Source organism: Variovorax saccharolyticus (genome assembly GCF_030316765.1).
Taxonomy (GTDB): Bacteria; Pseudomonadota; Gammaproteobacteria; order Burkholderiales; family Burkholderiaceae_C; genus Variovorax; species Variovorax saccharolyticus.
This window is the reverse complement of sequence record NZ_JASZYT010000003.1, coordinates 1-57,671: the sequence shown is the minus strand read 5'-3', so window position 1 is coordinate 57,671 and position 57,671 is coordinate 1. Positions and strand designations below refer to the sequence as shown.

Below are 57,671 nucleotides of genomic sequence, written 5' to 3'. Positions count from 1 at the left end.
GAACTGATGATGGTGCCGCGCACCGGGCTCTCTGACACCCAGGCCGGCCTGCCGCTGCCGCCGGCCGGCCCGCTGCTCGGCACCGGCAGCCCGGCCGAACGCAGCGCCGCGGCGCAGGATGCCGTGCTCGGCGGCTATGTCGCCTCGGGCCACGTCGGCGGCACCGCGCAGGGCCTGCCGCCCGGGCCCGAGCATCCGCCGCTGCTCGACACCAGCGCGGTCTTCATCGCCCGCGTGCTGCTGCCGGTGGGCGCGGCCAACCCGCCGCAGCGCACCGTCGGCCCGCCGCTGGTCGACAACTTCTCGCGCCGCTTCCTGCCCTCGATGCCGCTGTTGTGGCAGTCGGCCGGCCTTTGATCGTCCTCTTCCGGAGCCCGCCATGGCCACCCAATTCCTCGATTCGCGCAGCTCGAACTTCTCGAACGTCGCGCGCGGCGCCTCGCGTGAACAGATCGCCCTCGAAGAGGTGCGGCGGCTGCGCGCCAGCGGCGTGCTGGTGGAGGACGCGCGGCGCGAACGTCCGCGTTACTTCGACGGCCGCTTCCTGGCGGCGCGCGACCTGATCAAGGACCAGCAGTACTTCCTCACGCGCGAGGCCGACCTCGGCCGCGCGGCCGGGTCGGGCGTCGCCACCGGTCTCGAGGTCGACCTCGGCGACAGCGCCTCGCAACTGGTGATCGGAGCCGGGCAGGGCATCACGCCGACCGGCGAGCTGGTGCTGCTGCCGGCCGAATTGCGCATCAACCTGAGCGACCTGCCGCTGGCCGAACAGCTGTCGGCGCGCTTCGGCCTCGGCCGCATTCCGGCGGCGCCGATGCGCAGCCGCACCGGCCTCTTCGTGCTGGCGCTGCGGCCGGTGGAATACACGGCGAATCCGATCGGCGCCTACCCGACCACGCTGACCGGCCCGCGCACCGTGGAGGACGGCGACGTGATCGAGGCCACCGCCGTGACGCTGGTGCCGTGGCAGGACGATGGCGCTGCCGATGCGCTGCAGGCGCGGCGCGCGCATGCGGCGCGCACGATCTTCGTGCAGGGCGGCAACGCGGCCGTCGCCTCGGGCCTGCTGCCGCTCGCGATGCTGGCGCTCGAAGGCAACCGGCTGGTCTGGATCGACGAGGCGATGGTGCGGCGCGAACTCGGTGCCGACCGCGGCGACCTGCCGGGCCTGGGCTTCGCGCCGCGCGCGCTGCGGCTCGCCCACCTGATGCAGCACACCACGCACCTGGAGGACGTGACGCGCCGGCTCGGCGGCCGCAGCTTTCCGGCGGCGACGCAGTTCCAGGCGCTGCCGCCGGCCGGCCCGCTGCCGCCCGGCATCATCGCCACCAACGATTTCACGCAGCGCTACTTTCCGTCCGAGGTCGATGTCGACTTCTCGGTGATTCCCGAAGACGAGCTGCCGGCGCTGGTCGAGGAATCGCTGGCGCTGCCGCCGATCGACCTGCAGGACAGCGAGGCCGCGCTCGACCGCACCGCGGTGCTGGTGCTGGCACCGGTGCCGCGCGCCGACTGGCGCGCGGTGATTGCGCGCCTCGAATCGCGGGTGCGCACGCTCCGGCCCGCGGCGCCGAACCAGGTCGCGCTGCGCAAGCCGCTCGAGATCCTGACGCGGCTGCGGCTGCCCTTGCCGCTGCCGGCGCCGGCGCCCTCGGACGCCGAATGGACACGGCTGGCCAACCTGCCGCGGCTCTGGTATGTGCGGCGGCGCAATCTGGCCTACCGCGACGACCTGGCCGGCACACCGCTGGCGGTGACCGGCGGGCCGACGCCGGCGCCGGCCGCGCCGCGCGCGGTGCGCATCGCGACACCGGCCGAAGCGCCCAGGGCGCCGGCCGCGAAGGCCGCGGCGAAGAATGCCGCGACGAAGAAACCCGCAGCGAAGAAGACCGCCAAGGCGCCAGCTGCCGAGCCGGCGTCGCGCTCGACCGGCCCGAAGGCATCGTCGCGTGCCGCGGCGAAGAAGGCGGCCGCCAAGAAGCCCGCTTGAAACGCGACCGCATCGAACCCCGAGCCCGCCACAAGGAACCGCCATGGCCATCCGACCCATCGCCACGCCGCTTGCCGGTGAAAGAGTGCTGGCGCTGTCGCCCGAGAACGCGACCGACGCTTCCACCTTCTGGCAGCGGCGGCTCAACCTCTTCGCCGGCCGCGCGCTGTCGGCCGGCGCGCTGGCACAGCGGCAGGCCTGGCAGGCCGGCCACATCGCGCAACGCGGCCAGGACTGGGTGCCGGGCACGGTGGACGGCTTCGAGGCCGTGGTCCGCGGCGCCGTGGGCGGCCGCCGCTTCGCCGACGTCGAGGTGCAGATCGCGGCCGGCCGCGGCCTTGCGGTGACTGGCGAGGACGCGGTGCTGCGCCAGCCGCTCGCGACCACGCTGGCGGACGTGCCGGTGGTCGCGCCGCCGGGATTCTTCGTGGACGGCAGCGGCGTCGGGGCGCCGACCGCCGACGGTTCGCTGAATCCGCGCGAGATCGGCGCCGCGCTCGGCGCGCTGCCCGCGGTGTCGCGGGCGCGGCTTCCTGCCACCGGCATCCTGCTGCTGCAGCCGGCGCTGGCCGACACCTCGGAGTTCGACCCCGAGGACCCCTGCGAGCGCTCGGCCTGCGACGAAGGCAGCACCGGCGACCCGAGCGTGTTCGAGGACTGGCGCATCGGCGACGCGGTGCGGCTGCTGTGGTACGTGTGGCCGAGCGAATGGCGCGCGCTGCCGGCGCCCGGTCCGGGCGCGCGCAATGCGCTGGCCTGGACCATCTTCGAGGCCGAGGCCGACCTGCCGGCCGCCAGTGCGCTGCCCTGGGAAGGCTGGGGCGTGCCGGTGGCGCTGGTGCAGCTGGACCTCGCCACCGAGCAGCCGCTGTGGGCCGATCGCGCGAGCGTGGTGCGCCGCGGCGGCCTGGCGCGCAATGCACGGCTGCAGCTCGCCACGGGCAGCGCGGGCGCACCGCTGCTGGTGGCCAGCAGCCGGCTGCCGTCGCTGCAGCAGGCGCGCATCGAGCAGTTCGCCGAACAGGTTGCCGCGCTGTCCGCCGAGACGGTTCCCACGCCCGAGCAGCTGGCGACTTCGTTCCCGGGCTTCCTGCCGCCGATGGGCCTGCTGCCGCGCAACTGCTACGAGCCGGTGACGCGCCGCAGCGCCTTCTTTCCGGCCGGCTTCGACATCGACGCGGTGCCGGTGCCGGTCGAGCAACTCGACATCGCGGCGCGCGCCAACGCCTCGCTGGCGCCGCTCGGCATGCGGGCCGCCGAGAGCGTGCGGCTGCTGGTGCCGGTGCCGCTGGCCTCGTGGGAGCCCCGGCTGCTGATCACCGACGAGCGGCCCGATCCGGAGTTCCAGCGCACGCTCGACCGCTTCCTGCTGGTGCGCTCGCGCACGCTGGGCCTGCGGCAGGGGCTGCGGGTGCGGCAGTCGGTCTTGCAGCACGGGCTCGACGGCCGGGCACCGCAGGTGGTGGCCTGGAACGACGACGACGCTGCGGTCGAGACCGAGTTCCTGTCACCCTGGGGCCCGGCACCGGCGGGTGGCGGCCATCGCAGCCGGCTCGTGGCCGGGCTGCACCAGCACTACTTCGAGCGCGCCACGCAGACGCTTGCGCCCGGCGGCGAGCGGCTTTACTGCTGGGTTCACCTCGACCCCGACCATCCGCCGCGCACGCTGATGCTGCAGTGGCACGTGGCTGGCGCCGACTGGGAGCACCGCGCCTACTGGGGCGAGAACCTGATCGCCTTGGGTGCCGACGGCACGCCCTCGCGCCGGCGCATCGACGACCTGCCGGTGGCGGGCGGCTGGGTCCGGCTCGAAGTGCCGGCAGCCAGCGTCGGCGTCGCCAACGCCACGCTCGACGGCATGGCCTTCACCTTGTTCGATGGCCGTGCCGCCTACGGCATGACCGGCAGCGGCAGCGGCGCCACCGAGCGCAAGTGGTTCTGCAACGTGCTGCCCGACGGCGCCCAGCGCTTCGGCGACGACGGCTGGGAGATGCTGACCGCCAACGACCTGTGGACGCCCTTCGAGCCCACGCTGGGCGTGCTGCCGGCCACCCCCGCGGCGCCGCCCTTCAGCGCGGGCGGCCACGCGGATGCACCGGCCAAGGGCCTGCACCTGCACAGCTACGACATCGCGCTGGCGCCGACGCCGCGGCCACCGGCCTTCGCGGTGCAGCCGGCCGAGAGCCTCTATGCCTGGGTCTATCTCGACCCCAACGATCCGCCGCGCGAGATCCAGCTGCAATGGCGGGTGCGCGACGGCAACATCGCGCGGCGCGTCTACTGGGGCTGGAACCTGATCCCGCCGAACAGCACCGACACCCATCCGGGCTTCTACGCCGGCCCGCTGCCGCAGCCCGGCGGCTGGGCCCGGCTGTCGGTGCCGCTGGCGGTGCTGGCGCTTCCCAACGGCGCTTCCTTCACCGCGCTCGACTTCATGCAGTTCGACGGCTTCGCGGTGTTCGGCCCCACGGGCGCATTGGCCGTCACCTCCACGCTGCCCGGCGCGCCGCTCACCGAGCGGCCGTGGATCGCGATCACCGATGCCGCCGGCGGCGGGCCGACCACCAACCCGGGCTGGAACCTGCTGAGTTCGGCGCAGCTGCGCGCGCCATCGACCGCCTCGATCAACGGCAAGGTGGCGGCGCTCGACGAGCTGTTCGTGCACCCGGCGCTGCAGGTGCTGTCGGCGCATGAGCGCATGCAGCTCTACCTGCTCGGCATCGATGGCTTCTCGGCCTACCTGAAGTCGCGCACCGACCGCGCCGACGACCTGGTCGACTACGGCTTCGTCAAGGTCCAGACCGATGTCTACCGCGTGCGCCAGCTGATGCTGGGCACCACCGCGGCAACCCGGCTGGCGGTCTCGCCGGTCCTGGCGACGATCGCTCAAGCCGAGACCGCGACCGCCTCGCAGGAGCAGATCTCCAGCTTCATCGCCGACCTGAAGAAGAAGGTGGTCGCGACCCCGCCGCCTGCTGCACCGGCGGCCCCGGTGCGCGCGGTCGCGCGAGCCGCTGCCGCGGCGGCCACGGTCGGCGCGCGGGCCGGCGGCCTGCTCCTTTCGCCGCTCGCGACGCGCGTCGACACCGGCGTGATCTCGGTCGGCGGCAGCGTCGGCACGCGGATCGGCACCGGCGTGATCGGCACCACGCTGGGCGACACGGCGATCGTCAAGGCGCCGATCTCGACCGGCCTGGCAGGCAGCCTCGGCAGCAAGGCCGAGCTGTTCGACAAGCGGGCGCTCGGCGACATCCAGGTGATCGGTGTAGGCGGCGGCAAGGCCGCGCCGCCGGCGCCGCCATCGCCCGCCGACGTCTCCAACGCCGACCCGCTGACCGGCAACGCCTTCATCCGCACCACCACCATCGCCAAGCGGCTGGAAGACCCGAAGTCGAAGGAGGCGCGCGACTACGCGACCTCGTCGCGCTACGAGGCGGTGCTGTCCCTGGTGCGCTTGGCCGACACGCTGACCGAGGAAGACGGCGGCGTCACGCCGGGCCTGTTCCAGGACGTGTCGATGCGCGGCCTCGACGGCGACAGCTTCCTCGACGACCTCAAGCCGCAGGAAGGCAGCCCGCCGCCGCTGGAGCGGCCCTTCACCGATTTCCTGGTCAAGCGGCCGCTGCTCGGCGCGCTGCTCAAGGTGCCGACGCGGCTGCCGGCCGGCCAGACCACCGGCGACCCGGACGAGGGCGCGATGTTCTCCGACAGCACCGACCTGTCGGACCACGTGGTGGCGCTGATGCGCAAGATGGAAGGGCGCATCAAGCTGTACCGCGATGCGATCGCGGTCTGCAACGGCGCGGCGCTCGGCGTGCGCGGCGCGGTCGCCGCGATCGCCACGCGGCTGGTCGCCGTGGCCGACGAACTGGCCGAGGCGCGGCACGACGTCAGCGTCGCGCGCTCGCTGCTGGCCGAGGAGACCGAGCGGCTCGACGCGGTCAACGCCCGCCGCATCCGCATCCTGGCCGACGAAGTCAAGTTCCTGGCTTTCGTGCGGCCGCGCGAAGTCGAGAACCTGCTCGCCACGCCGACCCATTCGGTCGACCCCGGGCTGCTCGAAGCGCCGGTGCCGGCCTGCCTGCGCGCCCATCCCGACGTGCCCGACGAGATTGCCGACATGATGCGCGTGGTGCGCGAGGCGCCGGCCCACTGGTTCGTCGCCGCGCCGCCGATCCTGCGGCGGCTCGACCGTTCGGAGCCGCTGCTGCGCATGGTGCAGGTGGCCAAGACCCGGGCGGTCGCCGGTCTGGCGACGCCGATCGTCGCCGCCAGCGCCGGCGTCACGAAGATCAGCCAGGCGATCGCCAGCGTGGCGACGCGGCAGGTGCAGGCCTTGGCGCCGCGCATCACGGCGATGCAGACGCTCGACCTCGGCGCGCTCGCCGGCCTCACCTGGCAGGGGCAGCGCGTGCAGGCCGAGCAGGTGGTGTCCTTCGCCGACCTGGCCGACGGCGGCCATGGCCGCGCCGATGTCGCGCGCAGCGCCGCGGCCGAACTCGAGAACATCCGCAGCATCGCGGTCTGCCTGCATGCCGAGTTCTCGGCCGTGCTGCCGGCGCTCCGGCTGCAGTGGGCCGAGACGCTGTCGGAGTTCGATGCGGCGCCCAACCTGCGCAACCTCGCGAGCCTGCCGCGCTGGTCCGAGATCGCTTTCGAGGACCGCCGGCAGATGCAGGCCTACGTCGACTGGCTGTTCGGCCAGATCGAGCCCGACAAGCCCGATGCGGTGGCGCTGGTCAACGACGTGGTGCGCATGTGCCTGCTGCTCGCGAGCCATGCGCCGGTGGACCGCATCATCACCGGGCGCCTCGCGCGGCCGATGCCGGCGGTGGTCGTCGGCACGCGGATCCCGCTGCTGGCGATCGATGCCTCGAAGCTGCGGGTGGGCATGCAGGCGGTCGCTTACCGCGGCGAGCAGGTGGTGGCGCGGGCGCTGGTCGAGGACATCGGCAACGCCGAGATCTCGGCGCGCGTGGTGCAGACGATGGCGCTGCAGGTCGACCTCGGCACCGACGTGCGGATCCACTTCGACGACGGCGCGATGCTGAGCATGAAAAACGCCAGTGCCAAGCGCACCCTCTTCGGACGTTGATCGAGCTTCGCCATGAGCCTTGCGCAACGTCACGCCCGGCGCCTGCGGCTCGTGGCCGGCAGCGAGGAGGCGGCGCGCGCCGCCGTGCCGCGGCTCGAGGACGCGCTGCGCTGCGCCAGCCTGCCCGATGCCGGCAGCCGGCTGTTGCTGGTGCGGCGGCTGGCGTTGGGACGCTTGCCGCGGCAGGCCTCGTCGCAGGCGATCGCGCGCTTGATCGAGGCCCGCTTCGCCGATGGCGGCGCCCGCTGGACAGAGGGCGCGACCGACGACCGGAGCGGGGCCGAGCGCATCGTGTTCGCGAGTGCCTGGCATGCGCGCGTGGCGCTGGCGGGCCGGCTGCTGCGCGGCGAGCCCGCGAGCGCCTGGTACTGGCCGCTGGCGGTGCCCGAGTTCCGTGCCGGCATCGCCGCCGGCGACAACCTGCGCGCCATCGCGCGCACGCTGGCGCAATCGGCCGAGGCGCGCGTGGCCTTGCCGGCGTGGGCCGTGCACGTGGTGCGCGCGGGTGGCGCGCAGCGGCTGGCGGCGCTGATTCCGGAGCGCTTCGGCGAGGCGCTGCTGCGCGAGGCGGGCTTGCCGCTGCCGGTCGTGGGGCAGGGCAGGGCGAACGCGGCCGACGCCTCGGCCGCACGGTCTTCGGCGGCGAGTGGCGGCACTCATTCCGATCGGCGCCGGATAGCCTCGATGCCGCCCTGGTTGCAAGGCCTGCTGCAGGCGGGGGCTGGGTCCGATGCGGACACCGGCATGGCGCTGCCGAGGGCGCGGCGAGCGTCGCCGCGCGCGAATGCGGCCCAGGCGGATCGGCGCGATGGCGTCGAAGATCGCGCGGTGCCGGAGGCCGGGCCGCCAGTCCGTCCGGCGCGCGAAGCGCTCGCGCCTCGCACGCCGCGGCAGGAGGCTGCGCCGGAAACAGGGCCGGTGTCGACACCGCGGCCGGTGGTCGCGTCGTCGATGGCCCGCGATGCGCCTGCGGTCGGCGCCGCATCGGCCTCGCGCGAGGCTCGAATCGATTCGTCGGTCGCCGCGCTCGGCGCAGCCACCGAGGGCGGCGAGCTCGCCGACAGCGGCAGCGGCCCGCTCTCCACCGCCTTCGCCGGCCTGCCGTTCCTGCTGCCGGTGCTGGCCCACCTCGGGCTGCCGCGCTGGGTCGAAGCCGAGCCCGGCGCGGGCGATCCGGCCGACTGGGCGCGGGCGGTGCTGGCCGCCGCGCTGGTCCGCCTGCGGGCGCCGCGGGACGATCCGGCCTGGGCGATCGCGATGCCCGCGACGCCGCTGCTCGCCGATGGCCGGCGCGCCGACGAACAGGTCGGGCACTGGCTGACCACGGTGCGCCGCTGGCTGCGCCGCGAAGCCCGCATCGGCCTGGCGAGCCTGGTGCGCCGGCCCGGTCGGCTGGGCCTGACGCCGACCCATCTCGACATGCATTTCGCGCTGACCGCGGTCGACCTGCGCGTGCGCCGGCTCGGGCTCGACATCGATCCGGGCTGGCTGCCGTGGTTCGGCCGCGTGGTCTGCTTCCACTACGAGGAGCAGCCGCCATGAACGCGCCCACGCGCACGCTGCCGGCGCCCGCGCTCCATGCGCTGGCCTTGTCGGCGCTGCAGGGCCTGGAGCCGCTGGCGGGGCCGCAATCCGATGCCGAAGCCCGCTGGCTGGCGAGCCGCTGCACGGCCTTCGAGGATGGGCCGCGGGCTGCGCTGCAAGCCTGGCTCGCGGTGCCGCCGGCCGAAGACCAACTCCTGCACACGCTGGCCGCCACCTTGCCGCTGCAGCCGGTGGAGCTGATCGCGGTGGCACTGGCGGCGGCGGTCGAGACCGATGCGATGGCCGGCCGCGTGCTGGCCTGGCTGCAGGCGCCGGTCGGCGGTTCGCGGCCCACGGTCGGGCTGGTGCTGGCCGCGGCCGAGGCCCTCGGGCTCGGCGGCTCGGTGCTGACGCTGCTCGAAGGCGCGGCCCGCGAACACGGTCTGCTGCAGCTCGATTCCGACATCGAGAGCAGCCGCCGCCCGCTGCCCGAGCAGTCCCTGCAGGTGCCGCTGCCGCTGGTGCTGGCGCTGCGCGAAGGACGCTCGCTGTGGCCCGGCGTCGAACTGCGGCACGGTGATCCGGCGGCCGCGGTGCCATCGCTGGTCGGCGCCGCCGCCCACCAGGCGCAGGCGCTGAAGGCCGGCGGCGGCGCGCTGGCGATCCGCAGCGGCCATCCGCGCGAGGCCCGCAGCGCGGCCGGACTGGTGGCCGAGGCGCTGGGCCTGCGCGCCGCCTTCTTCGAGCAGGAGCCGCCCAAGGGCGCCGGCTTGTGGCTGGCGCTTTCGGGCGCGCTGCCGGTGCTGTGCCTCGAGCTCGCGCCCGGCGAGTCGCGCAAGCTGCCGCGCCTGCCCGGCTACCGCGGCCCGCTGCTCGTGGCCTGCGGGCCCGACGGCAGTTTCGAGCGCGACGGCGACACGGTCGACAGCTGGCGCGTGCCGCTGCCCGACGCGGCCGAGCGCACCGGGCTCTGGCAGCGGCACCTGGCGGACCCCGAGACCGCCCGGCGCGTCGGCATGCAGTACCGCTACGACGCCGCGCGCATCCAGCAGCTGGGCCGCGCGGCGCGCTACCAGGCCGGGCTCGAGGGCGCGGCCGCGCTGCACCGCGGCCATGTGGGCACGGCCGCGCGCAGCGGCGTGGCGGCCGAGCTCGGCACCCTGGCCGAGCTGATGCCGGAGGAGATCGCCGAGGAGGTGCTGGTGATCCCTCCGGGCCTGCGCGATGGCCTGCAATCGCTGCGCCGCCGATGCGAGCTGCGGGAGTGCCTGGCCGAGGGCCTGGGCGCTTCGGCCCGCACGCGCTACAAGCCGGGCGTGCGCGCGCTCTTCGTCGGGCCTTCGGGCACCGGCAAGACGCTGGCCGCGGGCTGGCTGGCGACGCAGCTCGGGCTGCCGCTGTACCGGGTCGACGTCGCCTCGGTCACCAGCAAGTACATCGGCGAGACCGAGAAGAACCTGGCCCAGCTGTTTGCGCGCGCGGAGCATGCCGAGGTGCTGCTGCTGTTCGACGAGGCCGATTCGCTGTTCGGCAAGCGAACCGAGGTCAAGGAGTCGAACGACCGCTTCGCCAATGCGCAGACCAACTACCTGCTGCAGCGCATCGAGTCTTTCGAGGGCATCGTGGTGCTGACCAGCAACAGCCGCACGCGCTTCGACAGCGCCTTCACGCGGCGGCTCGACGCGATCCTCGATTTTCCGCAGCCGACACCCGAGGAGCGCCGCGCGCTGTGGGTCGGCCATCTCGGCGATGCGCATGCGCTGTCGAGCGGCGACCTGAACCGCCTGGCGGTGGGCTGCGACCTGGCCGGCGGCCATATCCGCAACATCGTGCTGAGCGCGTCGGCGCGCGCGCGCCATGAAGCGCGGCCGATCGGCTATGCGGACGCGCTGCATGCGGTCGCAGCCGAATGCCGCAAGCTCGGCCGGCAGATGCCGGCGGGCCTGGGGCCGGGCCTGCCGGAGGCGTGATGGGCGCGGCGCTGGCGCTGTCTCCGCGCGTGCGGGCACCGCCGCGCCGGGAGTCGCGCACGGAGCCTGCCGCCACGCGCGAGCCGCTGGGCGAGTCCGGGCCCGGGACGGCCGTTCCGGAGCCCGAGCCGGCCGGCATGCCGAGGTACCTGGGTGCCGGGTCGGCGCTCGACACCGCGGTCGGCACGGCGCACGACCTGATGACGGCCGAGGGGCCGTTGGCCAGCGTGGTCGACGACAGCGTGCCGCTGCGCCAATCGATCGCCGCGCGGAGGGAAAGCGCCATCGCGTTGCCCGGTGATACCGAGGCCATCGCGTCCTTCGCGCCGGAGCCGGCGGTGGAGGACGCTGCGGCGGAAGAGGCGGCGGAAGAGGCCGGCGCCGCAACGCGCGACGCCGACGCCGATCCGTCACGAGCGCGAACGCGCTCGGTCGATGGCGGCGGCGCGGGCGATGAAGACGGCGCCGCCGATGAAGCCGCGCCCGCCGGCGAAGCGACGCCGGCGGAGGGCGCCGCCGACGGCGGCAGCGGCGAGGCCGGGGCAACGGGCGAAGGCGGCGAAGGCGGCGAAGCGGGCGGGGCCGGTGCAGGGTCCGGCGGCGAGGGCGCGGGCGGCGGCGGGTCCGGTGCCGCGGGCCGGGGCAGCGGGGGGCCGGCCGCCGATGGCGTGGCGGCGGGCGGCGAGTCGCCCGCCGGCGCCGACGCGATGGCGGCGCTGGCGACCGGCGACATCGCGATGATCGACACCGAGCTCGCCGAGCACCAGCGCTGGGGCAGCGCCGCCGCGCGTGTCGGTGCTGCCGGCAGCACGACCCGCGCCGATTTCATCGTCGCCGCGGCCGGCGCCGGCGCGCTGGGCGCCTTCGGCCACGGCGCGCTGATGGGCGCCGCGATGGGGGCCGGCACCCAGGCCGTGGAGCTGGGCGTCGGCCGGCTGGTGGCGCGGCTGGCGGGTCCGGCGCTGGCGCGCAGCTTTCCGCTGCCGGCGATCGGCGCGGTGATCGGCGGCGTCTTCTCGGCCTACGACCTCGCGACCCGCGACTGGGGCCGCACGGGCGAGACCATCGGCCGCTTCGGCGAGGGCGGCTCGATCTACGAGCAGCTGGCCAACAGCATCGCCGCGGTGTCCGAGATCATCGGCATCGCGACCGCGGTGCTCAACGTGATCGCCGGCGTGATCGGCGCGATCTCGATCGCGATGTGGATCATCACGGTGCTGACCGTCGGCGTCGCCACGCCGCTGGCGGCCACGCTGTCGACCATCGCGGGTGCGATCGGCATCGCCACCATGATCCTCGACGGCATCAACGCGCTGGTGCTGCAGCGGCTGGTGACCTTGTTCCGTGCGCTCCACACTTTCACCAGCCAGGCCGACCCGACCGATGTCGAGGCCCAGGGCGGGCGCATCGGCGAGGCCGCGGGCGCCAGTGCCGGCTTCGTCGGCGGCATGGCGGGCGGGCTGGCGGGTGCCGGCCTCACCGGCGCCGCCGGCCGCCGCATGGGCCTGGGCCACGAGCCGCCGCCGCGCGTGCCCGATGCCGAGCCGCCGCGCGTGGCCGCTGGCGACGGACCGACAATCACGGCCGATCCGCCGCCGGTCGAAGCCGGCCTGCCGGCCGGGGACCGGCCCGCGATCCTGCCGCCCGAGCCCGCGTCTCCGCGCCCCATCGCCGACAGCGCCGGGCCGGTGGCCGAGCTGCCGGGCTCCACCGTGGCCGCGCCCGAAGTCGTCGATCCGCATGCGGCCACGATGCCGGCCCCCGAAGTGGTGGACCCGCACGGTCCGACGATGCCGGCGCCAGAGCCGGTGGACCCGCACGCGTCGACGATGCCCGCGCCAGAGCCGGTGGACCCGCACGCGTCGACGATGCCCGCGCCAGAGCCGGTCGACCCGCATGCGCCGACGATGCCAGCCCCCGAAGTCGTCGACCCCCGCGCGCCCACGGCCTTGCCCGAAGGCGGCGGCATGCCGGAGATTCCGGGCCCGCCGCGCCTGCCCAACATCGAACCGCTGCCCGACTACGGCGTCGAGCTGCCCGGCTGGAACCCGGCCGAGCCCAGTCCCTATGCGCCGACGCAGCGCCCGCCGCCGATCGATCCCCTGGCGCCGACGATGCCGGTGCCCGAGGTGGTGGATCCGCATGCATCGACGATGCTCGCGCCCGAAGCCGTCGATCCGCATGCCGCGACGATGCTCGCGCCCGAGGCCGTCGATCCCCGTGCCTCTACGGTGCCGTCACCCGAGGTGGTCGACCCGCACGCGCCGACCTCCTTGCCCGAGGACGGCGGGACGCCGGAGATCCCGGGCCCGCCGCGGATGCCCAACATCGAGCCGCCGCCGGACTACGGCGTCGATCTGCCCGACTGGAACCCGGCCGAGCCCAGTCCCTACGCCCCCACTGAGCGCCCGCCGCCGATCGATCCCCTGGCGCCGACGGTGCCGGTGCCCGAAGTCATCGATCCGCTGGCTCCGACGGTGCGCGTGCCCGAAGTCGTCGATCCGCATGCGCCCACGATGCCTGGCCTCTTGGACGCACCTGGCCCGGTGGGGCCTGCGGCCGATCCGGCCAGCTTCGCGAGCCTCAACCAGACGGCCGCCGAGTTGGCCGCTTCGCCCTTCGGCGATCGCCTGGCCGCTGACGTGATGACGCCGATGCAGGACGTGCCCCGCGACGCGGCGAGCAGCCGCGCGGCGGTGCTGGACGAAGCCTATGCCGGCATCCGCGAGGAGCGTCCGGCCGGCTGGGACCCGGCCGCCGGTCTGCAGGACCAGCACTGGACGAAGGTGCGCGACGCCACGGTCAACGCCACCGGCACGCTGCCGGCATCGGCGGAGGCGATCAACGCCAACCGAAGTCCGCTGCAGTCGCGGCGCGCGGGCGAGGCCTCGCTGCTGCTCGGCACCGAAGGCGTTCCGGCCTCGGAGTTCGCGAATCCGGCACAGCGCGGCACCGACTACTTCATCGACGATACCGGTGCCGGCCGGGTCGGCGAGCCGCGCCGCGGTCGGGGGGCGCAGCAAGAGCTGCCCTTCGGGCCGCCGGAGGCGCCGTTCGAGCGGCGCTACGGCACGGAGCACCGCTTCGCCGACCGCTACCTGATCCCCGAGATGCGCGCGCAGATCGCCGAGTCGCGCGCCCGCGCCGGCCTGCCGCCGCTGGACGACGTGCAGCTCACGGTGGCCGCCGGCGAGCAGGCGCGCTATGTGATGGAAGGCGTGCCCGCCACCGACTTGCAGCAGCGCCCGACGCAGCCCTGGTCGGGCCGCGTGGTCGAGCCGAGCCGCGGCCCGGTGCAGATGCTGCTTGCGCCCGAAGTGCTGGCGCCCGATCTTCATGCGCAGGGCCGAACCGTGGAAGTTCCGCCACGCGCGCCGCGGGCCGAGCCATCGGGTCAGCTGTCGCTCGATTTTTCGCGTCCGGTGCCCGACCCGAACCAGATGTCCCTCGCCTTCGGGGAACCGGCGCGGCCGATCGCGCAACCGCAAACCCAGCCCCAGTCCCAGTCCCAGTCCCAGTCCCAGTCCCAGTCCCAGTCCCAGTCCCAGTCCCAGTCCCAGTCCCAGTCCCAACTCCCCCCTGCGACCGTGCGCAGCACCGTGCCGGCCGAGGCGATCCCGCGGGCCGCGCCGGTCACGTCCGCTGGACGCGTCGTGCCCGCCGAACCGGTCGCGCCCGCCGGACGGATTGCACCCGCCGAGCCGGTCGCACCCGTCGTGGCGCCCGCCAGGCCCGCCGCGCCGGTGCCGCGTGCCGGCAGCACACCCGAAGCCCGGGTGGCCCGCGCCGGCACCATCGGCAGCGTGGCCGGGGCCCTGATCGGCGGCCCCGGCGGCGCCATGCTGGGAGCCCGGGTCGGCGCCGGCGTCGCGCGCCGCGCCGAGGACTTCAACGCCGGCGTCGCCCGTGGCGCCGAGCCGATCGTCGAGCCGGTCAACCCGGCCTATCCGCCGCCGCCCGGCACGGGCTCGCGGCAGGAACTGGTCGACATGCAGAACCGGCTGCTGGCGATCCTGGCGGCGCGGGCCCAGGCCGAGGCGCTGCAGAATGCGATGGCGGCCGACGCCGGCCATCACGAGGCGAACAGCGTGCCGCTGGCCGACCTCAACACGCGCACCGGCGAGGCCATGACCGCGGCCCAGGCGCACCAGCAGGCGACCGCGCAGCGCAGCGCCGCCAACCAGCAGCAGCAGACCGAGGAGGGCAACGTGGGCAGCACCCTGACGGACTACGGCAACCGCGCCGCCGGGCTGGCCATGATCACCGGGCCGCTGGAGGGTTTCACGACCTTCACCTCGCTGGCCCACCTGCTGCCCGACGACCCGCAGGTGCTGGTCGGCGCCAAGCGCGGCATCCTGCGCATGAACGCCGACGGCCAGCGCTTCCTGGAGGCGCTGCACGGCGTCGATGGCGCCGTCGCCGAGCAGCAGGCCGCCACGCCGGCGCGCGAGAGCGGCATCGAAGCCAATGCCGGCCGCCTCGAAAGCACCGCCGCAGGCAACTCCGCGGCCCAGGGCCAGCTCGGCGTGGCGCAGTCCGGCGGCGCGGCGCTGGCCTCGCGCAACGACGCGCGCGCGGCCGACTCGCGGCGCCGCGAGGGCCAGGCGGCGGCCACCGGCGGCCAGCTCGACCACCAGGCCGAGGACACGCGCACCGGCATTGCCGACCTGTCGGGCCAGTGGCAGGCCTGGGCGCAGGCGCACCGCCAGGCCCGCGAAACCGCGATCGCGCAGACGCGCGAGGCGATGGTGGCGCGCGGCTGGCGGCCACGCGAGACCAGCCCGGGAGTGGCACCGTGAACTCGCCTCGCCTGGTGGCCGCGCAGCAGGCGCTGGCGCACGCCGACTGGCAAGCTGCCGCGAGGCAATTGCGCCGCGCCGCGGCCGAAGCGGCGGCCCGCGGCGAAGCGCAGCGGGCGGCGCATTGCGAGCAGATGGCGGCCTCGCTCCATCGCGCCGCCGGCTCGCTCGACGAATCGCTGGCGGCGGCCGCGCGCAGCGCCGCGCGCGACAGCGGCTCGCCGCGCGCTCGGTTCGCGGCCGAGGCCGAGCGCGCCGAAACGCTGTTCGCCGCCGGCGAGTTCGCGGGCGCCGCGCGGTCCTGGTCGGCGGCGCTGAAGGAGGCCGATGCGCTGGGCCTGCCCGAGGTGCCGCGGGCGACCGTGCTGCGCCGCCAGGCGCTGTGCCTGGCCCATGGCGGGGAGGTCGCAGCGGCCTGGGCCGTGTTCGACGAGGCGGCCTCGCGGATGGCCGGTGCGGACATCGCGCATGCCTCGGCCTGGGTCGACATCGAGCATGCGCAGGCCGCTTGCGAGGCGGGCGAGGGGGTGCACGCCCAGCAGGTGCTGGCGCGCGAACGCGTCGGCCGCGCGGCCGCCGACGACCTGCACCTGCGCGCCCAGCGGCTCTGCGTGAGCGCCGCCTGCGCGCTGTCCCGCGGCGAGGCCACGTCGGCCCGCACCGAGGCGCTGGCCGCGCGCGAGGCCGCGCTCGCCGCGGTCGCGCCGCTGGCCTACTTCGCGGCCGCCGTGAGCCTGGCGCGCGCTGCCGACGCGCTCGGCGAGCGCGCCGAGGCCTACCGGAGCCTGGCCACCGCCTGGGTCACGCTGGCCGACCTTCTGGGGCCGGAGGTCGGCCGTTCCTGGGTCGAGCCGGTGCTGGCCGCGTTCCAGTGGCAGTGGGGCGCGGAAAGCTTCGCGGCCGTGCGTGCCGAGCATGACCGCGCGCGCCGGGCGCAGCTCGGCCGGGCCGATTGAGGCGCACCCGCCATGCGCTACACCTCGCGCCGCCGACCCGATGCAGCCGGCGAAGCCGCGCCGGCGCCGGCCGCGAAGCCGCAGGACGGCCGCGCGTTGCCGCGCTTCCTGCGCGCCGACTTCGAACGCGGCGGCGTCGACCTGTCGCGCGTGCGCGTCCACGACGGTCCCGAGGCCGACGCGCTGGCCCGGCGTCACGGGGCGCAGGCCGTCACCGTGGCCGACGACATCTACTTCAAGGCCGGTCAGTTCGCGCCCGGCACCGAGCCCGGCCGCCGTCTGCTGGCGCACGAACTCACGCACACGCTGCAGCAGGCCGGTGCGGCCCCCGCGGCCGGCGCGATGCGGGTGTCGGAGCCCGGCGACGCCAGCGAGCGCGAGGCCGATGCGCAGGCGGCGCGCTGGCTGCAGGGCGGCACGCCGAAGCTCACGCCGATGCCCGCCGGCGTGCTGAGCCGCCAGCCGGACCCGCAGGCCGGTGCCTCGGCGGCGGCCCAGCCGGTGCCGGCGGCGCAGGCCGCGGCGATGCGGCTGCCGCTCTACACGAGCTACTTCGACCAGGTGGTGCCCGGCGTGCTGCAGGCGATCGAGGCCCATGGCGACATTCCCTTCGATCGCGCGCTGTGGCTCATCACGCAGTCCTATGGCGAGCAGTCGCCGCTCAGCGTGAACGACAAGGGGAAGGTCAGCTACTACCTGCCGTCGGAGCATCGCAACCGGCTGTTCAACGAACACGCGAGCGTCGCCGAAGACAAGACGCCGCTGCCCGGCCAGGAGAGCGAAGGCGTGAGCATCCACATGCTGGCGCAGAAGGAGTTCAAGAACGGCGCCTACGTCAATGCGCCGAGCCCGACCTTCGGCTACGACTCGACGGCGCGCTCCACCGAGCACCATCTGGCGCTGCTCAAGCAGCGCCGCCCCGGCGTCTACGACTCGCTCAAGGGCGGTGCCTCCTTCGGTGGCTTCGTCGACGACCTGAAGAGTTCGGGCTACGCCACCGAGCCGGCCTACGTGGAACGGCTCAAGGGCCTGCAGGGCCAGGTCGCGAAGCAGGTCGGCGACTGGTTGAAGTTCCGCGTGCCCGAGATGCGCGAACGGGTCGAGCGCATGGTCGACTACCAGGCCTTCCTGAAGGACAACCTGGCCGATTGGCAGCGCCGGCTGGCGAGCGAGCCCGACCCGGTCGGCGACAACGCCCGCCAGTGCGCCAGCAGCCAGGGGCTGGTCGACGGCATGGCGATCGAGCTTGCCGCGGTGCGCGCCGACCTCGCGCGGATGGAGCGCTTCGCCGGCTCGATCAAGGTGAAGTTGCCCGGCTAGCGGCGCAGGAAGATGATGCGATGCAAGGAGCCTCCCGATGAGACATGCCATGGGACGACAGCCGGGCGCGCCGCGCGCCGGCCAGGCAGCCGGTGGTTCGCGCGCTGCCGCGGCCGGCTTGCGCGGCGGCCTGCCGCGCTTCCTCCAGCTCAAGGTGGGGCGCGCCGGCGATGCGCTCGAACATGAATCCGACCGCGCGGCCGGTCCGGACGCCCGCCCATCGGCCGCCGGTCGCCCGCGCCCGCTGCCGCCGCGAAGCCCGTCACCGCTGGCCGCGGAAAGCGGATCGCGGGGCGAGGCGCTCGACGCGCGCACGCGCCGCGCCATGGAATCGCGCTTCGGCGCCGACTTCTCCTCGGTGCGAACCCACACCGGCCCGCAGGCCTCGCTGCTCGCGCAGGACCTCGGCGCCGCTGCCTTCACGCACGGCCAGGACGTGTTCTACGGCGCCGGGCAGCGGCCGGGCGACGACACGCTGACCGCCCACGAGCTCTCGCACGTGGTGCAGCAGTCGGGCGGCGGCGCCGGCCTCGGCGCCGCGCCCGATGCCATCCAACGCAGCACCAACGGCAGCTTCCCGGTGGCCAACGGCGGCTTCGAGATCGACCTGCAGACGCGCGAAGGCGGCGTCAACACGCCGCCCACGCACAGCGGTCTCGACGGCTACATCCGCTTCGTGCCGGGCGAGGATTCGCCGTTGTCGAACCAGATCGAGATGGTGCAGATCGTGAAGCTGACCGACGTCAAGGGCAGCGACGTGCAGCCCGGCTCGCTGCCGGCGGATCGGGCGGGGCGCGGCGCATCGGGCGAGCCCGGCATCCTGACCGAGGACAACCCCGACACCGGCGTCGAGGGCGGCTTCTTCACCGACGTCTACCACGGCGGCACCGGCGGCGCCGGCTCGGCGCCGGCCGGCGAGGCGCTGTCGCCCAGCTTCAATTTCCAGCCGGCGGCGCCCGGCACCGTGGGCTCGGTCGGTCAGGTCAGGCAGCCCGACTTCTACGGCGGCGGCACCGGTGGCGTGCTCGGCCGCACCTCGGGCTTCAAGCGCTCCAACGATGCGGCCGACATCCGGTCGGCGGCGCTCTACGACCAGCCCGGCATCGCCAGCGCGGCGGTCGACCTCGACTTCGTCTTCGAGTCGGTCGCGGTGGCGGCGGACAAGGGGCTCGATCTCGCGGCGGTCCACTGGGGCTTCGGCATCCGCTCGGGCAAGGTGATCGACGAGCACCTGTCGGTGGCCGACGGCGCCTCGGCCACCTTCGACGAAGCCGTGGAGCGGCACCGCGAGTTCTATGTCCACGAGCCGGCGGTCTTCTACTTCGACTTCGACAGCGCGGTGCTCAGCGCCTCCGAGGCCGGGCGCATCGACGACTTCATGCCCTATCTGCTGCGCAACACCGACGTCATCGTGTCGCTCGAAGGCTCGGCCGACCAGGTCGGCGGCAACAGCCGCTACAACACCAACCTGTCGCTGTCCCGCGTCGACGCGGTCGAGGCGGCGCTGCTGGCGCGCGGCCTGCCGCGCTCGCGCCTGGACTGGATCTCGGTCGGCGTCGGCGCCTCGACCGCCGCCACCCCCGACGCCGGCACCGGCGACCAGGGCGGCGATGCCGCGGTCGGCGCCGACCAGTCGCGCGAAGCCAACCGCTGGGCCAACCGGCGCGTGGTCGTCAGCTTCTCCCGGCCGGCGCCGGTGTCGAGGGGGCCATGAGCGCCGCCCGGCCGCCCGAAGGCGCTCGCACCGCAGTGCGCAGCACGGAGGTCTCTCCATGAGCGCCGCCCGGCCGCCCGAAGGCGCTCGCACCGTAGTGCGCAGCACGGAGGTCTCTCCATGAGCGCCGCGCCGGAAGGTCCGGGCGGCCTCGGCGGGCTCGATGCCGCCGACCCGACCGACCGCGCCCGCGCGCTCGCCACGCTGGTGGTCGCGGGCCGGGCGTCCACGCCGGTGCTGCTGCGCGCCCTGCAGAGCGGCCACGCCCCGGTGCGCGAGAAGGCCGCCCAGGGCCTGGCCGAGATCGCCGACCCGGTGGCCGCCGACGCCTTGCGCGCCGCGCTCGCCGATCCCGATCCGCTGGTGCGCGGGCGTGCCGCCCAGGGCCTGGCCGCGATCGGCACGCCCGATGCGCTCGATGCGCTCGCACTGACCTTCGACGACCATCCCGACGTGCTGCGCGCGCCGCACACGCTGGCGACCTACGTGCTGATGGCACGCGGCGCCGATGCGCTGCCGGTGATCGCGCCGCTGCTGGATGCGCCGGCGCCCCTGACCCGCCAGCGCGCCTTCGCGGTGCTGCAGGCGGTGGTGCCGATGCTGCCCGGGGTGGACGATTGGGCCACGCTCTGGCGCTCGCTCGGCGCCTACGACCCGAACGATCCGGATGCCGGCGCGCGCGCCGCCGCCGCCGCGCGATGGCGGCAGTGGATCGACGCCCGCGGCCCCTGACGCGCTGCCCCGAAGCTAGACCACGGTTACATTGCGTGATCCACAGTCGAAGCCGAAAGCAGCCGCATGCGTCGTGTCGCATCCCTGATCCTGGTCCTCGTGCTCGCCGCCTGCACGACGATCGCACTCCACCGCTTCGACCAGCTCTACGGGCCGGCCGACCCCAGGCGCTTCGACCAGCCGCTGGCGCCGCCGCCCGGCGAGTCCTATGCGCAGACCATCCAGCCGATCCTCGACCGCCGCTGCGTGGCCTGCCACGCCTGCTACGACGCCCCGTGCCAGCTCAAGGCCACGGCCTGGGAGGGCCTGGCGCGCGGCGCCAGCAAGACCCCGGTCTATGACGCCACGCGCCTGCTGGCGGCGCAGCCCACGCGGCTGTTCGTCGATGCGCAGAAGCCCTCCGAGTGGCGCGAACTCGGCTTCTTCCCGGTGCTCAACGAGCATGCGCCCACGCCCGAGGCGAACCGCGCCGCGGGCCTGATGCATCGCCTGCTGATGCAGAAGGAGAAGCATCCGCTGCCCACCAGCGGCATCGTCGGCGGCGGCCTCGACTTCTCGATCGACCGCGAAGCGATGTGCCCGGCCGGTGCCCAGATCGACGAGTACGAGCGCAAGATGCCGCTCGGCGGGATGCCCTTCGGACTGCCGGGACTGAGCCCGGCCGAGCTCGGCGTGCTGAGCCGCTGGATCGAGCGCGGCGCACCCTACGAAGGCCCGGCGCCGGTCACGCCGCTGGCGCTGCAGCGCATCGCGATGTGGGAGCGCTTCTTCAACGGCGACACGCCGAAGGAGCGGCTCTTCAGCCGCTATGCCTTCGAGCACCTGTTCCTGGCCCACCTCTACTTCGACGACGATCCCGAGCGCCAGTACTTCCGGATGGTGCGATCGACGACGCCGCCCGGACAGCCGGTGGCGCTGATCGCCAGCCGCCGGCCGGTCGACGATCCGGGCGTCGAGCGCTTCTACTACCGCCTCGTTCCGGAACGCGAGACCATCGTCGCCAAGACCCACATGCCTTATGCGCTCGGCGCCACGCGCATGGCCCGCTGGCGATCGCTGTTCCTCGATGCGCCCTACACGGTCGATCGCCTGCCGGGCTACAGCGCCGACACCGCGGCCAATCCCTTCGCCACCTTCGCGGCGCTGCCGGTCGATGCGCGCTACCGCTTCATGCTCGACGAGGCCGAGTACACGATCATGGGTTTCATCAAGGGCCCGGTGTGCCGCGGCCAGATGGCACTCGACGTCATCGACGACCGCTTCTGGGTCACCTTCCTCTCGCCCTCCGTGGGCGACCACCGCGAGCAGGCGGACCTGCTGGCGCGCGACGCCAACCTGCTGCGCCTGCCCACCGGCAGCAGCAACGAGCAGGTGATCACGCCCTGGCTGCACTACGCGAAACTCGAGAACGAGTACCTGCGCGTCAAGTCGGAGTTCCTGGCCCGGGGCCTGGGCGGCCCGCAGAACCTCGACCTTCGCCTGGTGTGGGACGGCGACGGCCGCAACCCCAACGCCGCGCTCACCGTGTTCCGGCATTTCGACAGCGCCAGCGTGGTCAAGGGGCTGGTCGGCGAGCCGCCCAAGACCGCCTGGGTCATCGGCTATCCGTTGCTGGAGCGCATCCACTACCTGCTGGTCGCCAACTACGACGTCTTCGGCAACATCGGCCACCAGCTCAACTCGCGCCTCTACATGGACTTCCTGCGGATGGAGGGCGAGTTCAACTTCCTCGTCCTGCTGCCGCAGGCGCAGCGCATCGCGACGCGCGACTACTGGTACCGCGCCGACAGCGCCTCGACGCGCGAGCAGGTCTACGGCGGGCCGTCGACCACGCTGCCGATCGACAGCGGCATTCGCTACCGGACGGCCGATGCGCGGCTGGAACTGCTCGGCATGCTGAAGACGCGACTGGCGCCGGTACTGGCCAAGGACTTCGAGCTCGACCGCGCGCCCGCGGTATGGCGGGCGCCGCTGCGCGCGCTGGGCGAGGTGCGCGGTGCGTCCCTGGAGTGGCTGCCCGAGGATGCGGCCCTGGTGGTCGAGGCGCCCGGCGCCGCGCCCGCCACCTTCAGCCTGCTGCGCAACACCGGCCATGCGAGCGTGTCGCAGCTGATCGGCGAGCGGCGCGAACTGCGGCCCGACGAGAACACGCTGACGCTCGTGCCCGGCATCATCGGTGCCTATCCGAATGCGTTCTACCGGGTCAGCCCGGCGCAGCTGCCGGCGATGACCGAGGCGCTCCGCGGCCTCAAGTCCGAGGCCGACTACGCGGCCTTCTCCGAGCGCTATGCGGTGCGCCGCACCAACCCCGACTTCTGGTCCGTGAGCGACGGGCTGGTCGAGCGCTATCGCCGCGACCAGCCGCTGCAGGCCGGCATCCTGGACCTCAACCGCTTCGAGAACCGCTGAGCGCAGCGCGCGTCATTCGGCGAGTTCGTCGAGGATGGGGCAGTCCGGCCGATGATCGCCATGGCAGCAGGCCGCCAGCCGCTCGAGCGTCCGTTTCATCGCCGTCATCTCCTCGATGCGGCGGTGCAGGTCGGCCGCGTGGTCCAGCGCGATGCGCTTGACGTCGGCGCTGGCGCGGCCCTTGTTCTGCCACAGCTTGAGCAGTTCGGCGATCTCGGCCATGCTGAAGCCGAGGTCGCGCGCACGCCTGATGAAGCGCAGCGTGTGCACGTTGCTATCGGTGTACTGCCGGTAGCCGGCGTCGGTGCGGGCGACCTCGGGCAGCAGGCCCAGCGATTCGTAGTGCCGCACCATCTTGGCCGAGACCCCCGAGCGGGACGCCGCCTCGCCGATGTTGAAAGGCGCCTGGCTCATTGCGTGTGTCCCTTCCAGCGCCGCAGCAGCAGCGCGTTGCCCACCACGCTGACGCTGCTGAAGGCCATCGCGGCACCGGCGATCACCGGGTTCAGCAGGCCGAAGGCGGCCAGCGGTATGCCGACCACGTTGTAGGCGAAGGCCCAGAACAGGTTCTGCCGGATCTTGGCGTAGGTGCGGCGCGAGATGTCGATGGCGTCGCTGACCAGCGCCGGGTCGCCGCGCATCAGCGTGATGCCGGCCGCGTGCATCGCGACATCGGTGCCGGTGGACATCGCGATGCCGACGTCGGCCGCGGCCAGGGCCGGCGCGTCGTTGATGCCGTCGCCCACCATCGCGACGCGCACGCCATCGGCCTTGAGCTGGCCGATGATGGCCGCCTTGTCCTCCGGCAGCACTTCGGCCCGCACGGTGTCGATCTTCAGCAGCCGAGCCACCGCCTCGGCGCTGCCGCGGTTGTCGCCCGACACCAGCGCCGTCCGGATGCCTTGCGCATGCAGCCTCTGGATGGCGGCGGCGGCGCTGGCCTTGGGCTGGTCGCCGAAGGCCAGCAGGCCGAGCAGGGTCGGGCGCGCGCCCAGGTCGGCCAGCCAGGACACGGTGCGGCCCTCGGACTGCAGCTGCGACGCGCGCTCGCCCAGCTTGCCCAGCGGCACCGAGAGTTCGCGCATGTAGCGCGTGCTGCCCAGGCGCAGCGCGCGGCCGTCGACATCGGCCGAGACCCCGCGCCCGGCCACCGCGCGCACCTGTGCCGCACGGCCGGGCTCGACGCCGGCCTTGCGGGCTGCCTCCAGCACGGCGCGGGCCAGCGGATGCTCGCTGCCCGCCTGCAGCGTCGCCGCGGCACGAAGCAGGGCGCCGGCATCGCCGTCCACGGCCTCCAAAGCCACCAGCTCGGGGCGGCCTTCGGTCAGCGTGCCGGTCTTGTCGAAGGCCACGATGCCGATGGCGTGCGCAACCTCGAGTGCCTCGGCATCCTTGATCAGCACGCCGTGCCGCGCAGCGACGCCGGTGCCGGCCATGATCGCGGTCGGGGTCGCCAGCCCGAGCGCGCAGGGGCAGGCGATGACCAGCACCGCGACCGCGTTGAGGATCGCGTCTTCCCACTGGCCGGTGACCAGCCCCCAGCCCAGGAAGGTCAGGAGCGCGATGCCGATCACCACCGGCACGAAGACGCTGCTGACCTGGTCGACCAGGCGCTGGATCGGGGCCTTCCTGGCCTGCGCCGATTCGACCAGCCGGACGATCCGCGCCAGCGTGGTCTCGGCACCGACCGCGGTGGTCCGCACCAGCAGCAGGCCTTCGCCGTTGACCGAGCCGCCGGTGACGGGGTCGTCCGCCTGCTTGGCGAGCGGCAGGCTTTCGCCGGTGATGAGCGACTCGTCGACTTCGCTGCGGCCCTCGATCACCCGGCCATCGACCGGCACGCGCTCGCCCGGACGGATGACGACCAGGTCGTCGATCCGCACCTGCGCCAGCGGCAGGTCCTGCTCGACGCCGGCGCGGCGCACCCGGGCGTGCTCGGGACGCAGCGCCTGCAGCGCGCGGATCGCCTCGGTGGTCTGGCGCTTGGCCCGTGTCTCGAGCCACTTGCCGAGCAGCACCAGCGTGATGACCACCGCCGAGGCTTCGAAGTACAGGTGCGGCGGCATGCCATGGCCGGCATGCGCGAGGAGCAGGTAGACGCTGAGCCCGTAGGCGGCGCTGGTGCCGAGGGCGACCAGCAGGTCCATGTTGCCGGCACCGGCCTTGAGCGCCTTCCAGCCGGCGCGGTAGAAGCGCGCGCCGAGCCAGAACTGGACCGGCGTGGCCAGCAGCAGCTGCAGCCAGCCGGGGAGCATCCAGTCGGCGCCGGCCAGCATCCCGAACATCGGCAGCACCAGGGGGGTCGACAGGAGCGCCGCCGCGGCGACCGGCCAGCCCTCGTTGCCGCGGCGTGGCGGCGCAGCGGCGCCGTCCGCGCCGCTGGTCGCTGCTTCGCCATCGGCCGGCAGCTCGCCGACGCTGTAGCCCGCCTTCTCGACCGCGGCGCGCAGGCTGTCGAGCGCGACCGAGCCGTCGGTCCGCACGCTGGCTGCCTCGGTCGCCAGGTTGACGCTGGTCCCGGTGACGCCGGCGACCGCGCCCAGCGCCTTCTCGACACGCATCACGCAGGACGCGCAGCTCATGCCTTCGATCGGCAGCGAAAATTCCTGGAAGCCGGCGGCGCCTTCGGGCGCCAGTGCCAGGCTGCTGTTCATTGATTGCTCCTTGTTCTCGAGCCCCGGGGATGAGGCTTGAAGCAAGTATCAACCTTCCCATGATGGGATGGTCAAGGCGTGCTCAGCGGCGCATCATTTCGCGGGCACTGACAGCCGGCGCGTCGTTGCCCCAGGAGGCGCGCACGAAGGTCAGCACTGCCGCGACATCGTCGTCGTCCAGCACCTGGTTGAAGGGCGGCATGCCGTAGGGGCGGGGATTGCCGGCGGTGGACGGCAGGAAGCCGCCATGGCGCACCACCTGGATCAGGTTGGCGGTGGAATCCATCAGCACGGCGCGGTTGCCAGCCAGCGCGGGGTAGGCCCCCTGCGCGCCCTGGCCCAGATCGCCGTGACAGTAGGCGCAGCGCTGGTCGTAGACCTTCGCGCCGCGTTCCATCACGCGGGCGTCGCGGCGCGCCGGGGCAGCGGCGGGCGCGGCGGCGGCGGCCGCGGCGGGTCCGGCGTCCGGCAGCGCCTTGAGGTACACGGCCATGGCGCGCAGGTCGGCGTCGTCCAGGTACTGCGTGCTGCGGAACACCACGTCGGCCATTGGCCCCATCACCGAGCCGCGCGGCGAGGTGCCGGTCTTGAGCAGCGCCACGATGTCATGCGGGTCCCAGTCGCCGACGCCCGCTTCGCGCCGCGAGGTCAGCGAGGGTGCATACCAGTTTTCGACCGGAATCAGGCCCCCCGAGAGCCCGAGCTTTTCTTCGGTGGCACCGAGCACGTTGCGGCTGCCGTGGCAGGCGATGCAGTGGCCCAGGCCCTCGACCAGGTAGGCGCCGCGGTTCCATTCGGCCGGCCGTGCCGGTTCGGGGGCGAAGCTGCCCGGCGTGAACGACAGGGCGCGCCAGACCGCCAGCGCAGCCTGGGTGTCGTAGGGAAAGCGCAGCTTGTGCGCGAGGTTGGGCGTGGCTGCGGGTGGAATGCTCTGCAGGTAGGCGAAGAGGGCGTCGGAATCCTCGCGCGTGACGCGCGTGAAGTTCGGGTACGGGAACGCCGGGTAGAGCAGGCGGCCGTCCTTCGAGCGGCCGTTGTGCATCGCGCGCCAGAAGTGCGCCGCGCTCCAGCCGCCGATGCCGGCCTTCGGGTCGGGCGTGAGGTTGCTCGAGAACACGGTGCCGAAGGGGGTCTCGATGCCCACGCCACCGCCATAGGCGGCGCCACCGCGGGTCGTGTGGCAGCCGGCGCAGTTGCCCGCCAGCGCCAGGTAGCGGCCGCGCTCGATCTGCGCCGCGGTCGGCGTGACGGGCGCTGCCGCGACATCCGGCAGCGGCTCTTCGCCGCGCAGGTTCAGTGCCACGACGGCCGCGACCGCGAGCAGCGCCAGGGAGGCCAGGACGGCCAGGAAATAGAAGAGTCGTCGCATGGCGGGCTTCAGCGGTTCATGGCGCTGCAAGGCGTCGGAAGCGGGGCCGGCAAGGCGGCCAGGGGCCGGGTGTCGGCGGGCATCGGCTGCAGCGCCAGCCAGCTGGCGACGGCTTTGATGTCGGCGCTGTCGAGCTTCCGGCCGACCTCGGCCATACAGTCGGGCGCCAGGGCGTGGCGGTCGTTCGTGAGCCAGGCGCCCAGCTGCGACGACAGGTAGAGGCGCGGCAGCCCGAGCAGGCCCGGGATGCCGGGCTGCACGCCGGTCAGCGCCGCGCCATGGCATTGCGCGCAGGCCGGGATGCCGCGCGCCGCATCGCCCTGGAGCGCCAGCGCCTTGCCGCGCGCCAGCATCGCGGGCGAGGCGTCGGTCGCGGCCGGAATCGATGGATAGGGCAGGTCGAGGCCGGCGAAGTACGCCGCGAGCTCGCGCAGATAGGCATCCGACAGGTGCCGCACCATGTGCGTCATGTCGGCGTTGAAGCGGCGGCCGTCGCGAAAGCTCAGCAGCTGGTTGTAGAGATAGCCCTCGGGCTTGCCCGACAGGCGCGGGAAATAGCCGCCGTCGGTGCTGGCGCCCTCGCGGCCGTGGCAGGCGATGCAGGCGGCCGCGCGCTGCGCGATGGTGTCCGGGACCTGCATCGGTGGCGTCGCCGCGGCGGCCGCCAGGCCCCAGGCGGACAGCAGCAGGGCTTGCAGGAGGCGGGTGATTTTCATGCGTGGTGTGTTTTTCCCAGTCCCCGACTGTCGGCGATAGGGCCCGGGACGAACAGGCTCAGTGTGAGGCCAATCGATCGGATCAGTTGGACGGCGAGCGGCTACAGTCGCCGCATGCATTGGCGATACACCCAGATGCCGGGATGGCTGCGGCTGCTCTGCAGCGCCGCGGTCGGCCTGCTGGTCGGCCTCGGGCTCGGGCTGCTTCCCGGCCCGATCGACGCCGTCACGCGCGGCCTGGTCGGCTGGTGCACCGGGGCCGCCTCGTACCTGCTGCCGGCCTGGTGGCTGGCCGAGACCTGCGACCCCGATCGCACCCGCGCACGGGCCCAGGCGCAGGACCAGCCCAATGCGCTGATCCTGGCGATCATGGTGAGCGTGGTCGGCGTCAGCATGGTGGTGATCGCGATGCTGCTGCGCAGCGTGCCGCAGCTGTGCGGGGCCCAGCGCATCGGCCACGTCGTGCTCGGCCTGGTGGCGCTGACCGGCTCGTGGCTCATGATCCACACGATCTACGCCTTTCACTACGCGCACCGCTACTACCAGTCGGAGATCGACCCCAAGCCAAAGGGGCCCGGCCTCAAGTTCCCGGGCAAGGCGGCGCCGGACTACTTCGACTTTCTCTACCACTCGTTCGTGGTCGGCATGACCTCGCAGGTCTCCGACGTCCAGGTCACCTCGCGCGAGATGCGCCGCATCACGCTGGTGCACGGCGTGCTCTCTTTCGGCTTCAACATGCTGGTGCTGGCGCTGTCGATCAATGTCGTGGCCTCGTCGATGCAGGGCGGCCCGGGCAACGATGCCTCAGCCGGCGGCGGTGCCGCGTCGGCCCAGCTTGACCAGTCCTGTCGATAGCGCGACGCCGCAGACGATCACCACCGCACAGATCAGCATCCACTGGGTGATCTGCTCGCCGAGGAACACGGCACCGTAGAACAGCGCGAACACCGGCACCAGGAAGGTCACGGTGAGCGCCCGCGCCGGGCCGGCGCGCTCGATCAGCCGGAAGAACAGGATGTAGGCCAGGCCGGTGCAGGCGGTGCCGACCGCGACCAGCGCCAGCCACGCCTTCAGGCTCGGCATCTGCGCCGGCCAGAGCCAGGCGGCGGGCAGCGCCAAGGCGAGCGTCGCGCCGATCTGGCTGCCGGTGGCGGTGGCCATCACGGGCACGCCGGTCAGGTACTTGCGGGTCAGGTTGGCCGAGAAGGCGTAGCAGATGCAGGCCGCCAGGCAGGCCGCGATGGCCCACCGGGCCGCACTCTCGTCGGCACCCGAATGGAAGCCGGCGCCACGCCCGGCCAGCATCGCCACGCCGGCGAAGCCAATCACCAGGCCCAGGATGCGCGAGCGGTCGGGGCGGTCCTTGAACCAGGCCCAGGCCACCAGCGCGCCGAACATCGGCACGGTGGCATTGATCACCGCGGCCAGCCCGCTGTTGAGCGTCAGCAGGCCGAAGGCGAAGAAGGCGAAGGGCAGGCCGGAGTTCAGGATGCCGATGCCGAGCGCGGGCTTCCAGTGCTGCTTGAACGCGGGCCACTGGCCGCGCAGGAACAGCAGCGGCAGCAGGAACAGCATCGCGATCGCGACCCGCACCGCCGCCGTCGGCAGGGCGCCGAACTCGGCCGCGCCGATGCGCATGAACAGGAAGGAAGCGCCCCACAGCGCACCCAGCAGCAGCAGGTCGAGCAGCCAGGCGCGGCTGGCGGTCTTCGGATTGGTGGCGGCCTGGGCGGCGCTGTCGGGTTGCGGGCTGGCGGTGCACTCTCCTTCGCTCACAGTGCGCCTTCCAGTTCCAGCAGCGCCGTCTTGCGCTCGAGTCCGCCGGCGTAGCCGGTGAGCGAGCCGTCGGCGCCGAGCACGCGGTGGCAGGGCACGATCACGCTGATCGGATTGCGCCCGACCGCTGCGCCGACCGCGCGCACCGCGGCCGGATTGCCGACGCCGGCGCTCAGGGCACCGTAGCTGGTGGTCTTGCCGGCCGGGATGGCGAGCAGCGCCCGCCACACCGACTGCTGGAAGGCGGTGCCGTGCGAGAGGTCCAGCGGCAGGTCGAAGCGGTCGCGCCGGCCGGCGAAGTAGTCGGCGAGCTGGGTCGCGGCCTGGCGCAGCACCGGGTGCGCGTCGTCGGTCTGCCAGCCGCGGGTGTCGGGCCAGTGGCGCTGCTGGTCGAACCAGGTGCCGGCCAGCCCCTGGTCGGTGGCCGCCAGCGTGATGCCGCCGAGCGGGCTCTCGATGTGGGTGCTGTAGAGGGTCGAGGTCTTGAACTTCATGGCGATCACGCGGTGGCGCCGGTGCGGGCGCGGGTGGGAGTATGGCGCGCGGTCGTGGCGGATGCCTCGGCCGCCGGCGGCGCTGCGGGGCGGTGCCAGGCGCGCAGCACGGCGTAGCCGCGCCATGGCCGCCAGGCTTGGGAAGCTTCGGCGGCGGCGCGCGCCGTGCCGACCCCGAGCGCTTTCTGCAGCGCCACGTCGCCGGCCGGGAAGGCGTCGGGCCAGCGCAGGGCACGCATCGCGATGTACTGCGCGGTCCAGTCGCCGATGCCCGGCAACGCCTGCAGGGCCGCCAGGGTGGCGGGCACGTCGGCGCCGGCATGCAGCGCGAGCCGGCCTTCGAGCATCTCGCGCGCCACCGCGAACAGGGCCGACTGCCGCTGGCGCACGATGCCGAGCTGGCCCAGCGCATCGCCGCTGGCGCCGGCGATCGCCGCCGGGGTCGGAAACAGGCGGTCGAGCCCGTCGATGGGCGTCGCGATCGGCTCGCCGAAGGCCTCGACCAGGCGCGAGCCCAGCGTGCGTGCGGCGGCCACCGTGATCTGCTGGCCGAGCACCGCGCGCACCGCGAGTTCGAAGCCGTCGACCGTGCCGGGCACGCGCAGCCCGTCGCCCTCGGGGAAGCTGGCATGCAGCACGCCGTTGATCACCATCGGCTCGGCGTCCAGGTCGAGCAGGGCGCGCACGCGGCTGATCACGGTCGGCAGGACCACGGCGAGCGAATCGCCGACCCGCAGCAGCACCTGCTCGCGCGCGGGGTCGAAGCGCAGCTGCAGCCAGCCCGCGAGGCTGCGGCCACCCTGCGAGACCCGCAGCGTTCGCCCGAAGCGGGGCTGGCCACCGCTGTCGCTGGTCTGCTCGACGCCGCGCAGCGCCCGGCGGGCGAAGAAATCGAGCATCGCCGCGCCGTCGTAGGGCGGGCGGAAGCCCAGCCGCACCTCGACCGATTCGCCGGCCTGCCCGACGCGCACGGCACCGGCGCGCCGCAACGCGCTCGGGTTCAAGCCGTAGTGGGTGACGAAGGCGGCGTTGAAGCGGCGCACGCTGGCGAAACCGCTGGCCAGCGCGACCTGGGTCATCGGCAGCCGGGTGTCGGCGATCAGCTGCTTGGCGGCCAGCAGCCGACGGGTCTGCAGGTACTGCAGCGGCGAGACGCCGAACTGGGACTCGAAGATGCGGCGCAGGTGGCGGTCGCTGACGCCGAGCCGGGCCGCGATGCGGGCCGCGCCCGGCCCCTCTTCGGTCCAGGCGTCGGGCTCGTCGATCAGGCGCGCGGCCTGCAGCGCGAGGATGCGCGAGGCGTCTTCGGTCGACCAGCTCGCGGCCCGCGGCGCCAGCTCCGGCCGGCAGCGCAGGCAGGGCCTGAAGCCGGCCGCCTCGGCTTGCGCGGCATGGCGGAAGAAGCAGCAGTTCTCGCGCCGCGGCAGCTTGACGCGGCAGACCGGCCGGCAATAGACGCCGGTGGAGGTCACGCCGGTGAAGAAGGAGCCGTCGAAGCGCGCATCGTGGGCCTTCATGGCCAGGTAGCAGGCATCGCTTTCGAGTCCGGCGGTGGGGGCGGGAGTGGCTGGCATGCGGGGATGATACGGCCGCACTTTGAGAGAAAGTAGCCGTTTTCGGACATCTGGCCCGCTGGGGCCATGCCTACAATGTTCTACGTTTTTGGAACTTTCAGGGGATAGCTTTCATGCAACTCAGCGCATCGATCTTCAAGGCCTACGACATTCGCGGCGTGGTGCCCGCCACGCTCGACGCCGAAGTCGCGGAGGCGCTCGGCCGGGCCTTCGGCAGCGCCGCGCGCGCGGCCGGCGAGAAGAGCGTGGCGGTGGGCCGCGACGGCCGGCTGTCGGGGCCGGCGCTGGCCGAGGCGCTGATCAAGGGCCTGGTCGCCACCGGCATCGAGGTGATCGACGTCGGCGCGGTCACCACGCCGATGCTCTACTTTGCCGCCCACACGCTGTGCACCAGCGGCATCCAGGTCACCGGCAGCCACAACCCGAAGGACTACAACGGCTTCAAGATGGTGCTGGCCGGCCGCGCGATCTACGGCGACGAGATCCAGGGCCTGCGCCAGGTCATGGAGACGGGCAGCGCCACGCTGGCCGGCGGCGGCAGCGTGCGCAAGGTCGATGTCACCGAGGCCTACACCCGGCGCATCGTGGGCGACATCAAGCTCGCGCGGCCGCTGAAGATCGTGGTCGATTCGGGCAACGGCATCGCCGGCGCCTCGGCCCCGGCGATCCTGCGGGCCATCGGCTGCGAGGTCACCGAGCTGTTCAGCGAAGTCGACGGCAACTTCCCCAACCACCATCCCGACCCGAGCAAGCCCGAGAACCTCAAGGACCTGATCGCCGCGCTGCAGGCGGGCGATGCCGAGCTCGGCCTGGCCTTCGACGGCGACGGCGACCGACTGGGCATCGTCACCAAGGACGGCAGCAACATCTATCCCGACCGCCAGATGATGCTGTTCGCGCAGGACGTGCTGTCGCGGGTGCCGGGCGGCACCATCGTCTACGACGTCAAGTGCTCGCAGCGCCTCGGCCCGGCGATCGCGGCCGCGGGCGGCCAGCCGCTGATCTACAAGACCGGCCACTCGCTGATCAAGGCCAAGATGAAGGAGATCGATTCGCCGCTGGGCGGCGAGATGAGCGGCCACATCTTCTTCAAGGAGCGCTGGTTCGGCTTCGACGACGGCACCTATGCCGGCTGCCGGCTGCTCGAGATCCTCAGCAAGAGCCCGGACGCGAGCGACGTGCTCAACGCGCTGCCGACCAGCTTCTCGACGCCCGAGCTCAACGTCGCCTGCGCCGAGGGCGAGCCGCACAGCGTGGTCGCCCAGCTGGTCAAGAGCGCGAAGTTCGCGCCGCCGGCGCAGGTCTCGACCATCGACGGCGTGCGGGTCGACTGGCCCGACGGCTTCGGGCTGGTGCGGGCATCGAACACCACGCCGGTGCTGGTGCTGCGCTTCGAAGGCCAGACCGAGGCCGCGCTGCATCGCATCGAAGGCGAGATGCTGGCGCTGCTGCGCAGCGCGAAGCCGGACGCGCAGCTCGCGGCAGCCGCGCACTGACCGTCACGAGCGTGCGTTCCCTGCTGCTGCGCCTCTATGGCGCCTTCACCACCCTGGCCCAGCCGCTGGTGCGCCGCAAGCTGCGGCGCCGCGCCGTGGCCGAGCCCGGCTACGCGCATGCGGTCGAGGAGCGCTTCGGCCACTATGGCCCCGAGGCGGTCGGCACCGGCTGGTGCTGGATCCACGCGGTCTCGCTCGGCGAGGCGCGGGCCGCCGGCATCCTGATCGAGGAACTGCGCCGCCAGTACCCGGGCATTCCGATCCTGCTCACCAACGGCACCGCGACCGGCCGCGAGGAGGGCGCCAAGCTGCTTCAGCCCGGCGACCTGCAGGTCTGGCAGCCCTGGGATTCTCCGGGCGCCGTGGCCCGCTTTCTCGATCGCTTCCGTCCGCGCATCGGCGTGCTGATGGAGACCGAGGTCTGGCCCGAGATGACCGCCGCCTGCACCGAGCGCGGCATCCCGCTGGTGCTGGCCAATGCGCGCCTCAACGAGAAGTCGCTGGCCGGTGCCGAGCGGCTCGCCTGGCTGGCGCGGCCTGCCTACTCGGCGCTGGCCGCCGTGTGGGCCCAGACCGAGGCCGACTCGCACCGGCTGGTGTCGCTGGGCGCCAAGGTCGCGGGTGTCTACGGCAACCTCAAGTTCGACGCCACGCCCGACATGCGGCAGCTCAACGCGGCGGCCAAGCTGCGCACGCAGCTGCCGCGGCCGATCGTGGTCTTCGCGAGTTCGCGCGACGGCGAGGAGCGGCAGCTGCTCGAGGTGCTCAAGCGCTTCGGCGCGCTGGCGCCGGTGCCGCCCGAGCAGGAGGCGGTCCGCTCGATCGCCAAGCGGGTGCACGACGTGCAGTGGATGATCGTGCCGCGGCATCCGCAGCGCTTCGACGAGGTCGCGGCGCTGGTCGAGTCGCACGGCTTCGCGGTCGCGCGCCGCAGTGCCGCGGGCGCGCCGGCCGAGGCCGAGATCTGGCTCGGCGACTCGCTCGGCGAGATGGCGCTGTACTACGGCCTGGCCGACGTCGCGCTGCTCGGCGGCAGTTTCGAGCCGCTGGGCGGGCAGAACCTGATCGAGGCCGCGGCCTGCGGCTGTCCGGTGATCATGGGTCCGTCGACCTTCAACTTCGCGGAAGCCGCCGAACTGTCGCTGGCGGCCGGGGCTTCGCAGCGGGTGCCCGACATGGAGCATGCGGTCACGGCGGCGCTCAAGCTGACCGAGAACCCCGAGCGCCGCGAGGCGATGTCACAGGCCGCCCTGGCCTTCGCCAACGCCAACCGCGGCGCGGCCGAGCGCACCGCCAGCGCGCTGCTGGCGATCGCGGAGGCGGCCTCGCCGGTGGGCGAGGAGCGGGCGGAGCCGCGGTTGGAGTAGTGGCAGGGCGAGAAAGGATCGCAGGATGCTCACCCGTCTGAAATCGGCGTTCCGCTACTTCAACAGCGTGGTCCCGTTCCGGCTGGGGCCGGCGCTGATCACGACAGTCATCCTGGTCACCCTGCTGCTCTGGCCCGTTCCAGAGGGGCTCCAGCCCAAGGCCTGGGGCCTGGTGGCCATCTTCCTGACAACCATCGTCGCGATCATCCTGAAGGTCATGCCGATCGGCGTGATGGCGTTGATGGCCATCGTGGTCCTCTCGCTTTCGCAGGTCACGGCGACCTCGTCCAAGGGGGCGATCGAAGATGCGCTGACTGCGTTCGACAGTCCGCTCATCTGGTTGATCGTGGTGGCCATCCTGATCTCCCGTGGCCTGAAGAAGACCGGCCTGGGCACCCGCATCGGCTTGATGTTCATCTCCCTGATGGGGAAACGCACGATAGGAATCGGCTACGGGTTGGCCATCTGCGAACTGGTGTTGGCGCCGTTCACGCCGAGCAATACCGCGCGTGGCGGCGGCATCGTGCATCCGATCATGAAGTCGATCGCCAACACCTTCGATTCGGACCCGGCCAAGGGCACCGAGGGCAAGGTCGGCACCTACCTGGCACTGGTCAACTACCACGCCAACCCGATCACCTCGGCGATGTTCGTGACCGCCACCGCCCCGAACCCGCTGGTGGTGGACTACATCGCCAAGGCGACGAACCAGAGCCTGCACCTGACCTGGACGAGCTGGGCGCTGTGCATGCTGCTGCCTGGCCTGCTGTGCATGCTGGTGATGCCGCTGGTCATCTATCTGCTGGCGCCTCCGCAGCTGAAGGCCACGCCCAATGCGGTGCAGTACGCTCACGACGAAGTGGCGAAGATGGGGCCCGTATCGCCGAAGGAAAAGGTCATGCTGGGGACCTTCCTGCTGCTGCTGCTGCTGTGGGCCGACGTGCCGGCCCTGCTGTTCGGCCCGGCGCTCAAGCTGGATCCCACGGTGGTCGCCTTCGTCGGCCTGTTCGTGCTGATCATCACCGGCACCATCGACTGGGACGACGTGCTGTCCGAGAAGAGTGCCTGGGACACCTTGATCTGGTTCGGTGCGCTGATCATGCTGGCCGAGCAACTGAACAAGCAAGGCGTGATCACGTGGTTCTCGGCGGGCATGAGCGAAGCCATCGAGGCCAGCGGCGTCGGCTGGGGCGGCACCGCCGCGATCCTGGTGCTGGTCTTCGTCTTTTCGCACTACCTGTTCGCCAGCACGACGGCGCACATCAGCGCGATGATGCTGGCCTTCCTGACGGTCGGGGTGCGGCTGATTCCGCCGGAGTTCGTCGTGCCCTTCATGCTGATGATGGCCGCCGGCTCGTCGATCATGATGACGCTGACGCACTATGCGACCGGCACCTCGCCGATCATCTTCGGCAGCGGTTTTGTCACCATGGGAACCTGGTGGCGGGTCGGTTTCGTGATGTGCGTGGTGAACCTGCTGATCTTCGCGGTGGTGGGCAGCGTCTGGTGGAAGGTTCTCGGCTTCTGGTGAACGCCCCGAGCGCGAAGGCCTGCGATGGAGTCAGTCCCTCGAAGGTGACGCCTTGTATCGAACCAGGACGAATCCGCCTGCCAGCGCCAGCACGATGGCGGCTATGCCGAAGAGCGAACTGCCGGCCATGTGCTCGACATCCAGATTGATGACATGGCGGCCGACGGCGATGATGGCCACGGCCAGGATGGTTTCCAGTCTGATGCGGTGGGATTTGAAATACACCCGCAGTGTTTCCATGAGCTCGAGCCCAAGAATGATGAGCAGTACGCCGGAGAAGGCCGTTTGCACCGACTTCATGAGTTCCGGGACCGAATCGATGCTGCTCAATTGACTGGCGATCGCAGACCCGAACATGAGCCACAGCTGGACGACCATCGCCAGGATCACCGCCATCAAAAGGATCTGAGCCGCCACCAGGACGCATTTCTCGAACCCTTTGGTGACTTGGGCAGTGAGCTTCTGCTCCTGTGGGGTCGACGAGCTCCTTGCTGAGGCGTCTGTTGAGTGAGAGGGTTGTAAAGTCATTCGTATGGTCAAAAAAAGGGTCGCAAGGCGTTCGATGCAAGCGGGATGCCGCAGGTTTTGCATCAGCCCCCGACCATAGAGATCGGAGCCATTTCAGACCCCCTCCTTGCGGGAGGGGCGACCATGAGGTGATCGGCGCTCCAGGCGCAATCGGCCGCCACGGCAGGCTCCGATGCAAAATGCCGTGGACCTCAATCGGAGCGACCCATGCGCATCGAACACATTGCCCTCTGGACCCAGGACCTCGAGCGCTTCAAGCGCTTCTATGTAGCCTACTTCGGCGCTGCGGCGGGCAGCGGCTATGTCAATCCGGCCAAGGGCTTCGCGTCCTGCTTCCTGAGTTTCGGGGACGGCGCGCGGATCGAGGCCATGACGACCAGCACGCTGAGTCCGGTCGCCATCGAAGCCGGCGCCCAGCGCATGGGCCTGACGCATTTCGCAGTGTCGCTGGGCTCCGAGGAAGCGGTCGACGAACTGACGCAGCGCCTGAAGGCCGACGGCTATCCGGTGCTCGACGGGCCGCGCAGGACCGGTGACGGCTACTACGAGAGCGTGGTGCTCGATCCGGATGGCAACCGGGTGGAGATCACCGCCTGATCGGCTCAGCCCGATACGCCGGCGGCAGCAGGTAGCCGTCGCGGTAGACGCCCTGGATCAAGCCGCTGACCCGGTCGTTCGAGCGGGCCGTGACGAACTCCCGCTCCGCGGTCTGGTAAACCACGATGGTGCAGGGCGTGCGTTTGCTGAGGGTGCGGGCGACGCCTGTCGCCTGGCTGGAGGTGGGATAGGTGTTCATGAGAACCTTATCGGCAGCCTCGGAGAATGCTGAAGGGCGCCGCCGCTCGATAGCCCTCAGGCGCCTGCGCCGCCCTTGAACAAGCCATTGAGCTCATTGCCCGCCGCCGCATCCGCGAAGCCGTCGAAGCGGCCCTCGTCGGCGATGCCGCGCGCAGCGCGCATGAACCCTCCCCACGCCGCACGCGCGAGGGCGCCGCCGACGCTGACACGCCGCACGCCGAGCGCCTCGATGTCCTTCATCGTGAGCTCGCTGGTCGAGCCGACCAGCAGATTGACCGGCTTCGGCGCCACCGCGGCGACCACCGCCGCGATCTGCTCGCGGCTGCGGATGCCCGGCGCGTAGAGGCAATCGGCGCCGGCCTCGGCGTAGGCCCTGAGCCGGGCGATCGCGTCGTCGAGGTCGGGCCGGCCGGCGAAGAAGTTCTCGGCCCGCCCGATCAGCAGCACGTCGCCGCCGGCTTCGTCGATGGCGGCGCGGGCCGCGCGCAGGCGCGCGACCGCGATATCGATGTCGTGCAGCGGCTCGGCGGGATCGCCGGTCGAATCCTCGATCGACAGACCGGCCACGCCGGTGTCGATCGCCATCCGGACACTCTGCGCAACGCCTGTCCGATCGGCGGCGAAGCCGCTCTCGAAGTCGGCATTCACGGGCAGGTCGGTGGCCGCCACGATGGCGCGCAGATGGGCCAGGACGGTCTCGCGCGACAGCGCTCCGTCGGGCCGGCCCAGCGACCAGGCGCAGCCCGAACTGGTGGTCGCCAGGGCCTTGAAGCCGAGGCCTTCGAGGTAGCGTGCGCTGCCGATGTCCCAGGGGTTCGGGAGCACGAAGCAGCCCGCGGCATGGAGCGAGCGGAAGTCGGCGCGTTTCTGGGCGATGGTGCGTGTCATGGAAACCTCCAGGCGCCGCATTCTGCACCCTACCGGCCGGTAGGAGTGCGAGTCTCCAAGGCGACGCCGCCTCCGGAGAAACCTTAGGCGTCGCCGTCGCCCCCGCTTCCACAATGGCCCGGCGCGTCCGATGCCGCCGGGGCTGCATCGCCGGGGTCAACCAAGGATTCATGTGGAAATGTTCTTTCAGCAACTCCTGAACGGCCTGACCGTCGGAGGCGTCTACAGCCTGGTGGCGCTGGGCCTGACGCTGGTCTACGGCATCCTGCACGTGCCGAACTTCGCCCATGGCGCGTTCTACATGTCGGGTGCCTTCGCGGGCTACTACCTGATGGCCAAGCTGGGGCTCAACTACTGGCTCGCGATGGCCGGGGCCGCGGCCATCGTGGCGGCGATCTCGATGCTGACGCAGCGGCTGGTGTTCCATCCGCTGCGCAACGCGCCCGAGCTGCACGACATGATCGCGGCCATCGGCGTGCTGCTGTTCCTGGAGGCCGGCGCCCAGGCGCTGTTCGGCGCCGACTTCCATCGCATGCCGACGCCCTACGGCCAGATCGTCGAGGTCTTCGGCCTGACCGCGCCGCTGCAGCGCCTCCTGATCATTGCCGGCGCCTTCGGGCTCATGGTGCTGCTGCACCTGTTCCTGAACCACACGGTGGTCGGTTCGACCATCATCGCGATGGCGCAGAACCGCGACGGCGCCGCGCTGGTGGGCATCGACGCCACGCGCGTCACCCTGCTGGTGTTCGCGATCTCGGGCGCGCTGGCCGCGATCGCCGCGGTGCTCTATGCGCCGATCAACCTGGTGTATCCGGCGATGGGAAACCTGGTCATCACCAAGGCCTTCGTGATCATCATCCTCGGCGGCATGGGCAGCTTCCCGGGCGCGATCGTCGGCGGCCTGATCATCGGCATGGCCGAGAGCTTCGGCGGCTTCTACTTCTCGACCGACTACAAGGACATCATCGCCTTCGTGCTGCTGGTGGTGATCCTGTCGTTCCGCCCGCAGGGCCTGTTCACCGCGAAGGGAGCACGCTGATGAACTGGCTGCAAGGAAAGACCGGCTGGACGCTGCTGGCCGTGGCGGCGCTCGCGTTCCCGCTGTTCGCGCAGAACAACTACCTGATCTCGGTGGCGACGCAGGCCTTCATCATGGCGATCGCGGCGCTCGGGCTCAACCTGATCACGGGCTACACGGGGCAGTTCAACCTCGCGCACGGCGCCTTCATGGCCGTCGGCGCCTACACGGTGGGCATCCTCACGGTCGACCACCACGTGCCTTTCTGGATCGCCTTCCTGGCCGCCGGCCTCATGACCGCGGTGCTGGGCTTCTTCATCGGCCTGCTGTCGCTGCGGCTGCGCGGCCACTACTTCTCGATCTTCACGCTGTGCGTGAGCTACATCATGTTCCTGCTGATCGAGAAGTGGGAGAGCCTGACCCACGGGCCGGTGGGCATCATGGGCATCCCGGCGCCGACCGGCATCGGCCCGCTGCAGTTCGGCACGCCGCTGGCGCAGTACTACCTGGTGCTGGCCTTCCTGGTGCTCGGCCTTTGGATCATGTCGCGCATCGTGCGCTCGCTGCTGGGCCGCAGCTTCATGGCGGTGCGCAACAGCGACGACCTGGCCGAGGCGCTGGGCATCGACCTGATGCGCACCAAGACCCTGTCCTTCGTGCTGTCGGTGGTCTACGCGGGCTTCGCTGGTGCGCTGTATGCGGGGCAGGTGCGCTTCCTCGGGCCCGACCTGGCGAGCGAGGCCGTGACCTTCGATCTCGTGATGTTCGTGCTGGTCGGCGGCATCGGCACCTTGCTCGGGCCGCTGCTGGGCACCTTCCTGGTCACCTGGCTGACGCAGAGCCTGCAGTTCCTGCAGGACTACCGCATGGTGGTGTTCGGCCCGGTGCTGATCGCGCTGATCATCTTCCTGCCGGACGGCATCGTCGGCACCTGGCTCAAGCGGCGCGCCCAGCGCGCGGATGCGGCGAATGCCGCGAAGGCGGCCGACGCGGCCCCCACGGGCGCGGTCGCGCAGGAGGCACGCAACAATGCTTGAGATCGAATCGCTCACCAAGCAGTTCTTCGGCCTCACCGCGGTCGACGACGTGTCGACCCGCTTCGAGCTCGGCCAGGTCAGCGCCATCATCGGGCCCAACGGCGCCGGCAAGACCACCTTCTTCAACCTCGTCGCGGGCACGCACAAGCCGAGCTCCGGGCGCATCCGGTTCAACGGGCAGGATGTCACCGGCCTCCGGCCCGACCATGTGGCCAAGCTCGGCATCGCGCGCACCTTCCAGACCACGCACCTGTTCGACAACGCCACCGTGCTCGACAACCTGATAGTCGGCCATCGGCTGCGCACCAGGTCGGGCCTGTGGGACGTGCTCGCCAACACGCGGCGCTTGCAGGATGAAGAACGGCTGTGCCGCGAGAAGGCGCGCGAGGCGCTCGACTTCGTCGGTCTCTCGCATGTGGCGATGCGCATCGCGGCCGACATCACGCAGGAGGAGCGCAAGCGCGTCGCCTTCGCGCTGGCGCTGGCCACCGACCCCGAACTGCTGCTGCTCGACGAGCCGGCCGGCGGCGTGAATCCCGAGGAGACCGTGGGCCTCGCGGCCCTGATCCGCAAGCTGGTGGACCACGGCAAGACGGTCTGCCTGATCGAGCACAAGATGGACATGATCATGCGACTGGCCGACAAGATCGTCGTGCTGAACAACGGCGCCAAGATCGCCGAGGGCACGCCGGAGCAGATCCGGCGCGACCCGCAGGTGATCGATGCCTACCTGGGAGTCGACCATGCTGCGGTTTGAAGGCGTCGACCTGCACTACGGCAGCTTCCGGGCGCTGAGCGGCGTGACGCTGCACGCGGCACCCGGCGAACTGGTGGTGCTGCTGGGTGCCAACGGCGCCGGCAAGACCTCGATCTTCATGGCTGCCAGCGGCATCCACAAGCCGAGCGCCGGCAGCATCCGCTTCGGCGAGCAGGAACTGGTGGGGCAGCGCCCGGCGCAGATCGTCGCCTCGGGCCTGGTGCATTGCCCCGAAGGCCGCAAGCTGTTCGCGATGATGTCGGTCAAGAAGAACCTCACGCTCGGCGCCTACGTGCACCGGCGCGACAGCGCGGGCATCCAGCGCTCGCTCGACGAGGTGTTCGAGCTGTTCCCGATGCTGGCGCAGAAGCAGGACCATCCGGCCGGCTCGCTCTCGGGCGGCCAGCAGCAGATGGTGGCCATCGGCCGCGCCCTGCTGGGCCGGCCGAAGCTGCTCTTGCTCGACGAGCCGTCGCTGGGTCTCGCGCCACTGATCGTCAAGCAGGTGTTCGAGGTCATCCAGCGCATCAACAAGGCCGGCACCACGGTGCTGCTGGCCGAACAGAACGCCTATTCCGCGCTGGCCATCGCCGACCGCGCCTATGTCATCGAGCGCGGCCGCATCGCGCTCGAAGGCGACCGCGACTCGTTGCTCCACAACGAGGCGGTGCGTGCGGCGTACATCGGAGCCTGAGACCTTGCGGGACAGACCAAGAAACTGCGCAGCAGTTTTTGCTCTGTCCTCAACTGACTAGAAAACCGTTCAACCACCTGGAGACACCCGTATGAGTATCACAAACAAAGCCTTGCCCCTCGTCGCCGCCCTCGCAGCGGCCTTCGCCGCCGGCAGCGCTTTCGCACAGGAAACGGTCAAGATCGGCTTCACCGGCCCCTTGAGCGGCGGCGCCGCGCTCTACGGCAAGAACGTGGTCAACGGCATGGAGATGGCCATCAAGGAGATCAATGCCGCGGGTCTCGAGGTCGCCGGCAAGAAGGTCAAGCTCGAACTGGTGGCGCTGGACGACAAGTACGCGCCGGCCGAGGCCGCGATCAACGCCCGCCGGCTGGTGCAGCAGTACCAGAGCCCGGCGGTGTTCGTGCCGCACTCGGGCGGCATCTACGCGATGCAGGCCTTCAACGAGCAGGAGAAGTTCATCGTGATGGCGTACTCGAGCACGCCCAAGATCACCGAGACCGGCAACAAGCTCACGATCCGCATTCCGCCGACCTTCAATTCCTACATCGAGCCCTTCACCAGCTACGAGATGAAGAAGTTCGGCAAGAAGGTCGGCATGCTGCCGGGCGACCATGAGTACGCGAAGAACTGGACCCAGCTCTTCGGCCCGGCCTGGGAGAAGGCCGGCGGCACGATCGTCTCGAACAACCCGATGTCCTACAACCGTTCGGCCGACTTCTACAGCGGCGTGAGCCGGGTGCTGGCCGAGAAGCCCGAGGTGCTGTTCGTCGGCGGCCCGTCGGAGCCGACCGCGCTGGTGGTCAAGCAGGCGCGCGAACTCGGCTTCAAGGGCGGCTTCCTGATCATGGACCAGGCCAAGCTCGACGAGATGGCGAAGGTCACGGGCGGCCTCGCGCCGCTCGAGGGATCGATCGGCGTGCTGCCGGTGTCGTACGACGAAAGAGTCGGACCCAAGACCTTCGCTGCCGCCTACCGCAAGGCCTACGGCGCCGACAAGGACCCGACCACCGAGTCTTCCTACAACTACACGCTGACGCACGCGCTGGCCAGCGCCATGAAGCTGGCAGGCACCACCACCGATGCGGCCGCGATCCGGGCCAAGATCGGCGAGGCGCTGACCAAGATGCCCACCGACATCAATGCCGGCGGCTTCAAGGGCGTCGACGCGGTGGGGGGCACCATCGTCGATCCGCTGGTCGCCACGGTCGAAGGCGGCAAGATCAAGCCGGTGAACCTGAGCGACCTGGCGAAGTAGGCGGCCGGCGGCCTGGCGGCTCAGGGCTCGACGACGTTGAACATCGGTTCGAACTCCTCGAGCATGCCGAGCAGCGCGTAGACCTTTGCGGCGTCGCCGTCGACCGCGATCTGCCCGGCCTCGATGCCGCTGGCGATCGCGGCGGCGATGCCGGCCTCGTTGGCCAGCAACTGCGCCAGGCCGTCGCGGCTGACCGCGATCGACACATCGGCGGCGCCCGCGGCATGGGCGTCGCAGGGCCGGTAGCTGAGGGCTGCGTTGGCCAGCGTCAGTGCCCAGTGCTCCCGCGCGTCGACGATGTGCCAGGCCAGGCTCATCCGGTGGCCGCTGGCACGCTCCGCGACCAGGCGGATCGCCAGGCAATCCAGGAACATCTCCATCGGCACCGCCTTCAGCAGGTCGTAGCTCATGCTGCGGCGCCGGGCCGCCGGCACGCCCACCCGAAGCTCGCGTGCGGCCAGCAGGTAGGCGTTGCGCCAGGTGGCCGATTCGCTGGCGAAGCCGAGCGCCTCGAGCGCTGCGGCGCACAGCGTGCGCGCGGCCTGGTTACCGGGGTCGGCGAACACCAGGTGGCTCGCGACCTCGGCGACCCAGCGGTGCTCGCCGCGCTGGAAGTCGGCCTGGGCGCGTTCGAGCAGCGCGTCGGCGCCGCCCATGTAGGCCACGTAGCGCGCGCCGGCCTCGACCGGCGGCAGCGCATGCAGCCGCGACGGATTGCCGTCGTACCAGCCCAGGTAGTGCTGCACCACGGCCTTCACGTTGTGGACCAGCGTGCCGTAGTAGCCCTGCGCATGGTCGACGTCGATCAGTTCGGGCGGCAGCCGCAGCAGCTCGGCGATCTCGACCGCGGTATGGCCCTGGTTCATGAGCCGCACGGTCTGGTCGTGCACGTATTTGTACAGGTCGCGCTGCTGGGCGATGAAGCGGCTCAGCGTCTCCCGGCCCCAGGTCGGCCAGTTGTGCTGCGCGAAGACCACGTCGGCATGGGGCGCGAACTCGTGCAGCGCCTCGTCGAGGTAGCGCGACCACAGCCGCGCATCGCGCACCTGGGCGCCGCGCAGCGGACACAGGTTGTGCATGGTGTGCTGGCCCAACTCGGCGAGGTTCAGTGCCCGCAGCTGCGGAAAGAAGAAGAACATCTCCGAGGGCGCCTCGCTCTCGGGTGCCAAGGCAAAGACGATCTCGATGCCGTCGACCACGTGGCGCTCGCGCTCCTTCTCGATCGTGCGGGTCGGCGGGATCAGTGTCACGGTGCCGTTCGGCAGGCTCTTGCCGAGGCCGCAGTCGACCTGGCCGCAGACGCCGCGCTGCAGCGTGCTGCCGAACTGGAACTGAGAGCGCCGCGACATCGCGTTGCCGGCGATCATGTTCTCGGCCACCGTGTGCCAGAGAAAGCCGGCCGGCGCGATGATCGGCACGCCGCGGCGGATCGCGTCCTGTTCATCGATGACGCCGCGCACGCCGCCGAAGTGGTCGACGTGGCTGTGGCTGTAGATCACCGCCGTGACCGGCCTGTCGCCGCGCTGCTCTCGGTAGAGCCTGAGTGCGGCCGCCGCGGTCTCCGCGCAGGTCAGCGGGTCGATCACGATGACGCCGCGCTCGCCTTCGATGATCGTCATGTTGGCGAGGTCGAAGCCGCGCACCTGGTAGATGCGCTCGCACACCTCGAACAGGCCGTGCGTCATGTTGCGGCGGGCCTGCTGCCAGAGCCCGGGGTGGACCGTGGGCGCGGGCGCTTCGGCCTCGAGGAACTCGTAGCCGGCCAGGGTCCAGACGATGCGGCCGGTGGCGTCGCGGATCTCGGCGTCGGGCCAGCTGGCGATGAAGCCGCGGGTGGTGGGGTCGGGGTTCTGCATCATTGTTTCAATCGAGTTTCGCGCCGGAGACTTTCACGAGCTTCTCCCAGACCGGCCAGGCGGCGTCGTAGCTCTGGTGGAACTGCTCGGGCGTGCTGCCCATCGGCACCATGCCCAGCATCTCGAAGCGCTTGACCAGTTCGGGCGAGCCCATCGCCTGCTGCGCGGCCTGCTGCAGCCGTGCGACCACCGGCTTCGGCGTGCCGTGCGGCACCGCCAGGGCGAGCCAGCCCGACATGCGGTACTCGGCGTCGGCGAAGCCCGACTCGGCGAAGGTCGGCAGGGCAGGGAACTGCGGCATGCGCTGCTCGCCGGTGATCGCGATCGCCCGCAACTTGCCGCCGTCGAGGTAGGGCTTGGCCGAGACGATGCTCGCGAAGGTGAAGCCGAGCTGCCCACCGACCAGGTCCTGCAGCATCGGCGCCTCGCCCTTGTAGGCCACGTGCGTGATGGCCGTCTTCCAGGACTGCGCCATGTAGGCGCACGCCAGGTGCGGGTAGGAGCCCGCGCCCCAGGAGCCGCAGTTGCCGCCGCCCGCCGTGGCGCGCAGCTCGCGCTGCAGGTCGGCGACGTTCTGGATCTTCGAGGCCGCCGGCACCACCAGCATCAGCGGCGCGGTGGCGATCTGCGTCACCAGGCCGAGCTCCTTGCGCGGGTCGTAGGGCAGCTTCTCGTAGAGGAACTGGTTGGTCAGCAGCGACTGCGTGAGCCCGACCAGCACCGTGTAGCCGTCGGGCGCGGCCTTGGCCACCGCCGTGGTGCCGAGGATGCCGCCGGCGCCGGGCTTGTTGTCGATGATCACCGGCTGGCCGAGCAGCCGGGTCATCTGTTCAGCCAGCGAGCGCGCCACCACGTCGGTGCCGCCGCCGGCCGCATAGGGCACGACCATCGTCACCGCCTTGCGCGGGTAGTCGGCGGCCTGCGCCTGCGCGCCGGCGTGCCAGCCGACGCCGGCCAGCAGCCATCCGGCCAGCTGCCACTTGAATGCCCTCTTCATCGCGTCTCCTTGTTTTGCTCGATGACGTCATTCTGGGCAAGGACGAATCTGATAGCCAATGCAAAATAAGGCTTTCAATTTGTACTTCGACGCAAAATGCAGCTGCGCCAGCTCCAGCATCTGGTCGCCCTGGCCGAACAGGGCAGTTTCGGCCGCGCCGCCGAGGCCGTGCATCTCACGCAGCCGGCGCTCTCGCGCAGCATCGACAAGCTCGAGGAAGACCTGCAGGCGCGGCTGGTCGACCGCGCCTACGGCCAGGTGCGCTTCACCGCCGCGGGCGATCTGGTGCTGGCCCGCGCCCGCGAGCTGCTGGCCGATGCCGGCCAGGTCCGGCACGACGTGCTCATGCTGCAGGGCCTTTCGACCGGCAGCCTGCAGGTCGGGCTCGGCCCCTTCGTCGCCGGCATGCTGGGCCGCCCGGCCTTGTCGCTGATGGCGCAGCGCCACCCGCAGCTGGCGGTGCGGATCGACGTGGCCGACCCGAATTCACTGAGCGAGCGCCTGCACCGGCGCCAGCTGGACCTGTTCATCGCCGACACCCGCGATCTCAAGAAGCAGCCCGGCCTGCAGTTCAAGCGGCTGCCCAACGTGGCCGTGTCCTTCTTCGTGCGCGAAGGCCATCCGCTGCTCGAACACGAGGCCGTGACGCTCGACCAGGCGATGGACTATCCGGTCGCCAGCCCGAACCTGCCGGCGGCCGTGGCGTCGCATTTCGACCGGCAGGTGAAGCGTGTCGACAGGCCGGTGTTCAACATGGTGTGCGACGACCTCGGCACGCTGCGGCATCTGGCGCTGACCGCCGACGCCGTGATCCTCGCGCCCGATGCGGTCGGCCTGAACCACGGCACCGAGTCATTGCTGCGCCTGAGCGTGAAGCGGCTCACCCGCATGCAGACGCACTACAGCATCGTGATGCTGGCCAACCGCACGCTGTCGCCCGCGGCCCTGGCCTTCACGGGCCTGGTGCACGACATGATGGACCCGGCGGGCCGGCCTATCGCGAGGGCTGCGGCACGATGACGATCTCGGGCGGCGGGGGCGGCACGGGCATCGTCGGCGGCTGCGGATTGAAGGGCGGGGTGATCACCGGCGGCACCGTCGGAATCGCCGACGGCACCGGTGTGGGCAGCGAGGCGGGCGGCACCGGCACCGGGCTGCGCGTCGCCGCCGAAGGCTGGGTCGGCGATGCCTCGCTCTGGACGCTGGCGCGGCCGCCGATCGCCAGCGTGTTGTTGATCGGCAGCAGGTCGTCGGCACTCAGCGTGCCGTTGGCCTGCCTCAGCTTCAGGTTGCCCACCAGCACGTTGTAGCGCGCCACCGCCAGGTCGCGCTTGGTCTGGAACAGCTGGGCCTGCGAGTTGAGCACGTCGATGTTGATGCGCACGCCGACCTGGTAGCCCAGGCGGTTGGCGTCGAGCGCACTCTGGCTCGAGGCTTCGGCGGCTTCCAGCGCCTTGACCTGGCCGGCGCCCGAGATCAGTCCCAGGTAGGCCGAGCGGGTGGCTTGCGAGACGCTGCGGCGGGTCGATTCCAGCTGCTGGCGGGAGCCTTCCTCGAGCGCCAGCGTTTCCTTGACGCGGTTCTCGGTCGCGAAGCCCGCGAACAGCGGCATGTTGAAGACCAGGGCGATGCTGGCGGCATTGACGCGCACCTTGCCGGTGGTCGTGCTGGTGGTGCTGCCGTTCGGGTTGTTCGTGACGTTGTAGCCCAGCTGCGCATCGAGCGTGGGCTTGTGGCCGGCCTGGGCCTTCTCGACCTCGAGCTTCGCGACCTCGAGGCCCAGCCGTGCCTGGTCGATCGCCGGATGCACGTCTTCGGCCTGCGTCACCCAGGCATTGATGTCGGCCGGCTGCACCGTCGGCAGCGCCACCGGCGCCGCCAGCGGGATCGGCTGGGTGCCGGTACGCCCGACCAGCTGGTCGAGCACGATCTTCTTGACCTGCAGGTCGTTCTCGGCCGCGATCTCCTGTGCCAGGACGAGGTCGTAGCGGGCCTGGGCTTCGCGGGTGTCGGTGATGGTGGAGGTTCCGACCTCGAAGTTGCGCTTGGCCGAGGCCAGCTGCTCGGCGACGCCGATCTTCTGTGCCCGCACCAGCGCCAGGCTGTCCTGGCTGGACAGCACGTCGAAGTAGGCCTGGCTCACGCGCACCACGAGGTCCTGCTCGGCGATCTTGAGGATGTCCGCGGCGATGTCGAGTTGGCGCTTGCTCTGCTCGTAGGTGGCCCAGTTGGCGGGCCGGTAGAGGGGCTGCGTGGCATTGATCCCGACCGCCTGCGTCGGGATGCCGCGGTTGATCGTGAGGTTGTCGGTCGAGAGTTCCTGCTGGGTCGCCGTGGCATTGCCCGACAGGCCCACCGCCGGCAGGATGCCCGCCTTGGCCTGTGCCGCCTTCGCGAGATTGGCGTCGTACTGCGCCAGTGCGCCCTGGTACGTGGCGTCGTAGCCGCGCGCCGCGTCGTAGAGCTCGATCAGGCTCTGGCCATGGGCCGGCAGCGTCATCGCCATTGCGAACAGGGTCGCGAACGCCGCCGGAAGAGGGAGAGGCCTGGGCAGGGGCATAAAGCGTCCTTGGAATTTCAAGATTGATGATTCAATGACGAGAACTCAGTGTTGCACGCAATGAATGCAATTGGCGCAGCTCAAATTCAGGGATAACGCGGAATCGCTCACGCTGATCCGCCGGCATCGCCCCCTGGAGGGGGAGGCGCCGCAGGAAATTCGAAGGGCATCTAGTACCGCGGAACGGTGGGGTCGTGCTGCGCCGACCAGGCATCGATGCCGCCGGCGATGTTCGCGACCTCGTCGAAGCCGTTCTGCGCCAGGAAGGCGGCCACGCGCTGGCTGCGCGCGCCGTGATGGCAGAGGCACGCGATGCGCTGGCCCGGATCGAGTTCGGCGACGCGGGCCGGGATCTCGTTCATCGGGATCGTCGCCAGCGTGAAGCCCTGGGGCGCCACTTGCGCGGTCTGCAGTTCCCAGGGCTCGCGCACGTCGAGCACGACCGGGATCGCATTCGGATTCCTGGCGAACCAGTCGGCAAGCTCTGACGGGCGGATTTGGTCGATCATGGAGGGCGGGCGCTCAGAAGTTGAAGCGGGAGGGCACGGGGAAGTTCAAGAGGCGCGGCGCGACCGTGTCCCAGGGCTGCAGCACGTCCCACTTGCCTTCGCCGGTGCGGGTCACGAAGTGGGCCCGCATCATCGGTTCGTCGCCGACCACGGCTGCCAGCCGGCCGCCCGGGTTGAGCGAGCCCAGCAGGCCCTGCGGGATGCGGGCGACCGAGCCGCTCAGCACGATGACGTCGAAGGTCGGCCCGCTCGGCAGCGGCGTGGCGCCGTCGGCGTGGCGCACCTCGACGTTCATCACGCCGTTGCGGCGCAGGTTGCCGGCGGCAAAGGCGGCCAGGCCGGGGTCGATCTCGAGCGTCAGCACCTGGGCCGCGCGGTGGGCCAGCAGGGCGGCCATGAAGCCGCTGCCGGCGCCGATCTCGAGCACCGTTTCGTGCTTCTGGATGTGCAGATCCTGCAGCATGCGGGCCTCGACCTTCGGCGACAGCATGACCTGGCCGGGTTCCTTGGCCGTGCTCGCGCCCTCGAGCGGGATTTCCATGTCGAAGAAGGCCAGCGCGCGGTGGGCTTCGGGCACGTAGTCCTCGCGCCGGATCTGGGCCAGCAGATCGAGGATGTCGAGATCGAGCACGTCCCAGGGGCGGATCTGCTGTTCGATCATGTTGAAGCGCAGGCGCTCCAGCGTGGGGGTGGGGTTCATGGGGTCTCTCCTCGCGGACTCAGGACAAACTTTCGATTTTAGGCGCCGCCACGGGGGCGGTCTCGGCGGCCGGCTTCTGCTTGCCGGCCCAGCGGCGGCGGGCCCAGTTGGCCAGGTCGTCCATGTAGCAGTAGACCACCGGCACCACCACCAGAGTCAGCAGCGACGAGGTGATGACGCCGCCGATCACGGCCTGGCCCATCGGCGCGCGCTGCTCGGAGCCCTCGCTGACCGCGAAGGCCAGCGGCACCATGCCGAAGATCATCGCCAGCGTGGTCATGAGGATCGGGCGCAGCCGCACGCGGGCGGCCAGCAGCAGGGCCTCGGCGCGCGGCAGGCCGGGCACCGGCGTGCCGTCCTCGGCGACGCCGGGCTCCCGGGCGCGGATCGCGAAGTCGACCAGCAGGATCGCGTTCTTGGTCACCAGGCCCATCAGCATGACGACGCCGATGATCGAGAACATCGACAGCGTCGAGCGGAAGATCAAGAGCGCCAGCACCACCCCGATCAGGGTCAGCGGCAGCGAGGTCATCAGCGCCAGCGGCTGCAGGAAGCTCCTGAACTGGCTGGCCAGGATCATGTAGATGAAGATCACGGCCAGCGCCAGCGCCGAGACCGCATAGCCGAAGGACTCCTGCATGTTCTTGGTCGAGCCGCTGAACTGCCAGCCGTAGCCCGGCGGGAAGGCGATGCCGGCCAGCGCCGTGCGCAGGTCGGCCGACACCTCGCCGGCCGAGCGGCCGTCGACATTGGCGTTGATGCTCACCTCGCGTGCCAGCGCGCGCCGGTTGATCTGGTTCGGCCCGGTCGATTCGCGCACTTCGGCCACCTGGGCCAGCCGCACGATGCGGCTCGAGCCGTCGGCATTGGCGCCGACCGCGGTGCTCAGGAAGGGCAGGCGGGCCAGGTCGGCCGGCGAGTTGCGGACCTCGGGCGCCAGCCGCACGTTGACATCGTAGGTCTGGTCGTCGGGCGCGCGCCAGTTGCCCACCGTGGTGCCGGCCACCAGCGTGCGCAGCGCCGAGGCGATCGGCGCCACGCCGAGGCCGAGGTCGGAGGCGGCGTCGCGGCGGATCACCACGCTGACCGTCGGCTTGTCGGGCTTCAGGCTGGAGTCGAGGTCGACCAGGCCGGGGATCGGGCGGATCGCGTCCATCACGCGGCGGGTCAGGCGCTCGAGTTCCTTCAGGTCCGGGCCCTGCAGCGAGAACTCGATCGGCTTGTTGCCGCCGACCGAGTCGCGCAGGCCCACGTGCGTGACCGTGATGCCGGGGATCGCGCGCAGCCGCTCGCGCAGCACGGTCGACATCTGGTCGACGCTGCGGTTGCGCGAGCGGCGGTCGACCAGCCGCACGTACACGCTCGCGTAGATCTTGCCCTGGGCGTCGCCGCTGTTGATGGTGGTGAGCGTGTAGCGCACCTCGGGCATCTCGCGCAGCACCCCTTCCACCTGTCGGGCCTTGGCCTCGGTCACTTCGAGCGAGGAGCCGACCGGCGTGTAGAAGCTGATCGAGGTCTCGGAGAAGTCGGCCTTGGGCACGAACTCGGTGCCCAGCAGCGGCACCATGAAGACGCTCGCGACGAAGATGCCGATGGCCGCGAACACGGTGGCCAGCTTGTGCACCAGCGCCCAGCGCAGGATGCCCTGGTAGCCCTCGGCCAGCCGTTCGGTGGCGCGGTCGAACCAGCCGGTCACGCGGCCGATGGTGCGGTCGTAGAAGCTGGCGGGCGCCTCGTTCTTGCCGTGCTTGTCGATCGCCGGGTCGTGCCAGATGCTCGACATCATCGGGTCCAGCGTGAAGCTCACGAACATCGAGATCATCACGGCCGCCACGATCGTGATGCCGAACTCGTGGAAGAACTTGCCGATGATGCCTTCCATGAAGCCGATCGGCAGGAACACCGCGACGATCGACAGCGTGGTCGCCAGCACCGCCAGGCCGATCTCCTGGGTGCCGTCGAGCGAGGCCTGGTAGGGCTTCTTGCCCATCTGCACGTGGCGCACGATGTTTTCGCGCACCACGATCGCATCGTCGATCAAGAGGCCGACGCACAGCGACAGCGCCATCAGCGTGATCATGTTGATCGTGAAGCCGAACATCGCCATGAACCAGAAGGTGCCGATCAGCGCGATCGGCAGGGTCAGGCCGGTGATGACGGTGGAGCGCCACGAATTGAGGAACAGGAAGACGATCAGCACCGTCAGCAGGGCGCCTTCGATCAGGGTCTGGCGCACGTTCTGCACCGCAACGCGGATCGGGCGCGAAGCGTCGGCGATCGGCTCCAGCCGCACGCCCGGCGGCAGCTGCGGCTTGATCTCGGCGATCGCCTTGACCAGCCCGTCGACCACCTGGATGGTGTTCTCGTCCTGCGCCTTCTGCACCGACAGCAGCAAGGTGCGCTGGCCGTTGTAGAGCGCCAGGCTGTCGATCTCCTGCGCACCGTCGCGCACCGTCGCCACCTGGTCGACGCGGATTGGCGCGCCGCCCTTGCGGGCCACGATGATGCGGCCGAAGTCCTCCGGCCGTTCCATGCGGGCGTCGATCTGCACCACGCGGTCTTGTTCGAGCGAGCGCACCGAGCCCACCGGCAGCGCCTGGTTCTCGCTGCGCACCGCATCGACCACCTGGCTGGCGCTGACGCCGAAGGCCTCCATCGCCTGCGGATTGAGGTAGATGTTGATCTCGCGCTTGGTGCCGCCGACCAGCGTCACCGAGCCGACGCCGCGCACGTTCTCGAGCCGCTTCTTGAGCACTTGGTCGGCCCAGTTCGTCAACTCGACGGCGCTGGGCTGCGTCTCCTTAGGGCCCTCGGGCAGCACCGCCACCGACCACACGGCGCGCGAGGCGGGGTCGAAGCGCAGCACGCGCGGGTCTTTCACCTCGTCACGGAACAGCGGCCGCACGCCGGCCACCTTCTCGCGCACGTCCTCGGCCGCCTTGCGGCCGTCGACGTAGAGCTGGAACTCGATGATGACGACCGACTGGCCTTCATAGCTGCGCGAGGTCAGCGCATTGATGCCGGCGATCGAGTTGACGCCTTCCTCGATCTTCTTCGTGACCTCGCTCTCGACGATCTCGGGCGAGGCTCCCGGGTACTCGGTGATCACCACCACCACCGGGAAGTCGATGTTCGGGAACTGGTCGACCTGCAGCCGCTGATAGGAGAAGGCGCCGAGCACCACCAGCGCGAGCATCAGCATGGTCGCGAAGACCGGATTCTTGAGACTGACGCGGGTGAACCACATGCCGTTCGATCCTCAGGGCGCGCTGCGTGCCGACGGGACCGCCGGTGCGGGGGCTGCGGCGATCGGCGCCAGCCGCACCGCCGTGCCCTGGCGCAGCGGGCCGAGGCTGCCCGCCACCACCACCGCGCCGTCGTCGATGCCGCTGACCGCGACCATGGTCTGGCCGTCGACCTGGCCGCGCAGGCCGGTCTCGACCGGCCGATGCACGATGCGGCCGTCGACCACCGCCTGCACGTAGGGCGCCGGCTTGTCGGTGCGCACCGCGGTCAGCGGCAGGGCCAGCGCCTCGGTGCGGCCGACGTCGATCGTGCCCTGCGCGAACAGGCCCTGGCGGAAGCCGGTGCTGCGGTCGAGCCGCAGGTAGACCAGCACGCTGCGGCTGCCGGCCTGGGCGCTCGGGTTGACGCGCACCACGCTGGCGCCGACGCTGCGTTCGCCGCTCTTCGGGTCGCTCACGCTGCTGCCCTCGATCTGCAGGCTGGCGCGCTGGCCGACGCGCACCGCCACCGAGTCGGCCGCCGCCAGCGTGGCCTCGACCTCGATACGGCTCAGGTCGACCACCTCGATGATCTTGGCGTCGACGCCGACGCGCTCGCCCGATTGGGCGAGGCGCTGCGACACCTGGCCCGCGATCGGGCTCCTGAGCACGGTGTCGTCCAGCGACTTGCGGGTCATCTCGACCGCCGCCAGTGCGGCGCGATGCGTCGACAGCGCCGAATTGAGATTCGACTGCGAGGTTTCGAGCGCGGTCCGCGAGATGAAGCCCTGCTCGACCAGAGCCTTGTTGTTGTCGAAGGTGCGCTGCGCCACCTCGGCCTGGGCGCGCGACGAATCGGCCTGCTCCTGGGCCTGCCGCATGCGCGACTGGTATTCGACCGGATCGATGCGTGCGATGACCTGCCCGGCGGTCACGGTATCGCCTTCGCGCACCGTGAGGCCGATCAGCTCGCCGGCGACGCGGGCCTTGACCTGCGCCGAATCGACCGCGCGCAGCGTGCCCGAGACCGGCAGCGTCTCGGCCAGTTCGCGCCGCGCGACCCGCACCACGTCGGCCGGCGACAGCTCGACCACGGTCTCGGCCGCCGTGCTGCCGGCCGCCAGCTTGGCCTGCTGCGCCTTGCGCGCGCCGATGGCGCGCAGCGCGCCGCCCACGAGCAGCACCAGGATCAGGGCCGCGATGGCCCACTTCATCGTTCTTTTCATGCAGCGGCCTTCGGCGGCATGCAAAGGCCGTGCAGCACGGTCTCGGCCTGGAGCGCCAGGTATTTCTCGGGGTCGATGGCGGAGGTGTGATCGAAGCAGATCGCAGGCGAATGCTTCGTGAGCATCAGGAAGATCATCGGCGCGATGACGGTGTAGATCGCCAGGTCGACCTCGACCGGCGCGAACTCGCCGCGGTCGATGCCGCGCTGGACGATGCGCCGCAGCAGTTCATGGCCCGGCTGCACGACTTCGCGGCGGTAGAACTCGGCCAGTTCGGGAAAGTTGCGCCCTTCGCTCATCATGAGCTTGGTCAGGCCCGAGGCCTTGGTCGCGCCGACCCGTTCCCACCAGATTCGCATGCAGTAGCGCAGCATGTCGGCGGTCGTGCCTTCGTATTCGTCGAACTCCTGGTTCCACTCGGTGAAGCGGCCGGCCAGGTTCTCGATCACCACCGCCTTGAACAGCTCTTCCTTGCTCTGGAAATAGAGGAAGAGGGTGCCCTTGGAGACGCCGGCGCGGGCCGCGACTTCCTCCGAGCGGGTGGCAGCGAAGCCCTTCTCGACGAACAGGTCGAGCGCTGCCTCCAGCAATTCGCCGGGACGGGCTTCCTTGCGCCGCTCGCGCTTGGCGCTCACGGGACAGAGCTTGTCCTTCAGGAATCGGGGGGAGGGCATGTTAATTAATGACTGGCGGGTTAGTAATGTAGTGAGGCGGTTGCACTGCGTCAAGCCGGCACAATGTGAGCTTCGTCTCGAAATTCGCCGGAGCTGCCATGTCGTCGCCATCCTCGTCAACCGAAACCATCGTCCTTGGGGGTGGCTGCTTCTGGTGCACCGAAGCCGTGTTCGACCGGGTGCAGGGCGTGGTCGATGTCGAGTCCGGCTACAGCAACGGCCAGACCCCGAATCCGAGCTACGAGCAGGTCTGCACCGGCCGCACCGGGCATTCGGAAGTCGTCAAGCTGAGCTTCGACCCGGCGCAGATCTCGCTGCGCGAGATCCTCGAGATCTTCTTCGTCGTGCACGACCCGACGACGCTGAACCGCCAGGGCAACGATGTCGGCACCCAGTACCGCAGCGGCATCTACTACCTCGACCCGGCGCAGAAGCAGGTGGCCGAGGAAGTGGTCCGCGAGATCGCCGACAGCAAGACCTACAGCGCGCCGATCGTGACCGAGATCGAGCCGCTGGCCAATTACTACACGGCCGAGGCCTACCACCAGGACTACTTCCTGAACAACCCGAACCAGGGCTACTGCGCCTTCGTGGTCGGCCCCAAGGTCGAGAAGTTCCAGAAGACCTTCGCGGCGCGGGTGAAATCCTGAGACCTCGCGGGACAGACCAAGAAACTGCGCAGCAGTTTTTGCTCTGTCCTTAACTGACCAATGCCTTCCGCCCAGCGCTCCCTCCGCACCCGCACCCTGTTGTGCGCGTTGGCGTTCGCGCTCTGGGCCGCGACCACGCTGGGCCTGCTGCACCGCACGCTGCACGGCTCGCCGCCCGCGACAGCGGCGGCCGTGGCCGGCGCGCAGGCCGACCCCGCGGCCCACGCCCACGGCTTGACGGCGCTTTTCGGCGCCCACTCCGATGCCGAGTGCCGGCTCTACGACCAGTTGTCCCATGGAGCGGCCGCGCCTTGCGTGCCTCCGGTCTTCCTGCCGGTGCTGCTGCCGGCCGCCAGCTTCGTCTGGCTCGAGGGCGAAGTCTTCGCCCGCTGGATCGCGCTGTTCGACGCGCGCGGTCCGCCTTCCACTCGCTGAACTCCCTGTTTTCCGGTTGCCGATCCCGCATGGCGGGGTCGCGGCCGGCTGTTCATCGATTCAACGAGTGCTTTTCCCATGCCTTTTGCCTTTACTCGCCATCGCGTCGGCGTCGCGGTGCTGTCCTTCCTGTCCTGCGCCTCGTTCGGCGCCTGGGCTCAATCCGCGCCCGAAGCCGCGGCGCCCTCGCTGGGCGAGATCACCGTCACCGGCAATCCGCTCGGCGCCGCCGACCTGATCGCGCCGACCCATTCGCTCTCGAACGAGGCCCTGCTGTTGCGCTCGCAGTCCACGCTCGGCGAGACGCTCAATGGCTTGCCGGGCGTCGGCAGCACCTATTTCGGGCCCAATGCGAGCCGGCCGACGATCCGGGGCCAGGACGGCGACCGCATCCGCATCCTGCAGAACGGCGGCAGCGCGCCCGACGCCTCGGCGCTGAGCTACGACCATTCGGTGCCGGTCGATGCGCTGGTCACCGAGCGTCTCGAGGTGCTGCGCGGGCCGGCGGCGCTGCAGTACGGTGGCAGCGCTGTCGGCGGCGTGGTCAACGTGATCGACAACCGCATCCCGACCGAGCCGATCGAGGGCTTCGGCGGCCGCGCCGACCTCGGCTATGCCACCGGCAACCGCGAGAAGGCGGGCGGCGTGGTGCTCGAGGGCGGCAACGGCCGCTATGCGCTGCACGTCGATGCCTTCCGCCGCGAGTCCGACGATGTCTCGGTGCCGATCGAGCTGGCCTGCGAGAACCCGAAGCGGCCGGGCTTCGCGCGCAAGATCTGCAATTCGGCCAACGAGGCCGACGGCGGCGCCTTCGGCGGCACGCTGTTCTTCGACCAGGGCTGGATCGGCGCCTCGGCCAGCACCTACCGCAGCACCTACGGCACGGTGGCCGAGGATGACGTCACGATCGGCATGAAGTCTGACCGCTACGCGCTGGAGGGCGAATGGCGTCCCGGCGGCTTCTTCAGCAGCGTGCATGCGAAGTTCAGCCGCACCGAGTACGGCCACACGGAGTACGAGGGGCCGCTGCCCGGCACCACCTTCGCCAATGACAGCAACGACCTGCGCATCGAGGCCCGGCACCGCAAGATCGGCAACTTCGAGGGGCTGGTCGGGTTCACCAGCGACAGCGGCCGCTTCTCGGCCAATGGCGAGGAGGCCTTCGCGCCCGACAGCCGCACGAAGGCCAATGCGTTGTTCCTGCACGAGGAGCTCGGCACCTCCTGGGGACGCCTGAGCTTCGGCGCCCGCACCGAGGAGGTCAAGGTGCGTTCGCTTGGCGACCCGACCAACCCGGAAGTCACGCGCTTCTTCGTCGGCGAGCGCGACTTCCGGCCGAGCAGCGCCGCCTTCGGCGGGCTGGTGAACCTGTCGCCGCAATGGCAGCTGACCTCCAACCTGGCCTACACCGAGCGGGCGCCGAAGGACTACGAGCTGTTCGCCAACGGTCCGCACGTGGCGACCGCGGCCTGGGAGACCGGAGACCCGAACCTCAAGGAAGAGAAGTCCACCGGCCTGGACCTCGGCGCCCAATGGAAATCCGGTGCCAACACGGCCAAGGTGAACGCCTACCTGACCCGCTTCAGCAACTACATCGGGCTCACGGCCACCGGCAACGTGCGCAGCGCCGACGGCGAACTCAACCCGCCGCCGATCGAGACCGCCGAGGGAGAACTGCTGTTCCCCGAGGTCTTCGCCGACTACGTCTACCACGGTGTGCGGGCCCGCTTCAGGGGCCTCGAGGCCAGCGGCAACCTGCAACTGCTCGGCGCCGATGGCTTCGCGCGCGCGGCCGATGGCTCGACGCTCGATCTCGAATGGCGCGGCGACCTCGTGCGGGCCACCAACACCGACACCGGCGAGCCGCTGCCGCGGATCGCGCCATGGCGCATCGGCGCCACGCTGGCCTGGGGCAGCGGCCCGTTGACCGCGCGGCTGGGCTTCGACTACAACGCGGCGCAGAACCGGGTGCCGCCGCTGGGCGACCGCGCGACCGAGGCCTACACGCTGTGGAGCGCGTCGATCAGCTACAAGCAGCGGGTGCAGCGCGCCAACCTCACCTGGTATGCGCGGGTCGACAACATCGGCAACACGCTGGCCTACAGCGCGACCTCGATCCTGACGACCACGGTGTATCCGGATGCGCCGCTGCCGGGGCGCAGCCTGAAGGTGGGACTGCGGGCGACGTTCTAGGGGACACGTTCGGTTCGACTGCGTGCCGGGGGTTCCGGGGGGGCGGGGCGGCGGTGGCGGGCGGTATGCCCCGGGCCGGCCGACGTCACCGGCCGCTTCGCGGCTGCCCTGCGCTGCTCGCGGTACGCGGGGTCCGCGCAAACTCGCTCCGCTTCGCTCCACTCAAACACGCGCGGCCCTTTT

At 71.2% G+C, this 57,671-nt stretch carries 43 protein-coding genes (1 of these 43 running past the window's edge); 25 read left to right on the top strand and 18 right to left on the bottom strand.

Annotation, left to right across the window (positions count from 1 at the left end; all coding sequences use genetic code 11):
* The 11 genes from QTI45_RS10900 to QTI45_RS10850 form a co-directional block, all read left to right on the top strand.
* Positions 1–357, top strand: partial view of a hypothetical protein gene (locus QTI45_RS10900; protein ID WP_286654353.1) — the end only. It extends 549 nt beyond the left edge of the window; 357 of the gene's 906 nt are visible here — the last part of the coding sequence; its start codon lies beyond the left edge, outside the window; its stop codon occupies positions 355–357.
* 22 nt (positions 358–379) lie between these two features.
* A complete protein-coding gene (locus QTI45_RS10895) occupies positions 380–1,990 on the top strand; it encodes a hypothetical protein (RefSeq protein WP_286654352.1) in 1,611 nt (536 codons plus the stop codon).
* A 43-nt stretch (positions 1,991–2,033) separates the two neighbouring features.
* The gene (locus QTI45_RS10890; protein ID WP_286654351.1) at positions 2,034–7,085 is read left to right on the top strand and encodes a hypothetical protein; all 5,052 of its coding nucleotides are present in this window, start codon (positions 2,034–2,036) and stop codon (positions 7,083–7,085) included.
* Between the two features lie 12 nt (positions 7,086–7,097).
* On the top strand, positions 7,098–8,627 hold the full coding sequence (locus tag QTI45_RS10885; protein WP_286654350.1) for a hypothetical protein: 1,530 nt from the start codon (positions 7,098–7,100) through the stop codon (positions 8,625–8,627).
* Positions 8,624–10,579: an ATP-binding protein gene (locus QTI45_RS10880; protein WP_286654349.1), complete on the top strand. Its 1,956-nt coding sequence runs from the start codon at positions 8,624–8,626 to the stop codon at positions 10,577–10,579. The genes QTI45_RS10885 and QTI45_RS10880 overlap by 4 nt, the downstream gene beginning before the upstream one ends.
* Positions 10,579–15,378 (top strand): hypothetical protein, encoded by a 4,800-nt coding sequence (locus QTI45_RS10875; RefSeq protein ID WP_286654348.1) that lies wholly within the window; start codon positions 10,579–10,581, stop codon positions 15,376–15,378. The genes QTI45_RS10880 and QTI45_RS10875 overlap by 1 nt, the downstream gene beginning before the upstream one ends.
* On the top strand, positions 15,375–16,334 hold the full coding sequence (locus QTI45_RS10870) for a hypothetical protein (protein ID WP_286654347.1): 960 nt from the start codon (positions 15,375–15,377) through the stop codon (positions 16,332–16,334). The genes QTI45_RS10875 and QTI45_RS10870 overlap by 4 nt, the downstream gene beginning before the upstream one ends.
* A gap of 12 nt (positions 16,335–16,346) precedes the next feature.
* Positions 16,347–17,654, top strand: coding sequence for an eCIS core domain-containing protein (locus QTI45_RS10865; RefSeq protein WP_286654346.1), 1,308 nt, complete (start codon positions 16,347–16,349; stop codon positions 17,652–17,654).
* 49 nt (positions 17,655–17,703) lie between these two features.
* Positions 17,704–19,368 (top strand): eCIS core domain-containing protein, encoded by a 1,665-nt coding sequence (locus QTI45_RS10860; RefSeq protein ID WP_286654345.1) that lies wholly within the window; start codon positions 17,704–17,706, stop codon positions 19,366–19,368.
* A 120-nt stretch (positions 19,369–19,488) separates the two neighbouring features.
* Positions 19,489–20,100, top strand: a complete 612-nt coding sequence (locus QTI45_RS10855; protein WP_286372754.1) for a HEAT repeat domain-containing protein — start codon at positions 19,489–19,491, stop codon at positions 20,098–20,100.
* Between the two features lie 66 nt (positions 20,101–20,166).
* Positions 20,167–22,509, top strand: a complete 2,343-nt coding sequence (locus QTI45_RS10850) for a fatty acid cis/trans isomerase (protein ID WP_286654344.1) — start codon at positions 20,167–20,169, stop codon at positions 22,507–22,509.
* Between the two features lie 12 nt (positions 22,510–22,521).
* Here QTI45_RS10850 and cueR read toward each other — a convergent pair whose 3' ends face one another.
* From cueR to QTI45_RS10830, 4 genes are all read right to left on the bottom strand, one after another.
* Positions 22,522–22,923, bottom strand: a complete 402-nt coding sequence (gene cueR, locus QTI45_RS10845) for a Cu(I)-responsive transcriptional regulator (protein WP_286372752.1) — start codon at positions 22,921–22,923, stop codon at positions 22,522–22,524.
* Positions 22,920–25,163: a heavy metal translocating P-type ATPase gene (locus QTI45_RS10840; RefSeq protein WP_286654343.1), complete on the bottom strand. Its 2,244-nt coding sequence runs from the start codon at positions 25,161–25,163 to the stop codon at positions 22,920–22,922. Before QTI45_RS10840 ends, cueR begins: the two co-directional genes overlap by 4 nt.
* Before the next feature lie 82 nt (positions 25,164–25,245).
* On the bottom strand, positions 25,246–26,532 hold the full coding sequence (locus tag QTI45_RS10835; RefSeq protein ID WP_286654342.1) for a c-type cytochrome: 1,287 nt from the start codon (positions 26,530–26,532) through the stop codon (positions 25,246–25,248).
* A gap of 8 nt (positions 26,533–26,540) precedes the next feature.
* Positions 26,541–27,248, bottom strand: a complete 708-nt coding sequence (locus QTI45_RS10830; RefSeq protein ID WP_286654341.1) for a c-type cytochrome — start codon at positions 27,246–27,248, stop codon at positions 26,541–26,543.
* A gap of 114 nt (positions 27,249–27,362) precedes the next feature.
* Here QTI45_RS10830 and QTI45_RS10825 point away from each other — a divergent pair, with 114 nt between their 5' ends.
* Complete coding sequence (locus tag QTI45_RS10825) at positions 27,363–28,103, top strand: DUF1345 domain-containing protein (RefSeq protein WP_286654340.1); 741 nt, start codon at positions 27,363–27,365, stop codon at positions 28,101–28,103.
* On the opposite strand, the gene QTI45_RS10820 is transcribed toward QTI45_RS10825, so the two are convergent.
* The 3 genes from QTI45_RS10820 to QTI45_RS10810 form a co-directional block, all read right to left on the bottom strand.
* Positions 28,053–28,937, bottom strand: coding sequence for a DMT family transporter (locus QTI45_RS10820; RefSeq protein WP_286654711.1), 885 nt, complete (start codon positions 28,935–28,937; stop codon positions 28,053–28,055). The genes QTI45_RS10825 and QTI45_RS10820 overlap by 51 nt on opposite strands.
* Positions 28,938–29,020: 83 nt before the next feature.
* Positions 29,021–29,518 carry a methylated-DNA--[protein]-cysteine S-methyltransferase gene (locus QTI45_RS10815; protein WP_286654339.1) on the bottom strand — a complete coding sequence of 166 codons (498 nt, stop codon included), beginning with the start codon at positions 29,516–29,518 and terminating at the stop codon, positions 29,021–29,023.
* A 5-nt stretch (positions 29,519–29,523) separates the two neighbouring features.
* Positions 29,524–31,092, bottom strand: coding sequence for a DNA-3-methyladenine glycosylase 2 family protein (locus QTI45_RS10810; protein ID WP_286654338.1), 1,569 nt, complete (start codon positions 31,090–31,092; stop codon positions 29,524–29,526).
* A gap of 113 nt (positions 31,093–31,205) precedes the next feature.
* Between QTI45_RS10810 and QTI45_RS10805 the strand changes: the two genes are divergently transcribed.
* Genes QTI45_RS10805 through QTI45_RS10795 form a run of 3 tightly spaced genes read left to right on the top strand, consistent with a single transcriptional unit; the run spans position 31,206 to position 35,486 of the window.
* Entirely contained in the window at positions 31,206–32,588 is a 1,383-nt protein-coding gene (locus QTI45_RS10805) for a phosphomannomutase/phosphoglucomutase (RefSeq protein ID WP_286654337.1), read from the top strand.
* An 11-nt stretch (positions 32,589–32,599) separates the two neighbouring features.
* The gene (locus QTI45_RS10800; RefSeq protein ID WP_286654336.1) at positions 32,600–33,955 is read left to right on the top strand and encodes a 3-deoxy-D-manno-octulosonic acid transferase; all 1,356 of its coding nucleotides are present in this window, start codon (positions 32,600–32,602) and stop codon (positions 33,953–33,955) included.
* Between the two features lie 25 nt (positions 33,956–33,980).
* Positions 33,981–35,486, top strand: a complete 1,506-nt coding sequence (locus tag QTI45_RS10795) for a DASS family sodium-coupled anion symporter (RefSeq protein WP_286654335.1) — start codon at positions 33,981–33,983, stop codon at positions 35,484–35,486.
* A gap of 30 nt (positions 35,487–35,516) precedes the next feature.
* Here the strand turns inward: QTI45_RS10795 and QTI45_RS10790 are convergent, their stop codons facing one another.
* Positions 35,517–35,903 carry a phosphate-starvation-inducible PsiE family protein gene (locus QTI45_RS10790; RefSeq protein WP_286654334.1) on the bottom strand — a complete coding sequence of 129 codons (387 nt, stop codon included), beginning with the start codon at positions 35,901–35,903 and terminating at the stop codon, positions 35,517–35,519.
* A 318-nt stretch (positions 35,904–36,221) separates the two neighbouring features.
* On the opposite strand from QTI45_RS10790, the gene QTI45_RS10785 reads away from it, so the two are divergent.
* Complete coding sequence (locus tag QTI45_RS10785) at positions 36,222–36,611, top strand: VOC family protein (RefSeq protein ID WP_286654333.1); 390 nt, start codon at positions 36,222–36,224, stop codon at positions 36,609–36,611.
* Here the strand turns inward: QTI45_RS10785 and QTI45_RS10780 are convergent.
* Positions 36,601–36,810 (bottom strand): hypothetical protein, encoded by a 210-nt coding sequence (locus tag QTI45_RS10780; RefSeq protein ID WP_286654332.1) that lies wholly within the window; start codon positions 36,808–36,810, stop codon positions 36,601–36,603. The genes QTI45_RS10785 and QTI45_RS10780 overlap by 11 nt on opposite strands.
* Before the next feature lie 56 nt (positions 36,811–36,866).
* Positions 36,867–37,700 (bottom strand): isocitrate lyase/PEP mutase family protein, encoded by an 834-nt coding sequence (locus tag QTI45_RS10775; RefSeq protein WP_286654331.1) that lies wholly within the window; start codon positions 37,698–37,700, stop codon positions 36,867–36,869.
* A gap of 172 nt (positions 37,701–37,872) precedes the next feature.
* On the opposite strand from QTI45_RS10775, the gene QTI45_RS10770 reads away from it, so the two are divergent.
* The 5 genes from QTI45_RS10770 (at position 37,873) to QTI45_RS10750 (ending at position 42,464) form a co-directional block, all read left to right on the top strand.
* Positions 37,873–38,739, top strand: a complete 867-nt coding sequence (locus QTI45_RS10770) for a branched-chain amino acid ABC transporter permease (protein ID WP_286654330.1) — start codon at positions 37,873–37,875, stop codon at positions 38,737–38,739.
* A complete protein-coding gene (locus QTI45_RS10765) occupies positions 38,739–39,755 on the top strand; it encodes a branched-chain amino acid ABC transporter permease (protein ID WP_286372736.1) in 1,017 nt (338 codons plus the stop codon). Before QTI45_RS10770 ends, QTI45_RS10765 begins: the two co-directional genes overlap by 1 nt.
* A complete protein-coding gene (locus QTI45_RS10760) occupies positions 39,748–40,512 on the top strand; it encodes an ABC transporter ATP-binding protein (RefSeq protein ID WP_286654329.1) in 765 nt (254 codons plus the stop codon). The genes QTI45_RS10765 and QTI45_RS10760 overlap by 8 nt, the downstream gene beginning before the upstream one ends.
* Positions 40,499–41,206 carry an ABC transporter ATP-binding protein gene (locus QTI45_RS10755; RefSeq protein ID WP_286372734.1) on the top strand — a complete coding sequence of 236 codons (708 nt, stop codon included), beginning with the start codon at positions 40,499–40,501 and terminating at the stop codon, positions 41,204–41,206. Before QTI45_RS10760 ends, QTI45_RS10755 begins: the two co-directional genes overlap by 14 nt.
* Positions 41,207–41,297: 91 nt before the next feature.
* On the top strand, positions 41,298–42,464 hold the full coding sequence (locus tag QTI45_RS10750) for an ABC transporter substrate-binding protein (RefSeq protein WP_286654328.1): 1,167 nt from the start codon (positions 41,298–41,300) through the stop codon (positions 42,462–42,464).
* Positions 42,465–42,484: 20 nt separating this feature from the next.
* Here the strand turns inward: QTI45_RS10750 and QTI45_RS10745 are convergent, their stop codons facing one another.
* Together QTI45_RS10745 and QTI45_RS10740 are read right to left on the bottom strand one after the other, a co-directional pair.
* Positions 42,485–44,320 (bottom strand): alkyl/aryl-sulfatase, encoded by a 1,836-nt coding sequence (locus QTI45_RS10745; RefSeq protein WP_286654327.1) that lies wholly within the window; start codon positions 44,318–44,320, stop codon positions 42,485–42,487.
* A 7-nt stretch (positions 44,321–44,327) separates the two neighbouring features.
* Positions 44,328–45,317, bottom strand: coding sequence for a Bug family tripartite tricarboxylate transporter substrate binding protein (locus QTI45_RS10740; RefSeq protein ID WP_286654326.1), 990 nt, complete (start codon positions 45,315–45,317; stop codon positions 44,328–44,330).
* A 96-nt stretch (positions 45,318–45,413) separates the two neighbouring features.
* Here QTI45_RS10740 and QTI45_RS10735 point away from each other — a divergent pair, with 96 nt between their 5' ends.
* Complete coding sequence (locus QTI45_RS10735) at positions 45,414–46,337, top strand: LysR family transcriptional regulator (protein ID WP_286654325.1); 924 nt, start codon at positions 45,414–45,416, stop codon at positions 46,335–46,337.
* On the opposite strand, the gene QTI45_RS10730 is transcribed toward QTI45_RS10735, so the two are convergent.
* The 6 genes from QTI45_RS10730 to QTI45_RS10705 all read right to left on the bottom strand — a co-directional run bounded on the left by QTI45_RS10730 (position 46,312) and on the right by QTI45_RS10705 (position 54,210).
* A complete protein-coding gene (locus tag QTI45_RS10730; protein ID WP_444813276.1) occupies positions 46,312–47,823 on the bottom strand; it encodes a TolC family outer membrane protein in 1,512 nt (503 codons plus the stop codon). The two genes, QTI45_RS10735 and QTI45_RS10730, sit on opposite strands and share 26 nt — an antisense overlap.
* A gap of 224 nt (positions 47,824–48,047) precedes the next feature.
* Positions 48,048–48,386: a rhodanese-like domain-containing protein gene (locus tag QTI45_RS10725; protein ID WP_286372728.1), complete on the bottom strand. Its 339-nt coding sequence runs from the start codon at positions 48,384–48,386 to the stop codon at positions 48,048–48,050.
* Between the two features lie 13 nt (positions 48,387–48,399).
* Entirely contained in the window at positions 48,400–49,086 is a 687-nt protein-coding gene (locus QTI45_RS10720) for a protein-L-isoaspartate O-methyltransferase family protein (RefSeq protein ID WP_286372727.1), read from the bottom strand.
* A 19-nt stretch (positions 49,087–49,105) separates the two neighbouring features.
* Entirely contained in the window at positions 49,106–52,333 is a 3,228-nt protein-coding gene (locus tag QTI45_RS10715) for an efflux RND transporter permease subunit (RefSeq protein WP_286654324.1), read from the bottom strand.
* Positions 52,334–52,345: 12 nt separating this feature from the next.
* Complete coding sequence (locus QTI45_RS10710) at positions 52,346–53,536, bottom strand: efflux RND transporter periplasmic adaptor subunit (RefSeq protein WP_286654323.1); 1,191 nt, start codon at positions 53,534–53,536, stop codon at positions 52,346–52,348.
* Positions 53,533–54,210, bottom strand: coding sequence for a TetR/AcrR family transcriptional regulator (locus QTI45_RS10705; protein ID WP_286372724.1), 678 nt, complete (start codon positions 54,208–54,210; stop codon positions 53,533–53,535). The genes QTI45_RS10710 and QTI45_RS10705 overlap by 4 nt, the downstream gene beginning before the upstream one ends.
* Positions 54,211–54,308: 98 nt before the next feature.
* Here QTI45_RS10705 and msrA point away from each other — a divergent pair, with 98 nt between their 5' ends.
* The 3 genes from msrA to QTI45_RS10690 all read left to right on the top strand — a co-directional run bounded on the left by msrA (position 54,309) and on the right by QTI45_RS10690 (position 57,488).
* The gene (gene msrA / locus QTI45_RS10700) at positions 54,309–54,860 is read left to right on the top strand and encodes a peptide-methionine (S)-S-oxide reductase MsrA (RefSeq protein ID WP_286372723.1); all 552 of its coding nucleotides are present in this window, start codon (positions 54,309–54,311) and stop codon (positions 54,858–54,860) included.
* Positions 54,861–54,920: 60 nt separating this feature from the next.
* On the top strand, positions 54,921–55,295 hold the full coding sequence (locus tag QTI45_RS10695; RefSeq protein WP_286654322.1) for a hypothetical protein: 375 nt from the start codon (positions 54,921–54,923) through the stop codon (positions 55,293–55,295).
* A gap of 78 nt (positions 55,296–55,373) precedes the next feature.
* Positions 55,374–57,488: a TonB-dependent receptor gene (locus QTI45_RS10690; RefSeq protein ID WP_286654321.1), complete on the top strand. Its 2,115-nt coding sequence runs from the start codon at positions 55,374–55,376 to the stop codon at positions 57,486–57,488.
* Positions 57,489–57,671 lie beyond the last annotated feature (183 nt).

Excerpts from the sequence above, each read along its gene's own strand:
- QTI45_RS10725 (WP_286372728.1), bottom strand. The coding sequence starts at position 48,386 with ATGATCGACCAAATCCGCCCGTCAGAGCTTGCCGACTGGTTCGCCAGG.
- QTI45_RS10850 (WP_286654344.1), top strand. The coding sequence starts at position 20,167 with ATGCGTCGTGTCGCATCCCTGATCCTGGTCCTCGTGCTCGCCGCCTGC.
- QTI45_RS10885 (WP_286654350.1), top strand. The coding sequence starts at position 7,098 with ATGAGCCTTGCGCAACGTCACGCCCGGCGCCTGCGGCTCGTGGCCGGC.
- QTI45_RS10810 (WP_286654338.1), bottom strand. The coding sequence starts at position 31,092 with ATGCCAGCCACTCCCGCCCCCACCGCCGGACTCGAAAGCGATGCCTGC.
- QTI45_RS10715 (WP_286654324.1), bottom strand. The coding sequence starts at position 52,333 with ATGTGGTTCACCCGCGTCAGTCTCAAGAATCCGGTCTTCGCGACCATG.
- QTI45_RS10860 (WP_286654345.1), top strand. The coding sequence starts at position 17,704 with ATGGGACGACAGCCGGGCGCGCCGCGCGCCGGCCAGGCAGCCGGTGGT.
- QTI45_RS10760 (WP_286654329.1), top strand. The coding sequence starts at position 39,748 with ATGCTTGAGATCGAATCGCTCACCAAGCAGTTCTTCGGCCTCACCGCG.
- QTI45_RS10880 (WP_286654349.1), top strand. The coding sequence starts at position 8,624 with ATGAACGCGCCCACGCGCACGCTGCCGGCGCCCGCGCTCCATGCGCTG.
- QTI45_RS10835 (WP_286654342.1), bottom strand. The coding sequence starts at position 26,532 with ATGCGACGACTCTTCTATTTCCTGGCCGTCCTGGCCTCCCTGGCGCTG.
- QTI45_RS10875 (WP_286654348.1), top strand. The coding sequence starts at position 10,579 with ATGGGCGCGGCGCTGGCGCTGTCTCCGCGCGTGCGGGCACCGCCGCGC.
- QTI45_RS10785 (WP_286654333.1), top strand. The coding sequence starts at position 36,222 with ATGCGCATCGAACACATTGCCCTCTGGACCCAGGACCTCGAGCGCTTC.
- QTI45_RS10825 (WP_286654340.1), top strand. The coding sequence starts at position 27,363 with ATGCATTGGCGATACACCCAGATGCCGGGATGGCTGCGGCTGCTCTGC.
- QTI45_RS10840 (WP_286654343.1), bottom strand. The coding sequence starts at position 25,163 with ATGAACAGCAGCCTGGCACTGGCGCCCGAAGGCGCCGCCGGCTTCCAG.
- QTI45_RS10890 (WP_286654351.1), top strand. The coding sequence starts at position 2,034 with ATGGCCATCCGACCCATCGCCACGCCGCTTGCCGGTGAAAGAGTGCTG.
- QTI45_RS10795 (WP_286654335.1), top strand. The coding sequence starts at position 33,981 with ATGCTCACCCGTCTGAAATCGGCGTTCCGCTACTTCAACAGCGTGGTC.
- QTI45_RS10750 (WP_286654328.1), top strand. The coding sequence starts at position 41,298 with ATGAGTATCACAAACAAAGCCTTGCCCCTCGTCGCCGCCCTCGCAGCG.
- QTI45_RS10855 (WP_286372754.1), top strand. The coding sequence starts at position 19,489 with ATGAGCGCCGCGCCGGAAGGTCCGGGCGGCCTCGGCGGGCTCGATGCC.
- QTI45_RS10895 (WP_286654352.1), top strand. The coding sequence starts at position 380 with ATGGCCACCCAATTCCTCGATTCGCGCAGCTCGAACTTCTCGAACGTC.
- QTI45_RS10740 (WP_286654326.1), bottom strand. The coding sequence starts at position 45,317 with ATGAAGAGGGCATTCAAGTGGCAGCTGGCCGGATGGCTGCTGGCCGGC.
- QTI45_RS10720 (WP_286372727.1), bottom strand. The coding sequence starts at position 49,086 with ATGAACCCCACCCCCACGCTGGAGCGCCTGCGCTTCAACATGATCGAA.
- QTI45_RS10735 (WP_286654325.1), top strand. The coding sequence starts at position 45,414 with ATGCAGCTGCGCCAGCTCCAGCATCTGGTCGCCCTGGCCGAACAGGGC.
- QTI45_RS10775 (WP_286654331.1), bottom strand. The coding sequence starts at position 37,700 with ATGACACGCACCATCGCCCAGAAACGCGCCGACTTCCGCTCGCTCCAT.
- msrA (WP_286372723.1), top strand. The coding sequence starts at position 54,309 with ATGTCGTCGCCATCCTCGTCAACCGAAACCATCGTCCTTGGGGGTGGC.
- QTI45_RS10815 (WP_286654339.1), bottom strand. The coding sequence starts at position 29,518 with ATGAAGTTCAAGACCTCGACCCTCTACAGCACCCACATCGAGAGCCCG.
- QTI45_RS10745 (WP_286654327.1), bottom strand. The coding sequence starts at position 44,320 with ATGCAGAACCCCGACCCCACCACCCGCGGCTTCATCGCCAGCTGGCCC.
- QTI45_RS10730 (WP_444813276.1), bottom strand. The coding sequence starts at position 47,823 with ATGGCGATGACGCTGCCGGCCCATGGCCAGAGCCTGATCGAGCTCTAC.
- QTI45_RS10695 (WP_286654322.1), top strand. The coding sequence starts at position 54,921 with ATGCCTTCCGCCCAGCGCTCCCTCCGCACCCGCACCCTGTTGTGCGCG.
- cueR (WP_286372752.1), bottom strand. The coding sequence starts at position 22,923 with ATGAGCCAGGCGCCTTTCAACATCGGCGAGGCGGCGTCCCGCTCGGGG.
- QTI45_RS10690 (WP_286654321.1), top strand. The coding sequence starts at position 55,374 with ATGCCTTTTGCCTTTACTCGCCATCGCGTCGGCGTCGCGGTGCTGTCC.
- QTI45_RS10755 (WP_286372734.1), top strand. The coding sequence starts at position 40,499 with ATGCTGCGGTTTGAAGGCGTCGACCTGCACTACGGCAGCTTCCGGGCG.
- QTI45_RS10865 (WP_286654346.1), top strand. The coding sequence starts at position 16,347 with ATGCGCTACACCTCGCGCCGCCGACCCGATGCAGCCGGCGAAGCCGCG.
- QTI45_RS10830 (WP_286654341.1), bottom strand. The coding sequence starts at position 27,248 with ATGAAAATCACCCGCCTCCTGCAAGCCCTGCTGCTGTCCGCCTGGGGC.
- QTI45_RS10805 (WP_286654337.1), top strand. The coding sequence starts at position 31,206 with ATGCAACTCAGCGCATCGATCTTCAAGGCCTACGACATTCGCGGCGTG.
- QTI45_RS10765 (WP_286372736.1), top strand. The coding sequence starts at position 38,739 with ATGAACTGGCTGCAAGGAAAGACCGGCTGGACGCTGCTGGCCGTGGCG.
- QTI45_RS10705 (WP_286372724.1), bottom strand. The coding sequence starts at position 54,210 with ATGCCCTCCCCCCGATTCCTGAAGGACAAGCTCTGTCCCGTGAGCGCC.
- QTI45_RS10710 (WP_286654323.1), bottom strand. The coding sequence starts at position 53,536 with ATGAAAAGAACGATGAAGTGGGCCATCGCGGCCCTGATCCTGGTGCTG.
- QTI45_RS10780 (WP_286654332.1), bottom strand. The coding sequence starts at position 36,810 with ATGAACACCTATCCCACCTCCAGCCAGGCGACAGGCGTCGCCCGCACC.